The organism is Streptomyces sp. NPDC005151 (assembly GCF_053599875.1).
Genome location: NZ_JBSFYR010000067.1, coordinates 1 through 42,366 on the forward strand (window position 1 = coordinate 1; position 42,366 = coordinate 42,366).

General features: G+C 70.1%; 40 protein-coding genes and 11 pseudogenes. 31 read left to right on the top strand and 20 right to left on the bottom strand.

Annotation, left to right across the window (positions count from 1 at the left end; all coding sequences use genetic code 11):
- Positions 1–138: 138 nt before the first annotated feature.
- The 3 genes and pseudogenes from ACWD6R_RS28515 to ACWD6R_RS28525 form a co-directional block, all read right to left on the bottom strand.
- Positions 139–519, bottom strand: coding sequence for a hypothetical protein (locus tag ACWD6R_RS28515; protein ID WP_451821323.1), 381 nt, complete (start codon positions 517–519; stop codon positions 139–141).
- A gap of 31 nt (positions 520–550) precedes the next feature.
- Positions 551–769: pseudogene (locus tag ACWD6R_RS28520) on the bottom strand (hypothetical protein); the annotation flags it as partial.
- 198 nt (positions 770–967) lie between these two features.
- Positions 968–1,234: pseudogene (locus tag ACWD6R_RS28525) on the bottom strand (fibronectin type III-like domain-contianing protein); the annotation flags it as partial.
- 36 nt (positions 1,235–1,270) lie between these two features.
- Between ACWD6R_RS28525 and ACWD6R_RS28530 the strand changes: the two are divergent.
- From ACWD6R_RS28530 to ACWD6R_RS28540, 3 genes and pseudogenes are all read left to right on the top strand, one after another.
- A pseudogene (locus ACWD6R_RS28530) lies at positions 1,271–1,853 on the top strand (substrate-binding domain-containing protein).
- Positions 1,854–2,084: 231 nt separating this feature from the next.
- Positions 2,085–4,817 carry a SpoIIE family protein phosphatase gene (locus ACWD6R_RS28535; protein ID WP_451821324.1) on the top strand — a complete coding sequence of 911 codons (2,733 nt, stop codon included), beginning with the start codon at positions 2,085–2,087 and terminating at the stop codon, positions 4,815–4,817.
- A gap of 184 nt (positions 4,818–5,001) precedes the next feature.
- Complete coding sequence (locus ACWD6R_RS28540; RefSeq protein ID WP_451821325.1) at positions 5,002–5,526, top strand: GNAT family N-acetyltransferase; 525 nt, start codon at positions 5,002–5,004, stop codon at positions 5,524–5,526.
- On the opposite strand, the pseudogene ACWD6R_RS28545 reads toward ACWD6R_RS28540, so the two are convergent.
- Positions 5,514–5,765, bottom strand: a pseudogene (locus ACWD6R_RS28545) (cupin); the annotation flags it as partial. The gene ACWD6R_RS28540 and the pseudogene ACWD6R_RS28545 sit on opposite strands and share 13 nt — an antisense overlap.
- 158 nt (positions 5,766–5,923) lie before the next feature.
- On the opposite strand from ACWD6R_RS28545, the gene ACWD6R_RS28550 reads away from it, so the two are divergent.
- From ACWD6R_RS28550 to ACWD6R_RS28565, 4 genes are all read left to right on the top strand, one after another.
- Positions 5,924–7,012 (top strand): WD40/YVTN/BNR-like repeat-containing protein, encoded by a 1,089-nt coding sequence (locus ACWD6R_RS28550; RefSeq protein ID WP_451821326.1) that lies wholly within the window; start codon positions 5,924–5,926, stop codon positions 7,010–7,012.
- Positions 7,013–7,046: 34 nt separating this feature from the next.
- The gene (locus tag ACWD6R_RS28555) at positions 7,047–7,724 is read left to right on the top strand and encodes a uracil-DNA glycosylase (protein ID WP_451821327.1); all 678 of its coding nucleotides are present in this window, start codon (positions 7,047–7,049) and stop codon (positions 7,722–7,724) included.
- The gene (locus tag ACWD6R_RS28560; protein WP_451821328.1) at positions 7,721–8,752 is read left to right on the top strand and encodes an N-acetylglucosamine kinase; all 1,032 of its coding nucleotides are present in this window, start codon (positions 7,721–7,723) and stop codon (positions 8,750–8,752) included. Before ACWD6R_RS28555 ends, ACWD6R_RS28560 begins: the two co-directional genes overlap by 4 nt.
- 119 nt (positions 8,753–8,871) lie before the next feature.
- A complete protein-coding gene (locus ACWD6R_RS28565; RefSeq protein WP_451821329.1) occupies positions 8,872–9,795 on the top strand; it encodes a sirohydrochlorin chelatase in 924 nt (307 codons plus the stop codon).
- Positions 9,796–9,898: 103 nt separating this feature from the next.
- Here the strand turns inward: ACWD6R_RS28565 and ACWD6R_RS28570 are convergent, their stop codons facing one another.
- From ACWD6R_RS28570 to ACWD6R_RS28585, 4 genes are all read right to left on the bottom strand, one after another.
- Complete coding sequence (locus ACWD6R_RS28570; protein ID WP_451821330.1) at positions 9,899–10,948, bottom strand: lactonase family protein; 1,050 nt, start codon at positions 10,946–10,948, stop codon at positions 9,899–9,901.
- Positions 10,949–11,081: 133 nt separating this feature from the next.
- Positions 11,082–12,602 carry an FUSC family protein gene (locus ACWD6R_RS28575; RefSeq protein ID WP_451821331.1) on the bottom strand — a complete coding sequence of 507 codons (1,521 nt, stop codon included), beginning with the start codon at positions 12,600–12,602 and terminating at the stop codon, positions 11,082–11,084.
- A 262-nt stretch (positions 12,603–12,864) separates the two neighbouring features.
- Positions 12,865–14,004, bottom strand: a complete 1,140-nt coding sequence (locus ACWD6R_RS28580; protein WP_451821361.1) for an MFS transporter — start codon at positions 14,002–14,004, stop codon at positions 12,865–12,867.
- Positions 14,005–14,202: 198 nt separating this feature from the next.
- Entirely contained in the window at positions 14,203–14,523 is a 321-nt protein-coding gene (locus ACWD6R_RS28585; protein WP_451821332.1) for a hypothetical protein, read from the bottom strand.
- A 384-nt stretch (positions 14,524–14,907) separates the two neighbouring features.
- On the opposite strand from ACWD6R_RS28585, the gene ACWD6R_RS28590 reads away from it, so the two are divergent.
- The 5 genes and pseudogenes from ACWD6R_RS28590 (at position 14,908) to lepB (ending at position 19,499) form a co-directional block, all read left to right on the top strand.
- Positions 14,908–16,326, top strand: coding sequence for an APC family permease (locus ACWD6R_RS28590; RefSeq protein ID WP_451821333.1), 1,419 nt, complete (start codon positions 14,908–14,910; stop codon positions 16,324–16,326).
- 87 nt (positions 16,327–16,413) lie between these two features.
- Positions 16,414–16,899, top strand: coding sequence for an Lrp/AsnC family transcriptional regulator (locus tag ACWD6R_RS28595; protein WP_451821334.1), 486 nt, complete (start codon positions 16,414–16,416; stop codon positions 16,897–16,899).
- 77 nt (positions 16,900–16,976) lie between these two features.
- The gene (locus tag ACWD6R_RS28600; RefSeq protein ID WP_451821335.1) at positions 16,977–17,618 is read left to right on the top strand and encodes an HAD family hydrolase; all 642 of its coding nucleotides are present in this window, start codon (positions 16,977–16,979) and stop codon (positions 17,616–17,618) included.
- A gap of 259 nt (positions 17,619–17,877) precedes the next feature.
- A pseudogene (locus ACWD6R_RS28605) lies at positions 17,878–18,337 on the top strand (ABC transporter transmembrane domain-containing protein); the annotation flags it as partial.
- A 481-nt stretch (positions 18,338–18,818) separates the two neighbouring features.
- On the top strand, positions 18,819–19,499 hold the full coding sequence (gene lepB / locus ACWD6R_RS28610; RefSeq protein WP_451821336.1) for a signal peptidase I: 681 nt from the start codon (positions 18,819–18,821) through the stop codon (positions 19,497–19,499).
- Positions 19,500–19,526: 27 nt separating this feature from the next.
- On the opposite strand, the gene ACWD6R_RS28615 is transcribed toward lepB, so the two are convergent.
- Positions 19,527–20,936: an aminotransferase-like domain-containing protein gene (locus ACWD6R_RS28615; RefSeq protein WP_451821337.1), complete on the bottom strand. Its 1,410-nt coding sequence runs from the start codon at positions 20,934–20,936 to the stop codon at positions 19,527–19,529.
- Here ACWD6R_RS28615 and ACWD6R_RS28620 point away from each other — a divergent pair.
- Positions 20,935–22,179, top strand: a complete 1,245-nt coding sequence (locus ACWD6R_RS28620; protein ID WP_451821338.1) for an aminotransferase class V-fold PLP-dependent enzyme — start codon at positions 20,935–20,937, stop codon at positions 22,177–22,179. The genes ACWD6R_RS28615 and ACWD6R_RS28620 overlap by 2 nt on opposite strands.
- Positions 22,179–23,465 (top strand): MFS transporter, encoded by a 1,287-nt coding sequence (locus tag ACWD6R_RS28625; RefSeq protein WP_451821339.1) that lies wholly within the window; start codon positions 22,179–22,181, stop codon positions 23,463–23,465. The genes ACWD6R_RS28620 and ACWD6R_RS28625 overlap by 1 nt, the downstream gene beginning before the upstream one ends.
- Positions 23,466–23,503: 38 nt before the next feature.
- On the opposite strand, the gene ACWD6R_RS28630 is transcribed toward ACWD6R_RS28625, so the two are convergent.
- The 3 genes from ACWD6R_RS28630 to ACWD6R_RS28640 are packed head-to-tail and all read right to left on the bottom strand — an operon-like array spanning position 23,504 to position 26,125.
- Positions 23,504–24,517, bottom strand: a complete 1,014-nt coding sequence (locus tag ACWD6R_RS28630) for an NAD(P)/FAD-dependent oxidoreductase (RefSeq protein WP_451821340.1) — start codon at positions 24,515–24,517, stop codon at positions 23,504–23,506.
- Complete coding sequence (locus ACWD6R_RS28635) at positions 24,514–25,050, bottom strand: isoprenylcysteine carboxyl methyltransferase family protein (protein WP_451821341.1); 537 nt, start codon at positions 25,048–25,050, stop codon at positions 24,514–24,516. The genes ACWD6R_RS28630 and ACWD6R_RS28635 overlap by 4 nt, the downstream gene beginning before the upstream one ends.
- A gap of 7 nt (positions 25,051–25,057) precedes the next feature.
- Entirely contained in the window at positions 25,058–26,125 is a 1,068-nt protein-coding gene (locus ACWD6R_RS28640) for a type III polyketide synthase (protein WP_451821342.1), read from the bottom strand.
- A 42-nt stretch (positions 26,126–26,167) separates the two neighbouring features.
- On the opposite strand from ACWD6R_RS28640, the gene ACWD6R_RS28645 reads away from it, so the two are divergent.
- Positions 26,168–27,070, top strand: a complete 903-nt coding sequence (locus tag ACWD6R_RS28645) for a UbiA family prenyltransferase (RefSeq protein WP_451821343.1) — start codon at positions 26,168–26,170, stop codon at positions 27,068–27,070.
- Positions 27,071–27,322: 252 nt separating this feature from the next.
- Entirely contained in the window at positions 27,323–27,718 is a 396-nt protein-coding gene (locus ACWD6R_RS28650; protein ID WP_451821344.1) for a nitroreductase family deazaflavin-dependent oxidoreductase, read from the top strand.
- A 170-nt stretch (positions 27,719–27,888) separates the two neighbouring features.
- Here ACWD6R_RS28650 and ACWD6R_RS28655 read toward each other — a convergent pair.
- Positions 27,889–28,002: pseudogene (locus ACWD6R_RS28655) on the bottom strand (aldo/keto reductase); the annotation flags it as partial.
- 405 nt (positions 28,003–28,407) lie between these two features.
- On the opposite strand from ACWD6R_RS28655, the gene ACWD6R_RS28660 reads away from it, so the two are divergent.
- The 7 genes and pseudogenes from ACWD6R_RS28660 (at position 28,408) to ACWD6R_RS28690 (ending at position 32,344) form a co-directional block, all read left to right on the top strand.
- Positions 28,408–29,262, top strand: coding sequence for a metallophosphoesterase family protein (locus tag ACWD6R_RS28660; protein WP_451821345.1), 855 nt, complete (start codon positions 28,408–28,410; stop codon positions 29,260–29,262).
- Between the two features lie 196 nt (positions 29,263–29,458).
- Positions 29,459–29,587 (top strand): hypothetical protein, encoded by a 129-nt coding sequence (locus tag ACWD6R_RS28665; RefSeq protein ID WP_451821346.1) that lies wholly within the window; start codon positions 29,459–29,461, stop codon positions 29,585–29,587.
- Between the two features lie 204 nt (positions 29,588–29,791).
- A complete protein-coding gene (locus ACWD6R_RS28670) occupies positions 29,792–30,529 on the top strand; it encodes a 2OG-Fe(II) oxygenase (RefSeq protein ID WP_451821347.1) in 738 nt (245 codons plus the stop codon).
- The gene (locus tag ACWD6R_RS28675; protein WP_451821348.1) at positions 30,529–30,990 is read left to right on the top strand and encodes an ABC transporter substrate-binding protein; all 462 of its coding nucleotides are present in this window, start codon (positions 30,529–30,531) and stop codon (positions 30,988–30,990) included. The genes ACWD6R_RS28670 and ACWD6R_RS28675 overlap by 1 nt, the downstream gene beginning before the upstream one ends.
- A gap of 44 nt (positions 30,991–31,034) precedes the next feature.
- A pseudogene (locus ACWD6R_RS28680) lies at positions 31,035–31,439 on the top strand (amino acid transporter); the annotation flags it as partial.
- 5 nt (positions 31,440–31,444) lie between these two features.
- Complete coding sequence (locus tag ACWD6R_RS28685) at positions 31,445–31,657, top strand: hypothetical protein (RefSeq protein WP_451821349.1); 213 nt, start codon at positions 31,445–31,447, stop codon at positions 31,655–31,657.
- Between the two features lie 219 nt (positions 31,658–31,876).
- On the top strand, positions 31,877–32,344 hold the full coding sequence (locus ACWD6R_RS28690) for a DUF5709 domain-containing protein (RefSeq protein ID WP_451821350.1): 468 nt from the start codon (positions 31,877–31,879) through the stop codon (positions 32,342–32,344).
- Positions 32,345–32,575: 231 nt separating this feature from the next.
- On the opposite strand, the gene ACWD6R_RS28695 is transcribed toward ACWD6R_RS28690, so the two are convergent.
- Positions 32,576–32,800: a hypothetical protein gene (locus tag ACWD6R_RS28695; protein ID WP_451821351.1), complete on the bottom strand. Its 225-nt coding sequence runs from the start codon at positions 32,798–32,800 to the stop codon at positions 32,576–32,578.
- A 263-nt stretch (positions 32,801–33,063) separates the two neighbouring features.
- On the opposite strand from ACWD6R_RS28695, the gene ACWD6R_RS28700 reads away from it, so the two are divergent.
- The 3 genes and pseudogenes from ACWD6R_RS28700 to ACWD6R_RS28710 all read left to right on the top strand — a co-directional run bounded on the left by ACWD6R_RS28700 (position 33,064) and on the right by ACWD6R_RS28710 (position 34,852).
- The gene (locus ACWD6R_RS28700; protein ID WP_451821352.1) at positions 33,064–33,375 is read left to right on the top strand and encodes a pore-forming ESAT-6 family protein; all 312 of its coding nucleotides are present in this window, start codon (positions 33,064–33,066) and stop codon (positions 33,373–33,375) included.
- A 111-nt stretch (positions 33,376–33,486) separates the two neighbouring features.
- Positions 33,487–33,777, top strand: a pseudogene (locus tag ACWD6R_RS28705) (DUF6507 family protein); the annotation flags it as partial.
- Positions 33,778–34,114: 337 nt separating this feature from the next.
- Positions 34,115–34,852: a hypothetical protein gene (locus ACWD6R_RS28710; protein ID WP_451821353.1), complete on the top strand. Its 738-nt coding sequence runs from the start codon at positions 34,115–34,117 to the stop codon at positions 34,850–34,852.
- A 93-nt stretch (positions 34,853–34,945) separates the two neighbouring features.
- Here ACWD6R_RS28710 and ACWD6R_RS28715 read toward each other — a convergent pair.
- Together ACWD6R_RS28715 and ACWD6R_RS28720 are read right to left on the bottom strand one after the other, a co-directional pair.
- Positions 34,946–35,095: pseudogene (locus ACWD6R_RS28715) on the bottom strand (ATP-binding protein); the annotation flags it as partial.
- A gap of 240 nt (positions 35,096–35,335) precedes the next feature.
- Positions 35,336–35,626: a hypothetical protein gene (locus ACWD6R_RS28720; protein ID WP_451821354.1), complete on the bottom strand. Its 291-nt coding sequence runs from the start codon at positions 35,624–35,626 to the stop codon at positions 35,336–35,338.
- Between the two features lie 281 nt (positions 35,627–35,907).
- Here ACWD6R_RS28720 and ACWD6R_RS28725 point away from each other — a divergent pair, with 281 nt between their 5' ends.
- Positions 35,908–36,294, top strand: coding sequence for a tyrosine-type recombinase/integrase (locus tag ACWD6R_RS28725; protein ID WP_451821355.1), 387 nt, complete (start codon positions 35,908–35,910; stop codon positions 36,292–36,294).
- A 142-nt stretch (positions 36,295–36,436) separates the two neighbouring features.
- Positions 36,437–36,604 (top strand): helix-turn-helix domain-containing protein, encoded by a 168-nt coding sequence (locus tag ACWD6R_RS28730; protein WP_451821356.1) that lies wholly within the window; start codon positions 36,437–36,439, stop codon positions 36,602–36,604.
- Positions 36,605–37,430: 826 nt separating this feature from the next.
- Here the strand turns inward: ACWD6R_RS28730 and ACWD6R_RS28735 are convergent.
- Together ACWD6R_RS28735 and ACWD6R_RS28740 are read right to left on the bottom strand one after the other, a co-directional pair.
- Positions 37,431–37,637 carry a hypothetical protein gene (locus tag ACWD6R_RS28735; protein ID WP_451821357.1) on the bottom strand — a complete coding sequence of 69 codons (207 nt, stop codon included), beginning with the start codon at positions 37,635–37,637 and terminating at the stop codon, positions 37,431–37,433.
- Positions 37,627–37,830 (bottom strand): hypothetical protein, encoded by a 204-nt coding sequence (locus tag ACWD6R_RS28740; protein WP_451821358.1) that lies wholly within the window; start codon positions 37,828–37,830, stop codon positions 37,627–37,629. The genes ACWD6R_RS28735 and ACWD6R_RS28740 overlap by 11 nt, the downstream gene beginning before the upstream one ends.
- 101 nt (positions 37,831–37,931) lie before the next feature.
- On the opposite strand from ACWD6R_RS28740, the pseudogene glyA reads away from it, so the two are divergent.
- The 3 genes and pseudogenes from glyA to ACWD6R_RS28755 form a co-directional block, all read left to right on the top strand.
- Positions 37,932–39,080, top strand: a pseudogene (gene glyA / locus ACWD6R_RS28745) (serine hydroxymethyltransferase); the annotation flags it as partial.
- 274 nt (positions 39,081–39,354) lie between these two features.
- Positions 39,355–40,908 (top strand): MFS transporter, encoded by a 1,554-nt coding sequence (locus ACWD6R_RS28750; protein WP_451821359.1) that lies wholly within the window; start codon positions 39,355–39,357, stop codon positions 40,906–40,908.
- The gene (locus tag ACWD6R_RS28755; protein ID WP_451821360.1) at positions 40,905–41,576 is read left to right on the top strand and encodes a TetR/AcrR family transcriptional regulator; all 672 of its coding nucleotides are present in this window, start codon (positions 40,905–40,907) and stop codon (positions 41,574–41,576) included. The genes ACWD6R_RS28750 and ACWD6R_RS28755 overlap by 4 nt, the downstream gene beginning before the upstream one ends.
- Positions 41,577–41,658: 82 nt before the next feature.
- Here ACWD6R_RS28755 and ACWD6R_RS28760 read toward each other — a convergent pair whose 3' ends face one another.
- Both ACWD6R_RS28760 and ACWD6R_RS28765 read right to left on the bottom strand, forming a co-directional pair.
- On the bottom strand, positions 41,659–42,009 hold the full coding sequence (locus tag ACWD6R_RS28760; RefSeq protein WP_451821362.1) for a hypothetical protein: 351 nt from the start codon (positions 42,007–42,009) through the stop codon (positions 41,659–41,661).
- Between the two features lie 39 nt (positions 42,010–42,048).
- Positions 42,049–42,366, bottom strand: a pseudogene (locus ACWD6R_RS28765) (hypothetical protein); the annotation flags it as partial.

The window sequence follows — 42,366 nt, forward strand, 5'->3', positions numbered from 1 at the left end:
AAACGCTCGGCTGGGAAACCCCAGCCGAGCGCCTGTCTAAACTGCTCGCAGCCTGATCAACCGACCACGTGTTGCAACGACCCCTCGAATTCGCCTTCGGGAGGGGCCTCATGCACGTCTGGGTCAGTCCTTCAGGATTCAGCCGCGGCGCCGCAGCGTGATCTCCGCATCGGCGTCGTAACCCTGGGTCCAGCTGCGTCCGGCGCCCGATTTCCAGGTGATGTGGGCCGTGGCCCCGTCGACCCTGACCGCTTCCACGGTCATGGCCCGGTCGCCGTCCCGCACATCGCCGCGACGCAGCTCCCCCGCCTTGACCGTCACGGGCTCAGCCGACTGCGCGCTCTCCACCTCGTCCGCCGCACGGGCGAGAGCCGCAGCCAGCTCCCGGGCCCGGGCAGGGGTGCAGATCAGTGAGAGCTCCCCCGACGGACCCGCTGCTCGGACCTCGACCCCCGCCCCAACGGGGGTCACGCCCAGGATCGCACCGCGTCCGTCGGTGTCCTCGATCCCACTCTTCATCGCTCTGCTCTCCCCTCGCCCGTCCCACGGCTCACTTCGGCCGGAGGCTCTCCGGCGGGCCCAGGTAGCTGGGCTTGAGGCCGCCGGTGCCGACCACCAGGTTCTGCAGCACCACCGTCGGGTCGACCATCCAGAATTTCAGCACATGCACACCGGCCCGGCCGATGTGGTGCACCGTACGGGTGCGGTTGACGTTGTCAGAGGTGTTGCGCGCCCACTGGACGTTCATGGTGACGTCGTCGGATCCCGTCACCGAGTTGTCTTGCGCATGACACATTCTTCTCCGTTGACGAAATCGAAAGTTTCGAAATCCTCCCCGTACATGCACCGGGGAGGCCGAGCTTCGGAACAGAGAGATTCAGCAGCGGGGACGACGTTCGGGAGCAGGGAGGTCGAGAAAGGCGAGAGATCGGGAACAGGGAGACGTGAGCCTGTTCCACGGGGAGGTTCAGGCCGGTTCGACCGAGGTGTCGCAGACCAGCCGGCGCCGGTGATCGACCGTGCGCTCCGGGCCGGTGAGCCGCAGTCGTACGGTCTGCCGCACGTCCGAGGCTGCACTGGATGTCGCCAGCCGCAGTTCGAGATCGCCGGGTTCGACGATTCGTCGGCCACCGATGCCGGTGAACGACACCAGGTCCGCGTGGAAGCGGAACCGGACGCGCCGGGCCTCTCCGGCGGCAAGCGGCACGCGGGCGTACCCGATCAGCCGCGATTCACAGTCCGGTCCGCGCAGCGGCCCATTCCGTTCGCGGTGGTCGACCCCGCCGGCGACCCGGGTGACGACGTCCCGTCGGCCGGAACGACGAACTGGCAGGGCGGACTGGCCGCCACCCGCCATCTGACCGGTCTCGGACACCGCCGGATCGGCGTCATCAGCGGTCCGTCCCGCATGATGTGCAGCCGCGCCCGCGTCGACGGCTACCGGGCGGCGATGGAGACAGCGGGGCTGCCCGTCGATCCCGATCTGGTCCGGGAGGGCGAGTTCTCGCACGAGGACGGCTACACCGCGGGGCTGGAACTCCTGCGGCTGCCCGAGCCGCCCACCGCCAATCTTCGCCGGCAACGATCTGCAGGCACTCGGCGTCTACGAAGCCACCCGCGAACTGGGCCTGCGGATCCCGGAGGACCTCAGCGTCGTCGGCTTCGACGATCTGCCGCTCACCCGGTGGATCGGGCCACCACTCACCACGGTGCGGCAGCCGCTCACCGAGATGGCAGAGACGGCGGCCCGGCTGGTTCTCGATCTCGGCCGGGGCCGGCAGCCCGCGACCACCCGGGTCGACCTCGCCACCAACCTGGTGGTGCGCAGCAGCACGGCGGCACCGGGCCACTGATACCCGTCCCGGCCTGCGGCCATGACCGGTGTGCGCGATGAGGTCGAGGCACCGCCCGAACTTTCGGGGGGTGGGTCAGGACGCAGACGTTGGCGCGGAAGGGCTGCGGGTCGGGCCGACCGAGTTCCCTTTCGTCGAACATGCGCGACCCACGATGAAGGCCGCAGCCTGACCCCGCACCGGCACTACACGTGCGACATTTTGTATGGATATAGCGGGTAAACAGGAGCTATGGGAGGCTTTGGCGGATATATTTCAAGGCTCCGACGATCGAAGCCTGGGTCTCGCACCCTGCTCGGCGTGCGCACCGTGGCCGGGGAAGTCCTGCTGCTGGAGCTGGTGCTCGTGGTGCTGCTCGTCGCCACGGCGGCGTTCTCGCTCGTGGTGCAGGGCCGGCGCGCCGCCGTTCACGAAGCCCAGACAGGTTCGTACGCCGTCGCCGAAACGTTCGCTCACTCCCCCGGCATCGTGGCGGCGCTGGACAGCCCTGATCCCACCGCAGTGCTGCAGCCGCTCACTGAGAAGATCCGGAAAACCACCCACGTCGATAGCGTCGTCGTGGCCGACACACACGGTATCCGCATCACCCACCCCGATCCCGCGCTGATCGGCAAGCACCTCACCGGCCCGTACAAGGAGGCGGTTCTCGGGCATGGCTTCACCCGTACCTTCACGGGGAGCCGGGGGCCCGCTGTGAACTCGGTGGTGCCCATACCGAGGGCCGACGGCTCGACCGCCGGCCTGGTGTCCGTGGGCATCACGATCAATAACGTGAACAAAATGGCCGACCGCGAACTGCCGGTGCTGGTCGGCGCCGCCGTGGCCGCACTTGCCGTCACCTCAGGCGGTGCGGCACTGGTCAGCCGACGTCTGCGGCGGCAGACGCGTGGCCTCGGCCCCGCCGAGATGACGCGGCTGTACGAGCATCACGACGCGGTGCTGCACTCCGTGCGCGAAGGTGTCCTCATCATCGACGGCGCCAGGCGGCTGCTGCTGGCCAACGACGAGGCCCGGCGGCTGCTGGGCCTGCCCGCGAACGCCGAGGGGCTTGCGGTGACAGATATCGGCCTGCCTCCTCAGCTTGCGGAACTGCTCGCCTCCGGCCGCATCGCCTCCGACGAGGTGCGCATGGCCGGCGACCGGCTGCTGGCCGTCAATCTGCGGCCCACCGACGACCGTGGCGGACCTGCCGGGACGGTCGCGACCCTGCGGGACACGACGGAACTGGCCGCACTCGCCGACCGGGCCGCAGAGGTACGGGAGCGGCTGCTTCTGCTGCACACGGCCGGTGCGCGCATCGGCACGACGCTGGATGTGACCCGGACCGCGGAGGAGCTGGCGGAGGTGGTGGTCCCCCGCTTCGCCGACTTCGCCTCGGTCGACCTCGCCGAGCCCGTGCTGCGCGGTGAGGAACCGTCGGTGCCGCGCGGCACCGTGCTGGACATGCGGCGTACAGCTGCGGCAGGCGTGCGCGCCGACCACCCCTTCTACCCGATCGGACGGATCGTCGGGTTCGTTCCCACCAGCCCGGCGGCCCTGGGAGTGATCCGTGGGCACACCGTGCTGGTGCCGGACCTGTCCGCCGAACCGGGCTGGCTGGGGGCCGACCCCGAACGGGCGGCGAGGATCATCACGTACGGTGTCCACTCCCTGCTCTCCGTTCCGCTGCACGCACGCGGTGCGGTCCTGGGCATGGCGAACTTCTGGCGCTCGGAGAATCCGGACCCCTTCGACGAGGACGATCTGACCTTCGCCGAGGAACTGGTCGCCCGGGCGGCCGTCTGTGTCGACAACGCCCGCCGCTACACCCGCGAGCACGAGATGGCGGTGACGCTGCAGCGCAGCCTGCTGCCCCACGGCCTGCCCGAACAAAATGCTCTCGACGTCGCCTACCGCTATCTGCCGGCTCAGGCGGGGGTGGGCGGTGACTGGTTCGACGTCATTCCGCTGCCCGGTGCCCGCGTCGCGCTGGTCGTCGGCGACGTCGTCGGGCACGGTCTGCACGCCGCCGCGACGATGGGCCGCCTGCGCACCGCGGTCCACAACTTCTCCGCGCTGGACCTTCCGGCGGACGAGCTCCTCGCTCGCATCGACGAAGTGATCGCGCGCATCGACCGGACGGAGAACGCCGACGGCGGGCGCGCGGAGATCACGGGGGCCACCTGCCTGTACGCCGTCTACGACCCGGTGGCCGGCACCTGCTCCGCCGCCCGGGCCGGTCATCCCGGTCCCGTCCTGGTGCTGCCCGACGGCACGGTGCAGTTCCCCGACGTGCCCGCAGGCCTGCCCCTGGGCATCGGCGGACTGCCCTTCGAGGCGGTGGAGCTGTCCCTGCCGGAGGGGAGCCGTCTGGTGCTCTACACCGACGGTCTCGTCCAGTCGCGCGAGCGGGACTTCGACACCGGACTCGACACGATGCGCGAAACGCTGGCCGGACAACACCGGACTCCGGAAGAGACCTGCGACGACCTGATCTCTGCGCTCCTGCCCACACCTCCGGGTGACGACGCCGTCCTCCTGGTGGCCGCCACCCACATCCTCGCCCCCTCCCGTGTCGGCGAATGGGACGTCGAGCCCGACCCATCGGCCGTTGCCGGGGTCCGCAAGGAGGTGTCCCAGTGGCTCATCGACCGGGGGCTGGAGGAAGAGACCTTCGCCACCGAGCTGATCCTCAGTGAGCTGGTCACCAACGCCATCCGCTACGGCCTCCCTCCCATCCGGGTCCGGATGCTGCACGGCCGCGCCCTGATCTGCGAGGTGTCCGACTCCAGCAGCACCTCACCGCATCTGCGCTATGCGTCGACGACGGACGAGGGGGGCCGCGGACTGTATCTCGTCGCCCAGTTCGCCGATCGCTGGGGCACCCGCTATACAGCCGAGGGCAAGATCATCTGGTCCGAACAGACACCGGGCGCGGGTGGGGCGCCGGCGTTCGAGTGGAACGACGAAGCTCTGGGTCTCTGAGCGCACCGTCAGGAGCGCCGTCGTCGGATGAACCGGCACCTCACGGTGCAGAAGTCGCGGCACAAGCCCGCCCGGGACGTGTGCCTTCCGGCCGTCCCCTCGAGCACAGCAACCTCGGCGTCCGGGGTCGCCGAATGCCGTATTCCGTTGAAGGTCACACGGGGTGTGTGTACGGTCGACCGGCATGACGCCCCCCACCCTGCACACCGCACGGCTGCGCCTGGAACCGTACGCACCTGCCGACGAGGACGATTTCGTGACGCTCTTCCAGGACACCCGGGTATCCCGGTGGATGGGGGACGGCCCCGCGGCGGAGACCGAAGACCGTGCCCTGTTCAGGCGGATCTTCAGCAAGGTGTACGCGCAGGATCTGTTCGACGTCTGGGTGGTGCGGCAGGACAGCCGGTTCGTCGGCCATGCGGAGATCAAGCCGTCGTCGGACGTGGATGGCCACGAGATCGTCTACGCGCTGGCTCAGGGCTCCTGGGGGCAGGGGCTCGGGACCGAGATCGCGCAGGCACTCACCGCGTACGGGTTCGCCACCCTCAAGCTGACCGAGGTGCATGCGACAGTCGCCGCAGAGAACACCGCATCGCTCGCCCTGCTGGACCGGATGGGCTTCCGGCACGTGCGGGACAAGACGGAGGACGACGGGAGCATTACCCGGGTCCTTACCGCGACCGCGGCCACGGACACTCAGCCGCGGTAGACATCGAGACGGCCGCATATCCCGAACTTTCCGTACGCCGAAAGCTGTTGGGCATGCACGCAGGCAGCCGCGAGATGGCTGCCGTCCCCCTGTGCCAGGGCGTCCAGCTGGTCACCCGTTGCCCGGGACGCGGCGGCGGCGCCCTGTTCCCAGCGCCCCCGCCAGTCGTGCGCCCGATGCCTCACGAGCGAGGCGGCCGCCCGGTGGAAGGCGGCGAGCGCCTCGGTGTCGCCCGCCTCCCCCGACAGCGTCGGGGCACCGACCCGGGTGCCGGATCGCCGCCCGCCCCCGCACTCGCCGTCCGACCTGCGCAAACGCCTACTCTGCGCGCCACTGTCAGTGGTCGGGTGCAGACTGGCCCTTATCCGTCACAAAGGCGTTTCGGGAGGTGTCGGCGATGTCCGACGTACTGCTCACTGTGGGAACCCGCAAAGGACTCTTCATCGGCCGCAGACGCCGTGGCACATGGGAGTTCGGCGACCCGCATTTCAACGCGCAGGCGATCTACTCCATCGCCATCGACACCCGGGGGCGGGCCCCCCGGCTGCTGGTCGGCGGGGACAGCGCGCACTGGGGACCCTCGGTGTTCCACTCCGACGATCTGGGCGCGACCTGGGTCGAGCCGAAGCAACCGGCGGTGAAATTCCCCCAGTTCACCGGGGCCTCGCTGGAGCGGGTCTGGCAGCTGCACCCGGCCGGGGCAGAGGCGCCGGATGTCGTGTACGCGGGGACGGAGCCGGCCGCACTGTTCCGCTCCGAGGACCGCGGGGAATCGTTCGAGCTGGTGCGCCCGCTGTGGGAGCATCCGACGCGCTCGAAGTGGGTCCCGGGCGGGGGCGGCGAGGGGCTGCACACGATCCTGACCGATCCGAGGGACGCGCAGGCGGTGACCGTCGCGGTCTCCACGGCCGGGGTGTTCCGCACCAAGGACGGCGGAGCGAGCTGGGCCCCGTCGAACAAGGGGGTGTCGGCGGTCTTCCTGCCGGATCCGAACCCGGAGTTCGGCCAGTGCGTCCACAAAGTCACCCGGGATGCGGTCGATCCGGACCGGCTCTATCTCCAGAACCACTGGGGTGTGTTCCGCAGTGACGACTCCGGGGACAACTGGACGGACATCGGCGGGGGGCTGCCCTCCGACTTCGGCTTCGCCGCGGCCGCGCATCCGCACCGGGCGGAGACGGCGTACATCTTCCCGATCAACGCGGATGCCGACCGCGTGCCGGCCGAGCACCGCTGCCGGGTGTTCCGTACGAGCGACGCGGGCAACAGTTGGGAGCCGCTGTCCGCCGGACTGCCCGAGGAGACGCATTACGGCACGGTGCTGCGCGACGCCCTCTGCACGGACGACGCCGATCCGGCGGGGGTCTATTTCGGCAATCGCAACGGCGAGGTGTACGCGAGCGGGGACGACGGGGACAGCTGGGAACAGCTCGCCTCGCATCTGCCGGACGTCCTCTGTGTACGGGCGGCAGTCGTCGGCGGTTGATCGCCCCGGTCGTATGAGCAGTAGAGTGCGGCCCGTGGCAGCACGACCGTTGAAAGAAATCATCGAGCCGGGATGGGCGCAGGCCCTGGAACCCGTGGCCGAACGCATCACCGCGATGGGCGACTTCCTGCGCGCGGAGATCGCCGCGGGGCGCACCTATCTGCCCGCAGGGCAGAATGTGCTCCGGGCGTTCCAGCAGCCGTTCGACGAGGTACGGGTCCTGATCGTCGGTCAGGACCCGTACCCCACACCGGGACATGCGGTGGGACTGAGTTTCTCCGTCGCGCCGGAGGTCCGGCCGCTGCCGGGCAGCCTGGAGAACATCTACCGGGAGCTTCACACCGACCTGGGGCTGCCCCGGCCGTCCAACGGCGATCTGACGCCCTGGACCCGCCAGGGGGTACTGCTGCTCAACAGGGCGCTGACCACGGCGCCCCGTCGGACGGCGGCGCATCGCGGCAAGGGCTGGGAGGAAGTGACCGAGCAGGCGATCCGGGCGCTGGTGGCGCGCGGAACACCGCTGGTGTCCGTCCTGTGGGGGCGCGACGCCCGCAATCTGCGGCCGTTGCTGGGAGAGCTCCCGGCGATCGAGTCCTCACACCCCTCCCCCATGTCCGCGGACCGCGGGTTCTTCGGCTCGCGGCCGTTCAGCCGGGTCAATGAACTGCTGGAGCGCCAGGGCGCCCGGCCGGTCGACTGGCAGATTCCGTGACCGCCGCCGCGGGGTCGTACGTCCTCGGAGTGGACTCGGGCGGTTCCGGGCTCCGGGTGGCGCTCGGCGCGATCGGGGCCGAGAAGCCGGTGGCGACGGCGGTCTGCGCCGAGCCGGTGCGGACCGGTCCGGCCGGGATCGATGCCGGACACCTGCTGGAGCAGTTGCTTCCCGCCGTCGACGAGTTGCGGGCGCAGGCCGGGAAGCGGGCGAAGACGGCCGCCGACTTGTCCGTCGTCGCCGTGGCGATCGGTGCCGCGGGCATGGCGACGCTCGGGGACCAGCTGCGCGCGGAGCTGCCCGCGGCGCTGGAGCGGGCGCTCGGGGTTCAGCTGCTGGCGCTGGCCGCCGACGCGGTGACGGCGTACGCGGGAGCGGTCGGGCAGCGGCCGGGAGCCGTCGTCGCGGGCGGCACCGGCATGATCGCGCTGGGGACGGATCTGACGAGCTGGCGCCGGGCCGACGGCTGGGGCCACCTCCTCGGCGACAGCGGCGGCGGTGCCTGGATCGGGCGGGCCGGGCTCGATGCGGCGATGCGCGCGCATGACGGGCGGCGCAGCGGTTCGGTCGCGCTGCTGGCCCGGCTGGAGGCGGTGTTCGGTCCGGCGCCCGAGCTGCCCGGTCTGCTCTATACGCGTACCGACCGCCCGGCACTGCTGGCCTCGTTCGCCCCCGAGGTCGCCGCGTGCGCCGGGGACGACCCGGTCGCCGCAGGCATTCTGCGGGACGCCGCCGGTCATATCGCGGAGGCGGCCGCCGCGGTGTGCCCGGAGCGCGGGGCGGCCGATGAGCCGTGCGAAGTGGCCCTGACGGGTGGCTTGTTCCGGATGGGCGATCCGCTCCTCGTACCCCTGCGTGAAGAGCTCGCCCGGCAACTGCCGCAAGCGCGGACGGTCCCCGGTTCGGGTGATCCGCTGACCGGTTCGCTGCGCATCGCCGAGGCACTGGCCATCGGTGATCTGCGGTTGCCGCTCCACCCGACGCTGCTGTGCGTACCCGCGTACGGGCCCGGGCGGGGGCGACCGTAAGGGGCGACAGAGCAGGGCAGTTGACCGGTAAGCCATTGATCGGATAAAAGCGGACAGATAACGCCCGACTGGACCCTCCCCGAACAGTGGGGCACCCAAAACCAGTAGCATGCGGCGCCATGAGCACCCCCGCTGGGCCCGCTTCCGGCCTGCCTGTACGAATGCCGCGACCTCGCCAGTCCGGACGGCACCGCCGCCCGGAGCCCGTGGTCGCGCCCGAGGGCGCTGCCGCGCTCGTTCTCGCCGTTCCCGGTACCCCCTCTTCGGCCACGCGCAGTCTGGCCGAAGAGGTGATCAGCATTGCCCGTTCCGAGCTGCCCGGTCTCAATGCCCGGATCGGTTACCTCGACGGCGACGATGCCGAGTACCCCACGCTCGTCTCCGTACTCGCGGATTCCGCCGCCGAGCGCATCGCGCGCTTCGAGCACGCGAAGGCCGCGGGCCGTGAGGTCGCCGAGCCCGAGGGCCCGGCCGCCGTCGTGGTGCCGCTGCTCGCGGGACCGGACAACGCCCTGCTCCGGCGGATACGCCAAGCCGTCATGGACAGCCGTGCACCGGTCGAGCTGACCGATGTGCTCGGCCCGCACCCGCTGCTCGCCGAGGCGCTGCACGTACGCCTCTCCGAAGCCGGTCTGGCCCGCGCCGACCGCGCCAGGCTGTTCACCGTGGCCACGGCCGCGGACGGGATCGTGCTGGCCACCGTGGGTGGCGAGGAGGCCGTGCAGGCCGCCGGGATCACTGGCATGCTGCTGGCCGCCCGCCTCGCGGTGCCGGTGATGGCCGCTGCTCTCGATGTCGAGGGTTCGGTCGCGTCCATCGCCGACCAGCTGAAGGCCTCCGGTTCGGTGCAGCTGGCCGTGGCGCCGTACCTGGTGGGCCCCGAGGTGACCGAGGGGCTGCTGGACGCCGCCGTGAAGGAGGCGGGCTGCGCGACGGCCGAGCCGCTCGGCGCGTACCCGGCGATCGGCAAGCTCGTCCTGTCGATGTACACGACGGCGCTCGGCATCGCCCCGGTGGCGCCGCAGGGGGCCCAGGCCCACTGACCTGATCAGCACGGATCAGCGGGGCCCGTACCGGACGTTCGACCGGTACGGGCCCCGCTGTGTCTGCTGTCTGCTGCGCCCTGGGGCCGGACGGTGGGTCGGGTCAGTCGAAGATCACGCAGGAGGCGGCAGGAGCCGTCAGGGAGCCCGTGTGGCGTGGGATGCCGGTGCTCGGGTCGACGGCGAACCAGCTGACGTTCCCGGACCGCTCATTGGCCACGTACAGCCACTGCCCGGTGGGGTCGAGGGCGAGGTCGCGCGGCCAGTGGCCACCGCAGCTCACGGCCGTGACCAGGGACGCCTTCTCGCCCGTCTCGTCGAGGGTGAGGACGCCGATGCTGTCGTGTCCCCGGTTTGCGGCCCAGAGGAACCGGCCGTCGCGCGAGACGACGAGCTCGGACGGGTGGACGACCGCGTCCGCGGCCACGTCCTCGGGCACGACGGTCGTTTCGCCGACCGGTGCGAGGGTTCCGGTGGCGGCGTCCCACCGGCAGACGGTGACGGTCGGTTCGAGTTCGTTCAGGACGTAGGCGTGGGTGCCTGCGGGGTGGAAGGCCAGGTGGCGCGGTCCGGTGCCCGGTCGCAGCGCCGTCTCGTCGTGCAGCCGCAGCGTGCCGGTGCTCGTGTCGAGGGCGCAGATACGTACGGAGTCGGTACCGAGGTCCACGCTCAGCACCCAGGCGCCCGACGGGTCAGCGAGCACCTGGTGGGCGTGCGGGGCCTGCTGGCGGGCCGGGTGCGGTCCGCTTCCCTCGTGCCGGAGCACGGAAGTGGCGGCGTCCAGCGATCCGTCGGCGCGCACGGGGAGGGCGGTGACGCTGCCGGAGCCGTAGTTGGCGGTGATCAGGTGTCCTCCGGTCAGCGCGAGGTGGGTGGGTCCGCTGCCGTCCACCGGCCGGATCCCGCCGAGCAGCCGCGGGTCGTCGCCGGTGATGTCGAGGGCGGCGGCCGCGCCGGACTCGGTCTCGCTGACCGTGTAGAGGGTGGTGGAGCCGGGGCCCAGGGCGAGATACGAGGGATCGGGGACGATATCCGTGGCGCCGAGGACGGTCAGCGCCCCGGTCTCCCGGTCCACGGCGGCGACGGTGACTCCCCGACCGCCCGCCGACGTGAACGACCCTATGAATGCCCGTCCCGCACCGCTGCTGCTCACTGCTTCTGCCCCTCTCCGCCGACTGATCATGACGGCTCGGGCCGCCGTGATCTTCCGGGGCGACGGTAGCAGTGCACCGTGTGCGGTCTAGACCAGGGCCGCGTCGCCGCCGCCTGCTGCCGCGGGTCGCAGGTCAGGCCGGGACGAGCGGGGCGCGGGGCGAGGTGCGCAGGGGCGCGGCGAGTTCCGCGAGGGCCAGCTCCAGGGTGTGCAGATGCGCGAGTGCGGCCTCGGCGCCGGGGTGGTGGTAGTGCGGCGCGTGTGCGGGCGCGGCGTTCAGTTCCGTACGGGCAGGTCCCGGCTGCGCCAGGGCGAGCACTGCGGCCTCGACGCGGCGGCAGGCCGCTCCGAGCCGGGCGTCGTGCGAGGCGTCGGGATCGGCGGCGACCGCGGCGAGACCACGCACCTCGCGGGCGCACAGGTCGAGCAGGGCGAGGACCTGGCGGGCGCGCGCCTTACGGGCCCGCAGCGGGTTGAGCGGATGCACCAGGGGGGCGAGCGAGAGCCGGACCCGGCCGAGCAGCGCCTCCAGTTCGGTCACCTGCGGACCGGGGTCGGCGGTCGGGGAACCGGCCAGACGGGCGGCAGCCCCGGCGGTGCAGGCGTGCACGCAGCGCAGTGCGCGCTGGATCCAGGCGTCGGTGGTCGCGTGGAGGGTGACGGGCAGTACGAGGAGGACGGCGAGCATCGAGCCGAGGGCTCCGGCCCCGGTCTCCGTGAGGCGGAGCACGAGCAGCCCCGGATTCAGGACGCCGAGCAGGCCGTACAGCAGTCCGGCCATCACGGTCACGAAGAAGACCATCCAGCTGTACGAGATGGCGGCGGTGTAGAAGATGCCGAAGACACAGACGGCGACGAGGGCCGCGGTGGGGACCGTGTCGCCGTGCAGCGGCACGGCGACCAGCAGCCCTGCGGCGATCCCGGCCACCGTGCCGAGGACGCGGCGGAAGCCGCGGACCAGCGTCTCGCCGCACGAGGCGGTGTTCACGAAGACCCACCAGACGGTGCCGACGGCCCAGTACCAGCGGTCGGCGGACAGCAGCTGCCCGATGCCGAGCGCGAAGGCACTGGCGGCGGTCGCCTGGATCGCCTGACGCGTGGTCGTCCGGGCCAGCCCGCGACTGCCCTGGAGTGCGGGTACAACGACGGGCGTGGGCAGCCGCCGTTCGTAGCACCAGGCGCCGAAGCGGACGGCCGAGGCGGTGATGAGCGAGAGCGCGACGGCGGCGTACAGCTCGGGCAGCTGGCCCGGTACGGCATGCAGGAACTGCGCCATGAAGAACGCCATGAACGCGAAAACCCCCAGGGCATGACCGCGGGGACCCCAGCGGCGCGCGTACACCCCCGCGCAGACGACGGCGAGGAACGCGGCGTCGCGCGCCAGGGGGTAGTCGTGCAGCGCCGTCGCGAGTGCCAGGACCGGGAATCCGACGACGGGCAGCAGCAAGGTGGTGAGCGCCTGGTCGCGGACCCGGGCGTCGGTGACCGTGAAGAGTGCAAGCAGAGCGGCGAGGCCGCCGGCGACGGCCGCGGGAAGCGAGTGACTGACCAGGCCCGAAAGGGTCACGGCCAGACCGATGCCGAGAACGGCCCGGGCCGAGCTGCGCAGCCGCAGCCGCCCCGGGTCCGGAGCCACCAACATCCGCTTCAGCACCGATTACCACTCCCTGTTCTGTCCGGGCATGAAAAAGGCGCCGCGGGATCCGCAGCGCCATCGACCGGGTTCATCAGAGCATCTCGCCACCATCTGGCTCAAGTCGAGCCGACACAGTTGCGCCATTGGCACAGCCCGATGCGCTTTCGATGTGCCAGGTGAGCGCCAATGGACCACGTCCTGCTGAACCATCGGGCCGAAGAAAGACCCTCCGGGCGCGACACCCCCCGGGTGACCGCAGCGCGCTGAACCGCCGGGAAGGTCAGCCGCGCTCGGGGGGTGTGCGGCGAGCGCCCAGGAGAAGCGGCAGGACGGCGGTCGCTACGGCGAGTACCGCGAAGCCCCAGGTCAAGGTGGCGGCACTGGCGACGGCGGCGACCAGCAACGGGCCTCCGGCGTCGCCGAGTTCACGTCCGAGTTCGGCCGTTCCCATGGTCTGGCCGAGCCGTTCCTGCGGGGTGGTACCCGCGAGGGCGGCGAAGCCGAGCGGAGTGATCAGCCCGGTTCCGGCCCCGATCAGCACGGCGGCCGACAGGACGCCGGGCAGGCCGGGCAGCATGGCGGTGGCCAGTCCGCACGCGGTGACCAGCAGTCCGGCCACCAGTCCCCCGCCGGCGCCGAGGCGCCCGTCGTCCAGGGCCCGCCCGGCCCACGGCTGCACGAGCGCGGCGCACAGGGCGAGGACGGAGACGGCCGCGCCGGTGGCCACCGGCGACAGACCGGCAGCCACCCCGGACACCGGCAGGAACCCGACCCCGACGGACAGCGCGGCGGTGGCGGCGGCCAGGGCCGCCACCGGCCGCAGAAAGGCACCGTCGGCCAGTCGCCGGACGAGTCCCAGGACGGTCTGACGGGTCTTGGGCAGAGGCGGGACGGCAGGTACCGCGAACGCGGCCCACAGGGCGACCGCGGCGGCCAGGGCTGCCAGCACCGCGAACAGCAGCATCAGGCCGCCGGCCCAGACCAGCACGCCGCCGAGCAGGGGGCCAGCGGTGTAGCCGATGCCCTTGAAGAATCCGTACGAGCCGAATGCGCGGCCGTGCCGGGCCTGCGGACTGAGGCGGGCCACCAGCGCGGAGGCGGCAGGTGAGAACGCGGAGGCGGCCGCGCCCTGTCCGAGGCGGGCGGCCCACAGCCAGCCGGGATCGCGGACCACCACGAAGACCGCGGAGGCGGCGGCGAACGCGATGAGCCCGCCGAGCAGCACCGGCCGGGCACCGATCCGGTCGGCGAGCGTCCCGAACACGGGCTTGAGCACCACCTCGGCCCCGTCGTACAGCGCGAGCAACAGCCCGAGGTACAGCACCGAACGCGTCAGGCCGGCATCGCCCTGGCCAAGGTTGGCCGCGACGCCGTGCGCGCCGAAGGCGGTGGTGAACCCGGCTGCGTACAGCGGCCACATCCGCCGCCGCGACCCTGCGGGCAGAAGCCTCGATTCCTGGGCAGGCCCGGGGGTCACGGCTCCCGCCATACCGCGACCCGGTGCCGGGACGGCTGCGTCGGCAGCCGCACGATCAGCACCACCCACGGCAGCGGGGACGCCGAAGACTCCTCACCCACCGAGCAAAAGTAACAGCCGTTACGTCATGAGGAGCGGGCGTCACGTGCCGGGCGCGACCTGCGTCGCGGGCAGGTGGCGACGGTGGGCCGGACCCTCCACGGCGACCGATGCGGCGAGCAGCGCGGCCAGTGACGCGAGGACGACGGCGACCGGGACGTGTCCGGTGAGCGGAAGCAGGAGGAGTGACGCCGCGGCGGTGAGGACGCGAATGACGACGACGGTGTCCCGCGCACCGAGGAAGGCGGCCCTGATCACGGCGGTCGAGACGAGGAAGAGGGCGACCCCGCCGCGGCGGAAATTTCCTGGTCGCCCCTCACCTGGGCATTCGGTCCGGGCCGGAACCCCTCGCGCGGCTCCCAAGGCAACAATCCGGACAACGTGACCGGTTACACGCTGCGCATCCCGTTGCGGTCCGAGCGCGGTTCGCCGCGCCCGAACCCCTCACCACCGACTCGCGCATCAAAGGCACTAGCGAATACGTGCCTTCATTTCGAAGGCCATCAAGTGAACTCAGGCGCTGAACCATCAAGTTGTCAATAAGAGGCTAACCCCCATTCAATCTACGAATACCGCCAGCCATGCACCTGACGGCAACGAATTCCGTAGGTAATAGGTGGTTGACGTGACGGATCCAACAGGTTTCCATGACGCGCCGGGAGCAGACGAAACCAACAGCGCAGCAAGCCATGGAGGCGATAGCGCTCCCGCAGTCACCCGTCACACCCAGTCGATCGGAACCGCTCCATGACCGACATGCTCAGCCAGCCCGTCACCTCCGGCACCGCACCGGCGGAGGCCGATCCCCACGGCCAGGACGGCCCGCGCACTCTCAAGCGTTCCATCGGCGTCGTCGGAGGAACCCTGCTGACCCTCTCCTGCGTGACGCCCGCATCCACGCTCTTCGTGGTCGTGCCCGACCTGTTCGGCGACCTCGGCTCCGCCACCGCGCTCACCATCGCCATCGGTTCGCTGCTCTGTATCGCCGTGGCGTTCTGCTACTCGGAGCTGGGCACCATGATCCCCAGCGCGGGCGGCGAGTACGCCATGGTCACCACCCTGACCGGTCGGCTGGCCGGGTGGCTGGTGTTCGTCCTGTCTCTGCTGGTCGTGATGATCGTCCCGCCCGTGATCGCCATGGGCACGGCGGACTACCTCGCTCCGCTGGTCCACATCCCGGCCGAGGCCGCCGGGGCCGGAGTCATGGTGCTCGCCACGCTGGCCGGTCTGCTGGACCTGCGTGCCAACGCCTGGATCACCGGCGTCTTCCTGGTTCTCGAAGTCATCGCGGCGGCCGTCGTCGCCGTGCTCGGCTTCGCCCACACCGAGCGCGGCGCGGGCAGCCTGATCCATGGTGTGGTCGCGAGCGACAGCGGGGCGTCCCGCCCGGTCACCGCGATGCTGGTCGTCTCGGGTCTGGCCATCGCACTCTTCATCACCCAGGGCTTCTCCACCGCTGTCTACCTCTCCGAGGAGCTGGAGAACCCGCGGCGCAACGTCGCCCGCACGGTCCTCGCCACCCTGGCCATCTCGACGGCCGTCATCCTCGTCCCGGTGGTCGCGATCACGATGGGCGCACCCGACCTCGCGGCGCTCACCTCCGGTGACATCAGCGGCATGGTCACTGCCTGGAGCAACTCGGCCGTCGGTACGTTCGTGAGCCTCTGCGTCGCACTCGCGATCATCAATGCTGGCATCGTCATGGTCATCCAGAACTCCCGGGTGCTGTTCGCCTCCGCCCGGGACAAGGCGTGGCCCGAGCCGGTCAACAACGCCCTTGCCCGCCTCGGCCGCTTCGGTTCGCCGTGGGTCGCCACCCTGGTGGTCGGAGTTCCCGGCGCAGCACTGTGCTTCGTCAACCTCGACACCCTGTACGGCGTGACCGGCGTCTCGGTCACCGGCATGTACCTGCTGGTCGCCGTCGCCGCACTCGCCGCCCGCCGCACCGGCCACAAGGACCTGCCCGCCTGGCGGATGCCGCTCTGGCCGGCGGTGCCGGTGGCACTGATCGTCGTACTCGTCTACATCCTCAGCCAGCAGGAGGCCACGTACCTGCTGTGGACCGGCGGCATCATGGCGGCGGCCACCCTCTACTGGGCCTTCTACCTCCGCCCCCGCCGCGACACCCGCTGGCTGGTCACCCTCCCCGAGGATGCCCGTCCCTGACCCCACGTGGACGGGCCCATGCCCGCCCACTGGGCCGTTGGTACAGTCGGAGTCCGTATCAGCAGACCAGGAAGAGGCCGACGGACCATGGCGGTGGACGCGCTCGACACCCGCATCCTGCGGCTGCTCATCGAGCAGCCCCGGACCAGCGTGCGGGAGTACGCGCGGATCCTCTCCATCGCCCGGGGCACCGTACAGGCCCGCATCGACCGGCTGGAGCGAAACGGTGTGATCACCGGTACGGGCCCGGTCCTCTCCCCCGCCGCGCTCGGCCACCCGGTGCTCGCCTTCGTCCATCTGGAGGTCACCCAGGGGCATCTGGACGAGGTGGGCGAGGCCCTCGCCGCCGTGCCGGAGATCGTCGAGGCGTTCTCGACCACCGGCGGCGGGGATCTGCTGACGCGGGTCGTGGCCCGCGACAACGGGCACCTGGAGGATGTGATCCAGCAGCTGATCCAGCTGCCCGGCGTGGTGCGGACCCGTACCGAAGTGGCCCTGCGCGAGCGGGTTCCGCACCGGCTGCTGCCGTTGGTCCAATCCATCGGCCTGGCCACGGCCGGACCGCCGAACTGACCACCGCCTTGGCATGCTGGGTGCCATGAGCACTCGGCCCACCCCTGCCCTTTCGGTTCGATCTCGACGGCACACTCGTGGACAGCGAGCCGAACTACTACGAGGCGGGGCGCCGGCGCCTCGCCCGTCACGGCGTGCCGGACTTCACCTGGGAGCACCACACCCGGTACATCGGGATCAGCACCCGCGAGACGCTGACGGCGCTGCGGGCCGAGTACGGGATCGCGACGCCCGTCGACGAACTCCTCGCCGGCCAGGACGCTCTCTATCTGGAGCCGGCGCGATCCTCGACGGAGGTGTTCCCCGAGATGCGGAAGTTCGTGGAACGGCTGCATCAGGAGGGGATCGCGACGGCCGTGGCATCGGGTTCGTCCCGGGCCGCGATCGAGGCGGTGCTCGCGGGCACCGGACTCGGCGCGTACGTCACGACGTATGTCTCCGCCGACGAGGTGGCGCTCGGGAAACCGGCGCCGGATGTGTTCCTGAAGGCCGCACGACGGCTGGGCGCCACGCCCGGCGACTGCGTGGTGCTGGAGGACGCGGCGCCGGGCGTGGCGGCAGCGCATGCGGCGGGCATGCGCTGCATCGCGGTCCCCTATGTGGCGTCGACGGCCGACAATCCGACGTTCACCACGGCGGGGCTGCTCTTCCACGACGGTCAGGGCGAGTTCACGGCGCAGACTGCGTACGACTGGCTGGCCGGAGCTCAGCCTTCCTGATCTTGCCGGTGGCGGTCATCGGGACGTTCTCGACGAGCTCGATGCCCGGCACCTTGTATGCCGCCATCACCCCGGCCGCCCACTCGCGCAGAGCATCGGCGACGCCGACGGCCATCCCGAACAGCGGGTCGCCAGGCTTCGCGCCGGGGAAGGGAGCGCCCTCCGCTCCCCCACCGACGACCGTACGGAGTCCGGGGAACACCAGGAAGTAGCGGTTCCGCACCCGCACTTCGCCCTCCCCCGGCCGCGGCAGGGACTTCTTCCGGCGCGGCTGCGCGGTACCTCGGGCACGATGCTGGCCGCGCTGCTCGCCAGCCTGCTCCTCGTGGCCGTCGGCGCGACGTTGCCGGCGCTGAGCCGCATACATCGACATGTTCCTGATCGGTGATCAGACCTCGTTGCTGGGTGTGCTGTTCGCGGCAATGGCGACCATGGTGGCCCTCACCGTTGCACTGACCTGGCTGCAGCAGGCGAACCTGCTGCGCGGTCACATCATCTCCTCCACGCTCAGCAGCGCCCGGTTCTTCCGGCATCTGCTCCGGCTGCCGGTCACCTTCTTCGCCCAGAGCAGCCCCGCCGACCTCGTGCAGCGACTGCAGTCCAACGACGTCGTGGTCGAGACCCTGGCTCGCGACCTCACGGCCGTCGGCGTGGACGGCGTCGTCGTACTGCTCCATGCGGTCCTGCTGTGGACGTACGACCCGCAGTTGACGGTCATCGCGAGCAGTGATCCCGCAGCATCTCACCGAGCACGATCGCCTGACCCACGGTGGGCCGCATCAGGAACTTGTACGCACGGATCACCCAGCCCACCCCCTTCGGCTTTCCTGATCAACATAGTGGGCCCCACCGACAACGGCGCAGATCACTCCGGCGCTCCGCGCCTCCGCTCCAGGGATCGCATTCCCTCCCGGCGTAAACCGCCGGAATTCCCCGCGAAGATCAAGAGATGGAGCGCGGAACGCTGCTCTGCGGGGCGACGGCGCTGCGGCAGCTCGGAGACCGTATCGACCGTCGCACGGCCCGGACCGTGTTCAAGGTTTCCGGTTTGGAGTAGGGGTCCTCCGGGCCCGCCGTCCCGTCGTCACGGTCCCCCGCTGCATGCCCGGCGACCGGGACCCTCTACGGTGTCGCTGCACGTGTGGGGTGATGATGACGGCTGTGAGGGGAGACCGGCGGATGCGACGCGCTGGACGTGGGTTGTTGATCACGGGGGCCGTACTTGCCGTCCTGGGGATCGTGCTGACCGCGGGGGCGCTCTGGACCGTCAGAAGCGGCTACACGACGGTCACGCTCAGGAGCGAGTCCATGGAGCCGACATACGCCCCGGGTCATCGGGTCCTCATCGCGAAGACCGGTGGCGAGAAGACGCGGAGGGGCGATGTGGTCCTCTTCAGCATGCCGAGCCGTTACGGGGGCGAGGCCGTGATGAAGCGTGTCATCGGACTCGGAGGCGACCATGTGGTCTTTGACGGGACCCGGTTGACCGTCAACGGGACACCGCTCAAGGAGCCGTATCTGAAGGGGGCGGAGGTCGACGGCGGGCACGGCCCGTACGACGTGAAGGTTCCGGCCGGGCGGATGTTCCTCCTCGGCGACAACCGTGGGAACTCCAACGACTCGCGCTACTTCTCCGGCGAGGACTCCGGAACCGTGCCCGTGACGGCAGTGCGGGGCCAGGCACTTGACGATGCCACCGTGCCGATGGTGCTGGGCCTCGGCGCCATACTCGGTGTGGTTCTCGCCCTCGCGGGTGCCGTCTGTGCGCTGGTGGGCGGGCTGACACGGCGGCGCCGGGCAACGGTACCCCCGCCCTTTACCGGGTACGCGGGTGCCGGATATACCGCTCCCGGGGGTCCGCCGCCCTTCCAGCGCCCCTGACGCGCGGCGCCATGTGACACCCGGCCCTCAGCGTTCGGCGCCTCGCACCGCCGCGCCGAGGCGGCGGGCACCCTCGGTCAGTTCGGCGGGGTCCGCCGCGGCGGCGAAACCCAGGCGCAGGTAGGTGTCCGGCGGTTCGGCCGGGTAGTAGCGGCGGCCCGAGTCGACGACCACACCGTGCGCCCGCGCCGCCTCGGCGACCGCGAAGTCGGAGTATCCCGGCGGGAGTTGGATCCACAGGTGCAGACCCCCCACCGGCAGCCCGGCCACATCCCAGTCGGGGGTCTCGCTGGCCAGCGCACCGGCCAGCACCGCGCAGCGTTCCCGCAGCGCGGTGGACAGGGCGCGCAGGTGCCGCTCCCAGGCGGGTGTGCTGACCAGTTCGACGGCGGCTTCCTGCAGCGGCCGTGCGATGAAGAAGTCCTCGACCATCCGCATCCCCTGCAACCGTCGCATCACCGGGCCGCGGGCGATCACGGCTCCGATGCGCAGGCTCGGCGACGCGGGTTTGGTCAGTGAGGTCAGCTGGACCACGGTGCCGTCCGGGTCGTCGGCGACGAGCGCGCGGGGTACCGGCCGGCCATGGCCGAGGTTCCGGGCGAAGTCGTCCTCGATGAGGAAGGCGCCGGCGGCGCGGGCCACGTCCACGACCTGGCGCCGTCGTGCGGGCGCGAGCACCGTGCCGGTCGGGTTGTGGAACGTCGGCTGGCAGTACAGCAGTCGGGCTCCGGTCATGGCGAAGGCGTCGGCCAGCAGATCGGTGCGGATGCCGTCGCTGTCCATCGGGACGGGTACCGGCCGCAGCCCTGCGGCCCGGGCGGCGGCCAGCGCCCCCGGGTAGGTCGGCGACTCGACCAGGACCGGGCTGCCCGGTGCGGCGATCGCCCGGAACACCATGGACAGGGCGCCCTGGCCGCCGCCGGTGACGAGCACGTCGTCCGGGCTCACATCGGCGCCGGCCTGGCGGGCGAAGATCGCGCGCAGTGGTGCCAGGCCCATGGCCGGGGCGCGGTGCCATGCGTCCGGGCGCCGCGCCGCGCGAGCCAGCGCGGCGGCCAACGCCCGGGTGGGCTGGAGCGTTTCGTGCAGATAGCCGCCGGCCATCGCGATCGCACCGTCGGGGGCGGGGTCCGACGGCCCGTCCACGAGGGGTGCGTCGAGATCGCGTCCGGCCAGGGCCACCGCCTGCCAGGAGGTGTCCGGTACATCGGTCTTCGAACGCACGGGGCGCGCGGCCACGTAGGTGCCGCTGCCCGGTCGTGTCACCACCGCTCCCTCGGCGGCGAGCAGGGCGAAGGCACGCGACACCGTGACGGGGCTGACCACATGACGGCTGATCAGATCACGGCTGCTGGGCAGCCGGTCGCCGGGGGCGAGCCGCGCAATCTCCGCGCGAAGGATCGCCACCACCATCGCAGTACTGCTACTGTCAGACATGAAGGTAGACGATAGCGCTTCTGCACTCCGTAAGGAACCGCTCCTCGACATCGCGGCCCTGCGGGCCGACACTCCCGGCTGCGAGTCAGTGATCCACTTCAACAACGCCGGTGCCGGTCTGCTGGCCCGCCCCGTGCTCCGGACGATGCTCGACCACCTCGAACTCGAAGCGAACATCGGCGGTTACGAAGCCGCCGACGCGCGGGCGGAACAGGTCCGCGACTTCTATACGGCGATCGCCGAGCTCATCAACACCGGACCCGGGAACATCGCCTTCGCCGGCAGCGCCACCCACGCGTACAGCAACGCCCTCTCGGCCATCGACTTCCGGCCCGGCGAGACCATCCTGACCACGCGCAACGACTTCATCTCCAACCAGATCGCGTTCCTGTCGCTGCGCAAGCGGTACGGCGTCGAGATCGTGCACGCACCCGACCACCCGGACGGCAGCGGCGTCGACGTGGCGGCGATGGCAGCGCTCATGCGGTCCCGGCGCCCACGGCTCGTCGCGGCGACGCACGTCCCCACCAACTCGGGCCTCGTCCAGCCGGTCGCGGAGATCGGGCGCCACTGCCGCGAGCTCGGCCTGCTGTATCTCGTCGACGCCTGCCAGACCGTGGGCCAGTACGGGATCGACGTCGAAGAGATCGGCTGCGACTTCCTTACGGCGACGTGCCGCAAGTTCCTTCGTGGACCGCGTGGTTCGGGATTCCTCTACGTCTCCGACCGGGTCCTCCGGGACGGGTACGAACCCCTCTTCATCGACATGCACGGCGCCCGCTGGATCGAGCCCGGCACCTACCGGCCGGCCGACACCGCCGCCCGGTTCGAGGAGTGGGAATTCCCGTACGCGACCGTGCTCGGTTCCGCGGCAGCGGTGCGCTACGCACTGCAGGTCGGCCTGGAGCCGGTCTCCCGCCGCACCCCCGCGCTGGCCGGGCGGCTCCGTGACCGGCTGGCGTCCATCCCGGGCGTGCGCCTCCTCGACCGGGGTGACGGACCCGCGGCCCTCGTCACCTTCGCGATCGAGGGCTGGCAGCCGCAGCCGTTCAAGGAGGCAATGGACACCCGCGGCATCAACTCTGCCCTGAGTTTCCGCGAGTTCGCCCAGTTCGACTTCGCCGACAAGGACATCACCTGGTGTCTGCGTCTGTCGCCGCACTACTACAACACCGAGGACGAGGTCGACGCGGTCGCCGACACCGTCACCGAACTCGCCCGTCGTCACCCGGCAGGCATCTGATGGGGCATCCGCCCGTGGCAGCCGATCCGGAGGCGCCGGCCTGTCCCCCGGCGGAGAGCCTCTGGCGCAACGGAGACTTCCTCAGGTTCTGGTTCGGCGAGACCCTTTCGCTGCTCGGCACCCAGGTGACCAACCTCGCGCTGCCCCTGACCGCCATCCACGCCTTCCACGCAGGCGACGAACAGGTCGGGCTGCTGCGGTTCCTGCAGCTCGTCCCCTATCTCGGCCTCGCCCTGCTCATCGGGGTGTGGACCGACCGGGCCCGGCGACGGCCGGTCATGCTCGCCGCCAACCTCACCAGGATGGTCCTGCTCGCCCTCGTACCGGTCCTGTACTGGCTGCACGCTCTCGACCTGACCGCCCTGCTGGTCATCGCCTGCGCCATCGGCGTCGCCTCGGTGGTGTTCGACGTGAGCTGGATGTCGTACGTCCCCGTCCTGGTGAAGAGCCCGGCCCACTATGTCGAGGCGGGCGCCAAGATGGGCATCAGCTCGTCCTCGGCGGAGGTGGCCGGTCCCGGGATCGCCGGCGTTCTCGTCTCGGTGCTGTCCGCGCCGGCAGCACTGATCGTGGACGCCTTCTCGTACGCGGTCTCCGTGGTCTCGTTGCTGCTGATCCGTACCCCCGAACCACGCCCCCAACAAGCCGCGAAGCGGCACGTGGGGACGGAGCTCGGCGACGGTCTGCGCTGGGTTCTGCGCGACAGGATCCTCCGGGCGCTGGCGCTCATCGGGTTCTGCTGCAACTTCTCCATGATCACCGTGTGGACCATGTTCCTGCTGTACGGAACCCGGGACCTGCACCTCGACTCGAAGACCCTCGGCGGCATCCTCGCAACCGCTTCCGTGGGAGGACTGATCGGCGCGGCGATCTCCGGGCGCGTCATCGGACGGTTCCGGCTCGGGCGCGTCTATCTGGTCGCGCAGTCGGCGCTGCTGCTGGGCCCGACGCTGATCGTGACCGCTGCCGGACCCCGCCCGGTGATGATCGGCATGTTCGTCCTGTCCTTCTTCATCACCTACCTGGGCCTTGGCGTGGCGGGCGTCATCATCGTCAGCCTGCGGCAGACCAGTACGCCGCAGTCGATGATGGGGCGGATGACCGCGGTGTTCCGGACGCTGCTGTTCGGTGGCGGCGCCCTGGGCGGTCTGTCGGCCGGTCTCCTGGCCGGCGCCATCGGTGCCAAGGGCGCTCTGACCGTGGCCGCGATCGGCTCCGCCGCCGTGGTGATCGGGCTCGTCGTCTCACCGGTCAGCAGACTGAGCAGGCTGCCGTCGGCGGTTTAGGGAGGAAGCTGCTGAGACAGCCACGCCCGGAGAGCCGGTCACGCCAACTGGTTGACCAGGGCGGTGAAGACCGTGGGAAGGCGGGTCGCGGCCGGGACGATACGACGGGCGAGTTTCGGGTGCTGACGGGCCCAGAGCAGCGATTCGGTGAGCAGGCGGTGGCGCCGGGAGACCTTGCGCCACGCCTGCTCGTACGCCAGTGGGCGGTCGTCCCGGATGCAGCGCACCAGTTGCGCGGCCCCGGCGAGGGCCAGAGAGATCCCTTCGCCGGTGAGCGCGTCGATGTATCCCGCGGCGTCCCCGACCAGCAGGACCCGCCCGGCCGCCCGGGAGCCGACGCGCTGGCGCAGCGGTCCGGCGCCGCGCACAGGGGTGGTGGTGCTCGGGGGCAGGTGGCGTGAGAGGAGAGGGAAGCGGGCCAGGTGGCTGTCGAAGGGGCCGCGTTCCGCAGTCAGGACGGCGACGCCGACCAGGCGCGGGCCGAGCGGCGTGACGTAGGCCTCCGCCCGTGCTGACCAGTGCACCTCGACGCAGTCCGTCCAGGGCTCGATCGCGTAGTGCCGGCGCAGGCCGAATCTGGGGGGCCGCGGATCCGGGCGGTCCAGGCCGAGTTGACGTCTGATCGGTGAGTGCAGTCCGTCGGCGGCGGCCAGGTAGCGGGCGGTGAGGCCGGCTGCGCGGACGCTGTCGGTGCTCTGCCGGATGCCACCCACCCGCGCCGGGATCACCGGTACGCCGAGTTCCGCCGCTCGGCGGGCCAGCGCGGCGTGCAGTTCGGTGCGCCGGACGCCGCAGCCGGGGGCGGGTGCGAAGAGGGCTTCGGCACTGTGGTGGTCGTCGACGTACCGGATCCCGCGCAGTGGGTGTCCGGCGACGGTGACGCCGAGTTCGGCCAGGGCGTGTACGGCGCCCGGCATGAGGCCCTCGCCGCAGGCCTTGTCGATCGGGGTGGGGCGCGGTTCGGTGACCACCGCTTCGAGTCCGGATCCGGCGGCGTGGATCGCGGTGGCGAGTCCGGCGGGGCCGCCGCCGACCACCAGCAGGTCGATCACGGCGTGGCCGCAGGAGTCGGCGCCGGGGCGGCCCCGGCCAGAGCGGCGTTCTCGCACCGCACGCGGGTCGCGAGAAGCGGCAGATTGAGGAGCGTGAAACCGGTCGCGGTGAGCCAGTTGGTGTGTACGAGCGGCAGCGCGAAGCCCTCGACGATCACGGCGACGTAATTGGGGTGGTCCATCCATCGGTACGGTCCGGCGGTGACGAGGGGCAGGTCCGGCACCACAATGACGCGGGTGTTCCAGCGCGGCCCCAGTGTGGTGATGCACCACCAGCGCAGCCCCTGGGCACCGAGGGCCAGGGCGAGCATCGGCCAGCCGAGCGCGGGCAGGAAGTGCCGGTCGCCCAGCCAGGTCTCCCCCAGGCAGCCGGCCAGCAGCGCGGTGTGGAGGGCGACCATGACGGGGTAGTGCCCGCGCCCGTACTCCGTTCCGGCATGGCGGCGGCTCCAGGCTGCGTTGCGCCGGGCGGTGACGAGTTCGGCGAGGCGCTCGACGGCGACCAGGAGGATGAGGACGGTGTAGGGGATCACGGGGCGGCTACCAGCGGAGGAGGACTTGTTCGGTGCAGAAGCCCGGCCCCATCGCGAGGAGGAGACCGGGCGATCCGGGCGGTGGCGGGTGCAGCGCCAGGGTGTCCCGGAGGATGTGCAGGACGGACGCGGAGGAGAGATTGCCGACCTCGGCCAGCGAACGCCAGGTCGGTTCCAGTGCCCGGGCGGGCAGATCGAGCGTCTCGCGTACGGCTTCCAGGACCTGGGGACCGCCGGGGTGGCAGACCCAGGCCGTCACGTCCTGCGTCTTGAGGTCGTGGCCGGAGAGGAAGGAGCGCACCTCGTCGCCGAGCGTCTCGCGTACCAGGTCCGGGAGGTCGGCGCCGAGGACGATACGAAAGCCCGCGTCGCCGATGTCCCAGCCCAGGCTGCGTTCGGTGCCGGGGTAGAGCGCGCTGCGGGTCGCGACCACCTCCGGCCCGCGCTGTTGTTCCCGACGGTGCGGGTGGTCCCGGCCGACCGCGAGGACCGCGGCGGCGCCGTCGCCGAACAGTGCGCCCGCCACCAGGTTCGGCACGGACGCGTCGGTACGTTGCAGGGTCAGCGAACAGAGTTCGACCGAGAGCAGCAGCGCGACCTGTCCGGGGTGGCCGTCGAGGTAGTCGTGGACCCGGGCCAGTCCGGCGGCTCCAGCCACACAGCCCAGACCGAAGATCGGCACGCGTTTCACATCGGGCCGCAACCCGACCCGTCCGGCGAGCCGCGCCTCCAGCGACGGGGCGGCGATGCCGGTGACCGAGGTGGAGATGACCAGGTCGATCTCGCTCGCGTCGAGACCCGCCCGGTCCAGGGCACCGCGCACCGCCTGCTCCCCGAGCCGGAGCGCGGATTCGATGAACGCGTCGTTGGCCTCTCCGAAGCCGCTCAGGGAGGCGTACCGCTCCAGGGGCAGGGCCAGATGGCGGCCGCGTACCGTGGCGGACGTGTGCAGGCGTTCCACCACACCGCGGTCTGCGCCCGATGGCAGGCACATGTCGGCGAAGGCATTGGTGATCTCGGACTGCTCGTACCGGTGCGGCGGGAGCACACCATGGATCGCGACGATTCGCGTCATTCCGTCACCATACGGTTGAATAACGTGTTTTGATCGAACGTCATGAATCATACTTTTCGGTCACCTTCCGCGTCCGCCTCGGTGCCTGCCGCCGTGCCGGCGGCCGCTCCCCGCCCCGGCCGGGTCGCGGTGGCCCTGTTCCTGTCGGCCCACCCGGCCCCCGCATTGGCCGTCTCCGCCCTGATCACCGCGCTGGCCGTGGCTGCGGGACGCGATGCGTCCGGCAGCTGTCTGGTCGCTCTGACCATGCTCACCGGGCAGCTCTCCGTCGGCTGGAGCAACGACTGCATCGACATCGCACGGGACACGGCGGCGAACCGGCGTGACAAGCCGCTCGTGGACGGCGCCGTGAAGGCCCGTACCGTCGCGGTGGCGGCCTGTGCCGCACTTGTCCTGTGCGTCCCCCTGTCGCTGGCGAACGGCGCGGCGGCGGGCGGCGCCCATCTGATCGGGGTCGCCGCCGCCTGGTCCTACAACCTGGGACTCAAACGAACACCGTTGTCCTGGCTCCCGTACGCCGTCGCCTTCGGCCTCCTGCCCGCCTTCGTCACGCTCGCGCTGCCGGGCCACCCCTGGCCGGCCGCCACGCCAGTGGTCGCGGGCGCGCTCCTCGGCGTGGGCGCGCACTTCACCAACGTCCTCCCCGACATCGACGCCGACCTGGCCGCGGGCGTCCGCGGCCTGCCCCAGCGGTTGGGCCGACGCCGGACCCGTACCGTCGCGGCGCTCGCGCTGCTCGCCGCATCGGCCGTCCTCGTCCTCGGCCCACCGGGATCGCCGGACGCGACGAGCTGGACCGGTCTCGTCGTGACCGGAACCCTGGCCGTGGCCGTCTGCCTCCCGCTGCGCTCCGCACCCGACAGCCGCCTGCCGTTCCTGGCCACGCTCGGCCTGGCCGGGATCGACGTTGCGCTGCTGCTCCTGCACGGCACGGCCCTGGGCTGATCACCCCTCTCACGGACGCCGCAGCCCGCCCGGCTTCTCGACCAGGGGTGTCCGGCGGATCGGGGTCGGACAGGTCGTGGCGTCCGGCGGTGCGTCGCGAGGCGGAGGAGCGTCCTCATACTGGACGTATTCGCTGCGTTCCGACACCGCGGCAAGGTGCCGTAGCTGTCGGTTCCGCACCCGCCAGGGATGACGGGACAGCCCTTGGGCCGGCTCCGGCGAGAGCTACCGGCAACGACGGGAGAGTCACACATGTCGCGCTATCACGAGATGAAGTTCCGGGCGGTCACGACGTTCCAGCGGCGGATCGGCAATCCGATGCTCCGCCGACTGCCGAACCAGACCCTCCTGGAGACCACGGGACGCACGTCCGGACTGCCCCGCCGGACCCCGGTCGGCGGCCGCCGGGTCGGCAAGGAATTCTGGCTGGTCTCGGAGTACGGCGAGAAGTCGCAGTACGTACGCAACATCCGGGCGAACCCGAAGGTACGGGTCCGGATCAGGGGGCGCTGGCACGCCGGAACCGCCCATCCGGTCCCGCAGGACGACCCGCGCGCCCGGCTCAGGACACTGCCGCGCTTCAACAGCGCGGCAGTCCGGGCGCTCGGCACCGACCTGCTGAGCGTGCGGGTCGATCTCAGCGACTGAGACCGACCGGCAATTGGGGGGTGGGTGAAGGAGCGGGGCTGGGGTGCGTGCAGCGCAAGGCGGAGGATTGAGCCATGGCGGAGCCATGGTGATGGACGACAACGCCGCGAGGTGCGTGCCCCAGCCGCGTGACGCCGCCCCCCAATTGCCGGTCGGTCTGAGCGGTCGCCCTACCAGCGCTGGTGGATCCCGGCCCGGATACGACGGTCGTAGAGGTCCCGTACCGCGTCCGGCGTCCCCTGCGGCAGCGGCGGAAGCGACGCAGCCGCAGGGGACGCCGGGGCCACGAGGACGAGTGGACCTGGGCAGCGTTCGATCTAGCCCCCGGCATCGCCCGATCCCTGCGTGTCAGCCCCCTCGCCATCGGGCCGGGCACACCTTCGCGCGGAACAGGCGTACTCGACCTGACCCCGTACGGCGTCGCCCACGGGGTGCCGGCAAGCGCGTACCGCATCCGAGAGGATCACCGGCTTCGCGGCCGGACCCACCGGCCATGCCGGAGTTCGGCGACCACGCCCGGCGTCATGGCGTCTCGTACATTGCCGGGCCAGATGGTTCGATCGGAGCCGGGAAGGGCGGACGGGCCTGCCAGGCGCACGGCGTCACGCTCGCCCGCTCCGGTCCGGGACTGTTCCACCATTGACGGGAAGTGCCGGGGACGGCCGGGTGCGAAACCCACGGAACGAGGAGTGCTTGCCCTGAACGGACAACTACTGGCGGTCAGCGACCTGCACGTCGCCTACGCCGATAACCGTGCCATCGTGTCGTCCCTGCGTCCTGGCACCGACGCCGACTGGCTCGTCGTCGCAGGCGATGTCGCCGAGAAGGTCGCCGACGTCGAGCAGACGCTGAAGATGCTCAGCGAGCGCTTCGCGAAGGTCGTGTGGGTCCCCGGGAACCATGAGCTGTGGACCCACCCGCGCGACCCCGTGGAGCTGCGGGGCGAGGCGCGGTACCTCCATCTGGTCGAGCTCTGCCGGAAGCTGGGCGTCGTCACCCCGGAGGATCCCTATCCGGTGTGGGAGGACGAAGAGGGGCCAGTGACCGTGGCGCCTCTCTTCGTGCTGTACGACTACACGTTCCGCGCACCGGGAACGACCACCAAGGAGGAGTCCCTCGCCTATGCCCACAGGACCGGGGTCGTCTGCACCGACGAGCACCTCCTCCACCCCGACCCGTACCCGACGCGCGACGACTGGTGCCGTGCGCGGGTACGCCAGACCGAGCTCCGACTGGCCGCCGTTCCGGAGAACCACCGTACGGTCCTGGTGAACCACTACCCGCTGGTACGGGAACCGACCGATGTGCTGCGGTACCCGGAGTTCGCCCAGTGGTGCGGGACGGAACTCACCCGGGACTGGCACCGCCGATTCCGTGCCGCGGCCGTGATCTACGGACACCTGCACATTCCGCGGGTGACTCACTACGACGGCGTGCGGTTCGAGGAGGTGTCGATCGGCTACCCGCGCGAATGGCGGGCCCGCCCGCCGCGCACCCCGCTGCGGGTCGTCCCGTTGTCGTCTCCGTCCGGCACCATCCACTGAATCCGACGGACCGTCAGCTCCCGTCCGCCACCCGCGGGTCCGGCCGCACCGAAGGCATCCGGTACGCATCAATTGGCCCGCCGGGCGGGCAGACGGCGTACCGGCGTACTCGCCGTCGTCGCCGGACTCATCATCTCGCTGCTGGTGTTCGCCTCCGTGATGCCGGCGAGCGCGGCACCGTCGCTGCTCTCCCAGGGTGAAGTTCCACGATCTGCTGGTGGTGTCACTGGGCGGCCAGGGACAGTACGAGCACGTGATCAACAACACCGGCGCGGCGACGTCCGGCACCTCGACCGTTCCCTCCACCGTGGTGTCCTTCCCCTGATGCGGGACACCCCCCGGCCGGGATGAACGCAGGCCGTGGGGCCCGGCAGCGATCGCTCTGCTGGGCCCCACGGCTCTCGCGGCGCACCATCGCCCAGCGCGACGTCCGAATTGCGCCAGCGGTCACGGTCCCGGGGGCCGACTCTCGCAGGTGGGACGAGAGGGAAACAGCGGCGCCCCGCCCGCACAGCGAAGGAACCCCACCATGACCACGACCACCACCCGCCCGCCGGGCCGCATCACCGAGCGCGTCGCCGCGGCGGACTGGCCCTCGCTCACCGACGAACTGGCCGAACACGGCAGCGCGCTCACCCACCGGATCCTCACCGCTGACGAGTGCCGTGCGATCGCCGCCCTGTATGAGGAGACCGAGCGGTTCCGCTCCACCGTCGACATGGCCCGCCACCGCTTCGGCTCCGGCCAGTACCGTTACTTCACCCATGATCTGCCCGAACCGGTGCGCGAGCTGCGCGAGGCGTTCTACCCGTGGCTGCTGCCCATCGCCCGCGGCTGGGCCGACAGGCTGGGCGGGGCGGCGCCCTGGCCCGACACCCTTGAGGAGTGGGTGGCCAGGTGCCACGACGCCGGGCAGTCCCGGTCCGCCCAGATCCTGCTGCGGTACGGGCCCGGCGACTGGAACGCCCTGCACCGGGACGTGTTCGGCGACATGCTCTTCCCGCTCCAGGTCGTCATCGGCCTGGACGCGCCCGGGGTCGACTACAGCGGCGGTGAGTTCGTCATGACCGAGCAGCGTCCGCGCGCCCAGTCGAGGGGATCGTCCACGACGCTGCTCCAGGGCCACGGCCTGATCTTCACCACCCGCGACCGCCCGGTGCGGTCCAGCCGCGGTTGGTCGAAAGGGCCCATGCGGCACGGCGTGAGCACCGTCCGCTCCGGCCGCAGGCGCACCCTCGGCCTGGTCTTCCACGAGGCGGCCCGATGATGACCGGCGCTCCGGCACCTGCCGCGCACACCGATGCCGAACTGACGTCGCTGCTCAGCCTGTTGACGTCCATGCGTCCACCTGTCCGGTCGGTCGCCGTGGGGCACGCCCGCGATGGGGCGTCCCGCGCGGCCGCTCAGGCGTTCGTCCGGGCCTGGGAGGCCCTGGACCGAGACGTGCTGACGGTCGTCGACTGGCCGGAGGAGGCCGCCTCCTGGCTGCGTCCGGCCCAGCGCCTGACCGCGCAGGCCCCGGACGCCTGGGTGCTGGCAGGCGCCCCGCCCGGCGTCGCGCACCTGGTCCGCCGCCTGCGCCGCTCCTGCGGCTGGGATCCGGGGCGCACTTTCGGCTTCGCCTCGCTCGCCGCCCCGCACATGGTGGAGTTCGTCGGCGCGGATGCCCTGGACGGGATGCGCGGCGCCTCGACCGACGGCGGCACATGGGAGATCGGTCGCGACTGAGACCGACCGGCAATTTACGACCGACCGGCAGGAAGACCACGCACATGACTGGCATGCAAGGGCCCGACCCGGTCAGGCCGGGGCAGGGGCGGGGACAAGCCACGCTGCAGCGGCGGGACGGATGGCGGGCCTGGCTGCTGGAGGGACTGAGCGGGCAGACCGCACGGCACCCGGGGCCGCACGGCACGCCGAGCCCCGAGCACAAGGGGCACACCTGGTGGCGGGTCATGTGCCTCACCGGTGTCGACTACTTCTCCACCCTCGGCTACCAGCCGGGCATCGCCGCACTCGCGGCCGGGCTGCTCTCGCCGCTGGCCACCCTGGTGCTGATCGCCCTGACCCTGCTGGGCGCGCTCCCCGTCTACCGCAGGGTGGCCAAGGAGAGCGCGCACGGCGAGGGCTCGATCGCCATGCTGGAGCGACTGCTGCCCTGGTGGGCGGGGAAGCTCAGGTGGTGCCCAACACCATCGCGGCCGTCCTGATGGAGCTGCGCAACCGCACCGGTCAGGTCCCGCACGCCTACTTCAACTGGACCGAGGGCCACCCGGTCAGCCACCTGCTGCGCTTCCTCGTCTTCGGCGACGGCGAGGTCGCCCCGGTGACCCGCGAGGTGCTGCGCCGGGTGGAACCTGACCCCACTCTGCGGCCCCGCGTCCACGTCGGCTGACCTTGGGCCCGGCGGCGCCCGCGCGTATCCGACCGGCCCCCCATACGGCGCCTCGGCGAGAGATTCTGCCCGTCGACGGCGCATTCCGCTGAGCAGTGCGTCGGGACGCCTGCGCGCTTCCGGTCGTCCCGACGGCCGACACCCCAGATGATGATAGAGAGGACATGGCGCGAAATGGGATGTTTGTCCCGACGATTCATTCGCGACAGTGGAGGTGCCATGGACGGCGACACCACGATGGGTGACGAGGTCTACCAGCCGGACGGCTCGGAGGTGCAGGACGACGCCGGGCTTCTGGACCCCGCCGACACCCTTGACGACCGGGCGGGCCAGGACCCGCTCGACGCAGGCTATTCGCCCCCTGAGCGGCCATGGGCCGTGGAACACCATGGTGTCACTGCGGCTGAGCAGCGAGAGGGAGAAAGTCTCGACCAGCGCCTCAGCGAGGAGGAGCCGGACGTGTACGCCCCGGACGGGGACGGGATCGGTGATGTCGTCGACACGGACGGTGAGGTCCGGGACGGGGAGGTCGGTGATCTGCGCGCGGGGCGACTGGTCGCGCCCGACGAGGGCGCGCACGGAGACAATGAGAGGTGCATGATCGCCCTCGACATGGGAATCGATGGCGCGGCGGCCTCCGCCGAGGAAGCGGCGGTACATGTGGTCCCCGACCAGAACGAGCAGTAGACCACTCGTAGGGGCAGCCTGAGCGCTGATGCCCGCACCCGGGCTCTCGGCAGAGTTCGGACCATGCGCGCTCGATCCTGTCGCTATGAAAAAGGGAGACAATCCACGTTCAGCGAACGCGGTCGATGAACTCGGAGGGCAACATCAAACCTGTCCTGTAAATCGTCAGTGATTCGCCGATGGACCTTGCCACGCACCATCGCAGCCGTTGCGCCCCGGCCCCCAGGAACGTCAGACTCCGCCCCAGAAAACGGTTGAATCGTCGGGCGTGCGGTCACCGAGGACGACCGAGTACGCAATGAGCGCGATGAACGGGAAGACGATGACGTCCACCCACATCCCCGTCCGGGCACCGACTGCCCATGGCCAGATAATCGAAGTGGCATATGCCAATGCCGTCACCACACTGAACACGAGCGCTGTCGGCCCGACACGTCGCGACTTCTTCGCGGGCACGGAGTATCCACGTGGCACACCTGGCGCCCGCCGCTTGTCGGCCATCTCGCCACACTCCCTCACGGCACACTCAGCAGCGCCACCATTCCTGTACACCCCGGGCTTCCCGGGGCGTTGGCCGCCCGATGCCCTCGCTCCGCGACAGCAAGAGCCGTCACACCTCTGTCACAGCGGAGGGGCCGTCGTGCCCTGTTCAAAGGCGCACAGACCGAAGCGGTTTCGCCGGTTCACTGACTTCATGAATTCACGGGGAGTGATTGCTGATGGCCGGTGACAGTGACCGTCGTGCGTACGACACGGGTGCGTCGGCGGATGCACAGGGCAACATCCAGGTCGTGATCGCGCGCCTGGAGGAAGTGATCGCGGCGCGGGACGGCCAGGTCAAGGCGGCGATGGCGGACTTCACCGCGGACGGTGTGGCGGATGAGTACCACGGCAAGGAACTGCGGTGGAACCGGGCCTCGCAGGAGGTCAGGAACATCATCCAGCTGCTGAAGAGGACGCTGGAGAAGAACGACGGCACCGCGCAGCACACCATCACGCGGGCAAAGGCCGCGGTCGACAACATCGGCTGAGGCGTGTGGGGTCGGGCCCCGGGACGGGAGCTTGGGTTCTAGTGGTCGTCGCAACACCCCAGTTCAAGGGGTGCGATGGACGTCGAGAGCGGCAGGGCACGGGGTGTGCTGGTGACCGGGTGGGATCTGAAGCCGCAGGGTATTCAGGGTGTGCTGAAGACGACGGGTGAGACCGCGGGGAAGATCGAGACGTACGCGAAGTCGTACGGCGAGCATCTGACGTCGACGGCGACGAGTGCGGGCACGATCACCGCCGAGGGCGGCGACGGCGGGGGCAAGGACGGCGAGAAGGCGGCCGGCGGTCTCGTCGCGCCGGCCCTGTCGCAGTACGCCGAACACGCCACGACAGACCTGAAGTTCATCGCGGCCCGGGCCGGAAAGTCGCTGACCGGTGCGGTCGACCGATGAACCGACGCTCACCACGCTGGAACGGCTTCGTGCCGTCGACTGGTCCGGTGACTGGGACTACGCCTTCGGGCATGCGCAGTCCCGCCGCCTACTGATGCATGGCTTCGTTCACTTTCAGCAGCAGCGTTTGTCCAGCGGCTTGGGAGGTGGTGGGTGTGCCCGGCGCCCGCAGATGTTCACGCGAAATGACAGCACTTAGGCTGGGGGGTGCGTCCAGGGAGGGCCGCCCGGCTGGAGGCGCTTGTGGACCGGTGCCAGCAGCTTGCGGTCAATGATGGCGGGATGAAAACGGTGCAACAACAAGCTGAGAAGCTGTGTGCTATGAACAGGCATGGCATTGAAGATCGAGCGAACTGACGCGCGTAGGTGGCCGGATGAGCAGCTGAAGGAGCTCTTCAGTGAGGGCTTTCCGGAGTTCATCACCGCTGACCGTCTGGTGAAGGAGTACATAGGCAGGGTCGGTGAGTGGTTCGCTGGTCTGGACCTCACGCTGGTGGATGAGCACGAGGCGCCGGTCGCATCGGGCTGGGGTGTGCCAATCCACTGGGACGGCCTGACCGAGACGCTCCCCACCGGGTATACCCAGGCCCTTGTCCGTGCGGTCGAAGGCCGTGAGCAGGGGACCGAAGCCAACACCCTGGTCATCTGCGGAGCTGTCGTCACCCCGTCGCTCAAGGGGCGCGGGCTTGCGGGAGAGACCCTCAAAGCTTTGCGTCAGACCGCCGAGGAAGCCGGCTTGGTCCAGGTCATCGCGCCGGTCCGCCCGACGATGAAGGCCCAGTATCCGTTGACACCGATCGAGACCTTCATGAGGTGGAGCCGTGAGGACGGGATGGCCCTTGACCCGTGGATCCGTACCCATCAGCGTCTCGGTGCCGAGATCCTTTCGGCGGCTCCCGCTTCGCAGACGATGACCGGCACGGTTGCTGAGTGGGAAAACTGGACCGGAATGGCTTTCCCTGAGTCGGGCGACTACGTGATTCCAGGAGGATTGAGTCTGCTTCGGGTCGACCGATCCGCCGATCAGGGCGTGTATCGGGAGCCCAACATCTGGATGCAGCACAGCTGAACAGGGACAGCACGCGTGCCCGGACAAAGTGTCTGGTTGGTGGCCCGACGCCGCCTGTGAGGCGTCGGGCCAACCGAGATGGGCCGTCAGGTATCAGCCGGTCTTGGCGGGTTCCTCAGCCCGCGCGCGGGTGCTTGCGAGGCGGTAGGAGTCGGTGCCGGTTTCGATGATGGTGCCGTTGAAGGTGAGGCGGTCAACGGTGGCCGCGCAGAGGCGGGGGTCGGTGAAGGTCTTGGTCCAGCCATCTGGGGCTGGCACATGTTCCTTTTTGTGGATCGCCGCTGCCACCGGCCCGTATCCATCTTCTGCTGTCCTCGTTGGTCTTCATGGTGGTGCCCGGATTCTCCAGGTGCTGCCTTGATCGGTCAGGTGCGAGGAAGGTGTGCCGGTGACATCCCAGTTGAGGGTGGTGCCGTCCCATCGGAGCCGGTAACTGCCGATCCGTGGGAGTTCCAGGCCGACTGCGTTGAGGCCTTTGTCGCCTCATGGCGGGCCCGTGGGTTCAGCCCGGTGACGGTCGAGAACGACATCGGACTGCTGGAACGGACGCTCACCGCGCTGGGCCGGCCTACGTGGGACGTCACTCCCGAAGACATCGACCGCGTCGTCGGCGACCTGGCGCTTGCCGGGCTGGCCGCCTCGACCCGGCGCGAGTATGTGCAGATCTTCAAGGGCTTCCACCGGTTCCTGCATGTTCGCAAGGCCGTCGAGATGGAAGCGAGGTTCGGCGTCCGCCTGGTCTGCCCGGTCGACGAGTTCAACGCGTCCCGGCATGGCGGCGACGACTCCCCGGCCCAGCTGCCACCGCCGACCCCCGAGCGGGTTGCGGAGTTCTTCGACTTCCTCAAGGCCCGGATCGCCTCCGCCCGCAAGTACGCACCCGCCGCCCGGGACTATGCGATGTTCCGGACTCTTTATCACGCCGGCCTGCGCTCGGAAGAGGTGTCGCTCTGGACCGCCCGGACCTCCACTTCACGCGGGGACCGTTCGGAAAACTCCACGTGCGGTTCGGCAAAGGCGCCCGCACCTCCGGGCCCAGGCCACGCTGGGTCCCGATGCTGGACGGACTCGACCTCGTCCTGCACTGGTTCCTCGACGACGTCCGCGGCAAGTTCCCCGACTCACCGGTGCTGTTCGCGGACGAGTCCGGCGGCAGTCTGCACCGCGGGACGATCCGCAACCGTTTGCGCTATCTGATGGAACTCGAAGGCCGCCCGGCCACCGACCGATTCAGCCCGCACGCTCTGCGGAGGGCCTGCGCGACCCACAACTACGAGCGCGGCGTGGACCTGGTGGCAATCCAGCAACTCCTTGGACACTGGACGGTCAGCTCGACCATGAGATACGTCCGTCCCTCCGCAACGTTCATCGAGGACGCCTATCGCCGCGCGGTGACCACCACGCTCGGCGAACTCACCGCCGAGGGGGACAGCTCCGCATGAAGATCCGATGGCGTCTACGGATGGCCGCCGCTCAGCGTGAGGTCTGGACCGGCACCCAGTTGCAACGGCTTCTGGCGAACGTGCCGGGCTGCAAATTTCCTCAGCGTCGGTGTCCGCACTGTTCAGCAAAGAGCCCTCCCAGGTGAAGATGTCTACCTTGATTGCGTTGTGCACCGCGCTGGAATGCACCCCGAACGACCTCTTCGAGGTCGACATCACCCCCGTCGAACGTCCCGCAGCCCCACTGCGGCCGGTCGCCGACCTGCCGCAGGTGGCCTCCGCACGGGGCCGTTCGATGCCGCCTCTGTGACCCGAGGAAAGCGGCATCATGGGCGTCAAACAGAGCGACTGCACCGGCTGCGGAGCCCCGGTCGGCTTCATCGACCGGCACTACTGCTGCCGCTGCACTGCCCAGCAGAAGGAAGCCGCGGCCCGGGCCGCTTGTCCCCGCTGCGGCCAGCAGCGCGTACTCCAGGCGGACACCGGCCGGTGTAATACTTGCTCACGCGTATACACCGCCTGCGGACACCCGGTTCGGAGCAAGTCCTCGGCCCTCTGCCGCACCTGCTCGCGGGAATCCGAACGCGTCGCCGCCAAGTGGCCCTGCCCGCGTTGCGGTCGGCCCGGCTATCTGCGCGAGGACACCGGCTGGTGCGGGCACTGCTCGCGTCCCCGGCAGACCAAGCAGCCGCCCCGAACCTGCAAGCAATGCGGCAGAGTACGGAAGCACGCAGGTCTGGGACTGTGTTCGGCCTGCTGGCAGCGTCATCCCGACCGGCCCTTCGTCCGGGCCGAGCACCTCATCGCCGAACTCGACAATCCCCCGGACTGGCTGCAGGACTTCACCACAGATCTCGCCGCCAAGTACTCCGTCGGCCGGGCCTGCACGATGATCACTTCTCTGGGGCGGCTTCTCCGCGACGGCCAGCCCAACCTCCCCCAGTCCGTGCTCGAACGTTCCCGCCAACCAGGACGCTCGATGGGCTCCCTCGCCCGTGCCCTGGAGACTTACTTCACCAGTCACGGCCTGGCCATAGCCACCGATCAGGCCGAGCGGCTCGCGGCCGGCCGTCGACAACGCCGCATCGTCGCGGTCCCCGACCCCCTGCAACCCTCGGCGGAGGCATTCGCCGACTTCATGATCCGCACCATCGCCAGAACAGCACCAGGGCCCCGGCGTAGGTGTAGGTGGTGTTCTCCGCCCCGTCGCGAGCGAACCGGACGTACCGGAGGAACTCGTCAGCCTCAGCGATCGGCCGAAGGTCCTGGCCAAGGACAGTCCAGTAACGCTCGCCGGACGGCAGGCGCACCGCGAACACCCTCAGCTGGCGGTCACTGATCACCGCCGCATTCTGACAACGCCGCCTGGAGCACGTGGTCCAGATCGGAGAACACCACCTGTCCGGGACGGGCGAGTTGACAGAGCATGTGGACATCCGGCTCGCACGGGAAGTCCGGGTGCGCACCGACAACGATCCGGTGTCCTTCGCCAAGGGCCTGGCCCAGCTCGAACATCGCGATCGGCTGGGTCGTCACCGCCGGATCGGATGCGGGGAACCAGAACACGCTCAGGACGTTCGGCAGGTGCAGGTGATGTTGCTCCCAACTGACCTGCTCCCAGGCGGCTCCAAGGACGTATGCCGACGTCGCTTCTCAATTCCTCCCTGCACGAGTTCGACCCGGACATCGCCGCCGCGGTCGACGCCGAGCTGGACCGCCAGCAGTCCACCCTCGAGATGATCGCCTCGGAGAACTTCGCTCCGGTCGCGGTCATGGAGGCCCAGGGCTCGGTCCTGACCAACAAGTACGCCGAGGGCTACCCCGGCCGCCGCTACTACGGCGGCTGTGAGCACGTCGACGTGGTCGAGCAGATCGCCATCGACCGCATCCAGTCGCTGTTCGGCGCCGAGAACGCCAATGTGCAGCCGCACTCGGGCGCCCAGGCCAACGCGGCCGCGATGTTCGCGCTGCTGAAGCCCGGCGACACGATCATGGGTCTGAACCTCGCGCACGGCGGGCACCTGACCCACGGCATGGAGATCAACTTCTCCGACAAGCTCTACAACGTGGTCGCCTACCACGTGGACGAGCAGACCGGCCAGGTCGACATGGCCGAGGTCGAGCGCCTCGCCAAGGAGTCCAAGCCGAAGCTGATCGTGGCGGGCTGGTCGGCGTACCCGCGCCAGCTGGACTTCGCCGCCTTCCGCCGGATCGCCGACGAGGCCGGCGCGTACCTGATGGTGGACATGGCCCACTTCGCGGGCCTGGTCGCCGCGGGCCTGCACCCCTCCCCCGTGCCGCACGCGCATGTGGTCACCACGACCACGCACAAGACGCTCGGCGGCCCGCGCGGCGGTGTGATCCTGTCCACGCAGGAGCTCGCCAAGAAGATCGACTCCGCGGTCTTCCCCGGTCAGCAGGGCGGCCCGCTGGAACATGTCATCGCCGCGAAGGCCGTCTCCTTCAAGGTCGCCGCGTCCGACGACTTCAAGGAGCGCCAGCAGCGCACCCTGGTGGGCTCGCGCATTCTCGCCGAGCGCCTGGTCCAGGAGGACACCAGGGCGGCGGGCGTGAACGTGCTCACCGGCGGTACAAAGGTCCACCTGGTCCTGGTCGATCTGCGCGAGAGCGAGCTGGACGGCCAGCAGGCCGAGGACCGCCTCCACGAGGTCGGCATCACGGCAAACCGCAACGCGATCCCGAACGACCCGCGGCCTCCGATGGTCACCTCGGGTCTGCGGATCGGGCGGGTCCCAGTTGTTCACCATGACCTGGAACGGCAGGCCGGTGTGTTCGATGACCTTCTGGATGGTGCGTGCCGTCGGGTCGAACGCGAGCCCTTCGGGGGGCATGGGGACGATCACGACGTCCGCGAAGGACGGATCCAGGCCATCCACCTGGTCATCAACTGTGCGGAGTTCGCGTACGCGGACCCCGTGGCCGAGGCCTGCGCGGTCCTGCGCGAGGCGAACCGTGCTCAGTGAGCACAGGCCCGGTAGCGCGGCGATCGGGCTCACCAGAAGCCACCCACTCTCAAGTGACAGCTGCTATCGTTTAGCTATGGCTGTCAAAAATCGCTGGTTAGCGCTGATTGCTCTGACCATCAGCGTCCTCGTCATCGGATTCGACACGACGATCCTGAACGTCGCCCTCCCCACTCTGGCCGCCGACACCGGCGCCTCCGCGGGTGAGCTGCAGTGGATCATCGACGCATACGCCGTCGTCTTCGCCGCCGCGATGCTCCCCGCGGGCTTCCTCGGCGACCGCTTCGGCCGCCGCAAACTGCTGATCGCCGGGCTCGTGATCTTCCTCGGCGGCTCCATCATCGGAACGCTCGTGGACACCCCGGGCGCGCTCATCGGGGCCCGTACGATCATGGGCCTCGGCGCCGCGCTGATCATGCCGCTCACGCTGTCCATCATCCCGACCCTCTTCAAGGGCGAGGAGCAGACCAAGGCGATCGCGATCATCACCGTAGGTGTCTCGATCGGCCTGCCGCTCGGACCCCTGATCAGCGGCTGGCTGCTTGATCACTTCTGGTGGGGCTCGGTCTTCGTCATCAACATCCCGCTGGTCGCCATCGGCATCATCGCCTGCGTCCTGCTGATCCCCGAGACCAATGACCCCTCGGCCCCCAGGGTCGACATCATCAGCACGGTGATGGGCATCGTCGGTCTCGGCGCCCTCGTCTACGGCGTCATCGAAGGGCCCACCGAGGGATGGGGCGACCCGGTCATCCTCGCCTCGATGATCGGCGGTGTGCTGATGCTCGTCGGCCTCGTGCTGCGCGAGCAGCGCCAGCCCCGCCCGATGGTGGACCTGGTGCTGTTGCGGAACCCGACTTTCCGCTGGAACACGGTCTTCCTCATCCTCGGCACGTTCGTGTTCATGGGCCTGATGTTCGTGCTGCCGCAGTACCTCCAGGTCATCCAGGGCAACGACGCCTTCGGCACCGGCGTGCGCCTGATGCCGCTCATGGCCGGCATGATCGTCGTCGCCAAGATCGTGCCGCCGCTGACCATCAAGCTCGGCACCCGGCCGCTGGTGGTCGCGGGCCTGGCCATCATGTCCCTGGCGATGTTCCTCGGCAGCACCACGGACACCGACACCGGCTACGGCTTCACCGTGGTGTGGATGACCCTCACCGGCCTGGGCGTGAGCCTCGTGATGGTGCCGGCCCTGGACACCGCCCTCGCGGTACTGCCCAAGGGCAAGGAGGGCACCGGCAGCGGCCTGAACACCACCCTGCGCCAGGTCGGCGGCGCCATCGGCATCGCCCTGCTGGGCAGTGTGCTCAACGCCGTGTTCACCGACCGGGTCGACACCAGCGGGGTGCCGCCCAAGGCGGCCGAGGCCGCCGAGGAGTCCGTGGTGGCCGCACAGACGGTCGCCGCACAGCTCAAACTGCCCCAGCTGGCCGAGTCCGCCGAGTCCGCCTTCGTCCACGGCATGAGCACGGTGCTGCTGGTCTGCGGCATCGCCGGCGTCGTCGCGGCCGCCCTCGCCGCCTTCAAGCTGCCGGACAGCCGGGAGACCAAGAAGACCGAGGAGGAGGCAGAAGAGCAGCCTCTGCCCGAGGCGCTGTCCGACATGGCGGATGGTGCGCGACAATGAGTCGTATGCCCTCTGCAACGACCAGCGCACCGGTGTCGGCGATCGCAGTCGCCGACACCGGCCTCGGCCTGCGCGAACGCAAGAAACTGCGCACCCGCCAGGCGATCCGTGAGGCGGCCCGTCGGCTGATCGATGAGCGAGGGTACGACAACACCACCATCGAGCAGATCGCCGCGGAGGCCGTGGTGTCGCCGAGCACCGTCTTCCGCTACTTCCCCAGCAAGGAGCACATCGTCCTGACGGACGACTACGCCAAGTTCAGCATGGCCTTCCTGCGCGAGCGCCCTGCGGACGAGCCGCCGCTGGCCGCCCTGCGGGCGGTGGTGACCGAGATGGTGCGTAGGCTCGCCGAGGACTTCAGCGAGGAGTACCGGTGGCGGCGGGAGCTCGTGCGCCAGGTGCCCGCGATGCGGGCCCTGGTGGGCGAGGCCCAGGACAGCTGGATCGAGTCCGTGAGCGAGATGCTCGCCGAACGGGCAGGCCTGCCCGCGGCCAACCTCGAGCTCCGCGTCCTGGTCGGCGCCGTGACGGGCGCCTTCCACCAGGTGCTGTGGGGAGACCACAGCGAGGACACCGACCTGGTGGAGATGATCGAACGGGCCCTGGCGGTGCTGGAGCATCCCGACGCCGTCGGGCGCCCGGCGGACACCAGGCCGAGCAACGTGTGACGCTTCCCGGCCGTGCGTGAGAAAGGGGCCCCCGGCACTCGACACCGAGCGCCGGGGGCCCCTTTCTGCTGCGGCAGGGCCCTCAGTTCTTGACGTTGCCCTTGACGTGCCGCTCTACGAACTCGTAGGCCAGGTCGCCGAACTGCTCACCGAAGACCAGGGACCTCTCGACCGTCTTCTTGAAGTGGACGCCGCCATCCACCCGGCTCCTGGCACACGCCTTGTCGAACTCGGTCCAGGTGGAGAAGCGCACCTTGACGTCCTTGGCGGGGGCGATCCCCGGCTCCACCAGCGACTCGCCGGCCGGGAAGTCGAACGTCCAGTCCAGGTCGTCGGAGCCGAAGAAGCCCCGCGCCGCCTGCGACCCGGCGGCACACAGCGTCGTGGAGCCCGACGGGTACTCCGGGTGGTCGCCCGTCGGCAGGTAGCCCAGGGCTCTTGCAAAGTTGAATTTCTCTGACGTTTCCGCTGGTCATCGGGGGATGCCGAGGAGGTCGAGTGGGGCGGTGAAGGGTTCGTAGGACAGGTCGCGGACGGCTTCGGTCATGTTCGTGGCGCCGGTGGCACGTAGCCGGTTGAGGGTGGTGTTGCGCAGGGTGGCCATGTTCTCGGGGCCGTGGCCGGTGCGGATCTGGGAGCGGTCTTCGTCCCAGAGAGTGTCGCGCACGTAGTGGATCTTGTTTTCGATGTGCCAGTGATCCTGGTGGTTAATTCGATCAGCCAGTGAGGGTGAAATCGAGGCGTGCAAGGTGACTTGTCCGTGTTCGGTCGAGTGGGTGACCGTTCCACC

Coding starts and splice junctions, on each gene's coding strand:
- ACWD6R_RS28700 (WP_451821352.1), top strand. CDS start 33,064: ATGGCCGGTGACAGTGACCGTCGTGCGTACGACACGGGTGCGTCGGCG.
- ACWD6R_RS28580 (WP_451821361.1), bottom strand. CDS start 14,004: ATGTGGCCGCTGTACGCAGCCGGGTTCACCACCGCCTTCGGCGCGCAC.
- ACWD6R_RS28750 (WP_451821359.1), top strand. CDS start 39,355: ATGGCTGTCAAAAATCGCTGGTTAGCGCTGATTGCTCTGACCATCAGC.
- ACWD6R_RS28675 (WP_451821348.1), top strand. CDS start 30,529: ATGACCGGCGCTCCGGCACCTGCCGCGCACACCGATGCCGAACTGACG.
- ACWD6R_RS28710 (WP_451821353.1), top strand. CDS start 34,115: ATGGCATTGAAGATCGAGCGAACTGACGCGCGTAGGTGGCCGGATGAG.
- ACWD6R_RS28670 (WP_451821347.1), top strand. CDS start 29,792: ATGACCACGACCACCACCCGCCCGCCGGGCCGCATCACCGAGCGCGTC.
- ACWD6R_RS28565 (WP_451821329.1), top strand. CDS start 8,872: ATGAGCACCCCCGCTGGGCCCGCTTCCGGCCTGCCTGTACGAATGCCG.
- ACWD6R_RS28650 (WP_451821344.1), top strand. CDS start 27,323: ATGTCGCGCTATCACGAGATGAAGTTCCGGGCGGTCACGACGTTCCAG.
- ACWD6R_RS28615 (WP_451821337.1), bottom strand. CDS start 20,936: ATGTCTGACAGTAGCAGTACTGCGATGGTGGTGGCGATCCTTCGCGCG.
- ACWD6R_RS28540 (WP_451821325.1), top strand. CDS start 5,002: ATGACGCCCCCCACCCTGCACACCGCACGGCTGCGCCTGGAACCGTAC.
- ACWD6R_RS28550 (WP_451821326.1), top strand. CDS start 5,924: ATGTCCGACGTACTGCTCACTGTGGGAACCCGCAAAGGACTCTTCATC.
- ACWD6R_RS28690 (WP_451821350.1), top strand. CDS start 31,877: ATGGACGGCGACACCACGATGGGTGACGAGGTCTACCAGCCGGACGGC.
- ACWD6R_RS28720 (WP_451821354.1), bottom strand. CDS start 35,626: ATGCCGGGACGCGTTGAACTCGTCGACCGGGCAGACCAGGCGGACGCC.
- ACWD6R_RS28515 (WP_451821323.1), bottom strand. CDS start 519: ATGAAGAGTGGGATCGAGGACACCGACGGACGCGGTGCGATCCTGGGC.
- ACWD6R_RS28595 (WP_451821334.1), top strand. CDS start 16,414: ATGGCGGTGGACGCGCTCGACACCCGCATCCTGCGGCTGCTCATCGAG.
- ACWD6R_RS28590 (WP_451821333.1), top strand. CDS start 14,908: ATGACCGACATGCTCAGCCAGCCCGTCACCTCCGGCACCGCACCGGCG.
- ACWD6R_RS28625 (WP_451821339.1), top strand. CDS start 22,179: ATGGGGCATCCGCCCGTGGCAGCCGATCCGGAGGCGCCGGCCTGTCCC.
- ACWD6R_RS28755 (WP_451821360.1), top strand. CDS start 40,905: ATGAGTCGTATGCCCTCTGCAACGACCAGCGCACCGGTGTCGGCGATC.
- ACWD6R_RS28640 (WP_451821342.1), bottom strand. CDS start 26,125: ATGACGCGAATCGTCGCGATCCATGGTGTGCTCCCGCCGCACCGGTAC.
- ACWD6R_RS28620 (WP_451821338.1), top strand. CDS start 20,935: ATGAAGGTAGACGATAGCGCTTCTGCACTCCGTAAGGAACCGCTCCTC.
- ACWD6R_RS28725 (WP_451821355.1), top strand. CDS start 35,908: ATGCTGGACGGACTCGACCTCGTCCTGCACTGGTTCCTCGACGACGTC.
- ACWD6R_RS28645 (WP_451821343.1), top strand. CDS start 26,168: ATGAATCATACTTTTCGGTCACCTTCCGCGTCCGCCTCGGTGCCTGCC.
- ACWD6R_RS28535 (WP_451821324.1), top strand. CDS start 2,085: ATGGGAGGCTTTGGCGGATATATTTCAAGGCTCCGACGATCGAAGCCT.